Genomic DNA, 55,014 nt, shown 5'->3' with positions numbered 1-55,014 from the left:
TTGAAGGACCTGGCAGGGCTAACGTAATTTGCGTTATCTTTATCCGGAATGCAAATGGCTGATTGCTCATCTCTCTAAAAAATAAATAAATGAAAAAAGCACTCCCGCTTTTGATTTGTTTCATTTTATCTGTTACCCTTTCCCAGGCACAGTATGCTCCTCCTGACACCGTTAAAACCGGTTTATACATTACCAGCATACATGATATTGATTTCAAACAAAGTGAATATACCATTAACCTCTGGCTGTGGTTAACTTATAAAAACAAACAATTCGACTTTATACAAAACCTGGAAATACCACAGGCAAAATCCTTTACCAAATCATTTTCCACGATAGACTCCAGCAATGGCCGTATTTATTTGCTGATGAAATTGCAATGCGTGATGAAGGATTCCTGGAGGATCAACAACTTTCCTTTTGACCGGCAGCGGCTGCGTTTTTCCATTGAAAACTCGCAGTATGATTCCCGGGCAATGGTATTTGTCGTTGACTCACTCGGAAAACAGTTTGATCCGCGTTTTACGCTGAGAGGCTGGAATATTGACAGCTTTAAAATGTCTACCGGCACCAAAGCCTATGAAACTGCTTTTGGTGACAGCAGTGTGGCGAAACCACATACGGAGTACAGTTCCTTTACCGTTAAAATAGGTATTGGCAGGGATGCCGGCCAACTGTTCTGGAAAATGTTCCTGGGCATGTATGTATCCTTCCTGATCGCCTATATCTGTTTTTATATCCACCCCGACAATATTGATTCCCGTTTTGGATTGGGGGTGGGCTCCTTGTTCGCAGCTATCGGAAATAAATATATCATTGACTCTTCACTGCCGGATTCTACCACCTTCACGCTGGTGGATACATTACACGGCATTACCCTGTTTTTCATCTTTGCCGTCATTACCTCTTCCGCATGGTCGCTGAAGCTGATCAAAGCTAATAAGCTCAGGGAAGCGCACAGAATGGATCTGATACTTGCGCAGGTGGTGTTGCTGGTATATGTGGGGTTGAATATTTATTTTATTACCAGGGCGAGTAGCGGTAGTTAAAACCTGCTCATCAATTCTTCAAACTCAATTTGCTCCGTGGTCATATGTCCCGGGCCTCCGTACTTTTTTAAATACTTCCATTTAGATTTGGCATCAATCACCCGGGGCTGTATTCTTTCACTTAACGCATGCACCGGGCGGCCAGTCAGGGAGGTAAAATCGGCTGCATAGATTTCAAACTGCTGACAGGGAAATCGCTTCTTTAACTGATCATCGTAGTCCCAGAGATACAGCACTTCACCGGCTTTATATTCAATGATAAACAAATCACCTTCATCTTCATATTCTTTGGCAACAGCTACCTGCAGGGCATTTACACGGGTTACCTGTATGCCGTTTTCCATGAGTAGCTGATTGAGCTGCGACCATCTTTTTTTTGATCGCCGGCGTTTCCTATACATCTCATAGGGGGCCAATAGAACAAACGAAAAACATAATACGGCCATTGTTCCAAACACGACTGCTGCAGTAGCTACCTCTATTAACAGGGCCATGTCCAGCAAAGCCGCTCCGGTAAGAAAAATAAAGATAAAATCGGATACCTTGAATCTCGATATCCGCCGCTTCATGTTTTTTCTTTTCAGCTTGTTTAACAAACGTATTTCATCAGCCAGGAGTGGCCTGTTAATCTGTTCCATGTAAAAAGTAAAATTGATCAGGTAAAGGATAACAACATGAAAAAAGGTTAGGTCATTTGAAAACGAAGATAGTTTATCGGGTTATGCCGGCATAGAACTTACGTCTTTTGATTACTTCATTTAGGTACGCTCTAAGTTGCACTGAAAAGGTAATAAATTTTGGGGATGAAATAAGGCTCCATGCGACCTGTCTGCAGCAGGAGGGAATTATACTTCCCTCCTGCTGCATGTTTTCATTAGCTTTCCAGGCAGGCGCCATTTTCCTCGGTTTCCAGTTGCCGCTGCAGGTCTTTGCTGGTTTGCGATTGACCGTCATGACTCCAGCCCGGGGCAAAAAACAGGTATTTCAACTTATCCGATAACGAATCCGCTTTCTTCATGTCCTGCGACAAGGCAATGAACTCATGGAAAATGATGTTTACTGGCCCTCTGTTCTCCAGATCTTTCACGAGGCCGTACCTTACCTTATCTTCCGGCAGCTCCTCCTGGAAGGTGCCAAAAATCCGATCCCAGAGGATCAGTAGCATTCCCATATTCTTATCGAGGTAACGGTAGTTGCTGGCATGGTGTACACGGTGGTGCGAAGGCGTAACGAAAATATATTCAATGACCGGATGTAGTTTACCGATGGTTTGCGTATGCACCAGGTTACCATAAATCTGGGTGACATAGTAGGCAATTAAAATATCGATGGCACTAAAACCCATCAAACTCAATGGCACAAAGAAGAACAACCGGTACATAGGTTCAAATACGCTGGAACGGAAGCCGGTGGTGAGATTAAAATGTTCTGAGGAGTGGTGAGTAACGTGTATCGCCCAAAACAGGCGTATATAGTGGCCGGTGGCATGCAGCAGCCAGTACAGGAAATCCTGCAACAGCACCAGTACTGTCCAGTAAAGAAATATGTTGGGAATAGTAAAGAGGTGATAGTGCCGGAAGCAATAATCCAGGAGCAGGTAGGTACCAGACTTCATGACCACGTTGACCAGGAAATTTACACTCATCAGGTAAATAGTCGTCAGCGTGTCTTTTGATTCGTAGTGTTTTTTGTCGTGTGCATAACTGAAATACGATTCGATCAAGCTTAAAATGATGATGGCGCCGAATAAATAGAAAATAACTGAATTTAAAGTTGTTTCTGTCATAGGTAATACTTTTCCAAAGGGATACCTTCCCAATTACAGGTTTCTTTTCGACAATAAGACGATTCCCGTGAATTAAACCCCTATAGTACTACTAAAAAACATTTCCTGCAAGGAAAATCCATCATAAAAGAAATTCCCCCTGCCAATGCAACAAATGACACCGTAAGACACAATCTGTTACGAAAAAAAAGAAATTATCTACCCAACTTCTCTTCTCTATCAAAAACTTTTTGGATTGAATATTTATTACTTACTTTGCAATACAAAGTACTTTTTAAACCTAAAAATGCAAGCCTGTCCGGGGTATTGTACCGGAGAAGGTATGTCTTCTCTTTTCATCACCCTTAAAATCCCTTATCATGAACCCAAGCGAAAAATGGATTGAACACTTCGCTTTCAGTGCACGGCAACAGCGGATAAACTGGCAACTAACACCCCATCTGTCGGCGGCAGAAAGAAAAACGATCCTGCGCTCCATGCAGGCCTGGCAATTGGGAGAAACCTCTGATGGGGCCAACCTCATACGTGCGGCCAGGAAATATGCTGCCAAAGGCAATGACCCGGACTATGTARCCGCCATTGAGCTTTTTATTAAAGAAGAGCAAAAGCATGGGAACAACTTAGGCAGATACCTGGATGCTATCGGGGAAAAAAGAATAAAGAAGGACTGGGGAGATACTTTATTCAGGAAAGTACGGCATTTCAATACCAGTATGGAAATATGGACGATTACCGTGATCGTGGTGGAAAGCACTGCGCAGATCTATTACCAGTCACTCAAAGATGCGACCCGTTGTTTGTTATTAAAACAGATCTGTACAGATATACTGATTGATGAAGCTTATCATATCCGGTTTCAGACAGAAAGGTTAGCTGACCTCTTTCAACAGAAAAGCAACAACAGTAGAATGATCTGCGCAGCTATTTACCGGGTCTTCTTTTTCATGACCACCTGTGTGGTATGGTTTGGGCACCGCAAATTATTTAAAGCCGGCGGCAATACATTTAAAGACTTTATGAATAAGATGAAATACAAGTACATCAAAATATTTCAACGGTCCATGCAGGTGGATTATAACAGCCCTACCTACCATGCATTTTTTCACAGCGGCAACTGATTATTTACGCACGCGCCGGAAAACGATTTCCCTGCGCGTTTCAAATCCCATATGCTCGTAAATACGAATGGCCCGCTCATTGGCCAGGGACACATGCAGGTAAGAAACAACACCGGCGGCGGCATGCTGCTGACAAAGGCGGTTAATCAGTCTTTGTGCATATCCACGCCCGCTGTAATCCTTATGCGTGCAGATGGCGCTTAACTCTGTGAATCCGTTAAGCCGCATACGTTCTCCCGCCATGGCTACCAGCTCACCTCCCTGCCTGATGCCATAATAAGTTCCCAGCAAACGGGTATCCTTGTTATAATATCCCGGTTGTAAACTATTGATCAGGTTATACATATCGGTGGCATCTGCCTCGCCGAGCAATGAAACGGGAATGCCTTCATCATCCATCATCGGCGGCATACTGCTCTCCAGTACCATTTGGGCACAAGGTAACTCATGCTCTACTACCCAACCGGGTGGTAAAGTGGGCAAATCGCCGATGATAAAAAAAGTTTCTCCTGTATTCATCCAGGGATCCAGTTCTTTTAAACGGTCTGATTGCGTATCATCAACGGCTACAAAAGGAACAATTCCGGGCTTGTATCTCTTAGCATGATCTGTTCCCTGCGCAAAATCTGCGTGCACACTGGTTAACGCACCCCAGGCGGGATTGTCTAATACGGTTTCCTTCATCCGGCTAATGTATGTTTTTTCATAAAATCTGTCGTTATTTTTTTGATGAAAGAGATATTTTTTAAGTGTCTTCTATGCTAACTATGATGGATATACTTTTTCAGAAATACACCGGTCAAGGATGCTTTTTCTTTCATCATATCTGCCGGCGTACCTTCAAAAACAACCGTACCTCCCTCCCGTCCTGCGCCCGGTCCCATATCAATGATCCAGTCGGCCTGACTGATGACATCGAGATTGTGTTCTATCACCATCACCGTGCTKCCACGGTCTACCAGCTTGTTCAGCAACACAATCAGGTGCCCCACGTCCGACAAATGCAACCCGGTAGTGGGTTCATCCAACACATAAATATTACCGGTATGTTCCAGTTCCGTAGCCAGTTTTATCCGTTGTCTTTCACCTCCGGATAAGGAGTCCAGTGGTTGTCCGAGCGACATATATCCGAGCCCTACTTCCTGCAAACGACGCAATATGGTCAGCACTTCTTCTTCCTGAAAAAACTGCATCGCTTCCGCCACATTTAACTGCAATACTTCATCAATAGCCTTGCCTCTGAATTTATAATGCAACACTTCCGGCGTAAATCGTCGCCCATGACATACTTCGCAGGTAGTTACAATATCATCCATAAATGCCAGGTCCAGAGAAGTTACGCCCAGTCCCTTACACGCCGGACAGGCGCCGGCTGAATTAAAACTGAAAAGCCCTGCGCTGACATGATTGCTTTTTGAGAAAAGATAGCGGATGATATCTGATATCCCGGTATACGTAGCCGGATTGGAGCGTATGGAGCCCGCCAGTGCGCCCTGGTTAATGCAGATGGTATCCGGATACAGGCGAGGAATCATGCCGTTAATCAGGCTGCTTTTACCTGATCCGGCCACGCCGGTGACCACTGTTAAAACACCTTTGGGAATATGTACGCTTACATTTTTCAGGTTATGCAACGTGGCATTGCGGATGGTTAAACTGTCTTTCCATGTTCTCACCACCGGTTTTACCGGTGTGGGTTTCCGGAGATATTTACCGGTAAGTGTACCCGATTTCAATAATCCTTTCACCGTGCCCTCGAACACAATTTCGCCGCCATTCTTTCCGGCCCCCGGCCCCATATCAATGATATGGTCTGCTTCCAGGATCACATCCGGATCATGCTCTACCACCAGCACGGTATTGCCTTTATCCCRCAATCGCTGCATCAGTACATTGAGCTGATGCACATCCCGGGCATGCAGTCCACTGCTGGGTTCATCAAAAATGTACAACATATCACTCAAACTGCTTCCCAGGTGACGCACCATCTTTACCCGCTGCGATTCACCACCAGATAAAGTAGAGGTTTCCCGGTTCAGGCTCAGGTACCCCAACCCTATTTCTGTTAAATGGGTGAGTCTTTCTATGATAGCAGCTACCATCGTTACGGCCTGCGTCGATTTGATCCGGGTGATTTCTTTTACCAGGTCGCTTACCTGTAAGGCTGCATAGTCTGCAATATTTTTACCATGGATTTCTGCACTCAGTATCTTTTTATTTAACCGTGCGCCTTTGCATTCCGGGCAAACGCCCTTTTTTACTACATGCTTAATCGCCTGCTGCAGGTTCTTCTTATTCTCCTCTGCTTCTTTACCGAGGAATCTTTTTGTAAACCGCGGAATAACGCCTTCATACTTTGCAGAAGGCCACCAACCAGACTTTGGATGCGGAGGTTTAATTTCTTCCTGGTATAACAGCAGCTCCCATTCTTCCTTCGTGTATTGCCCCAGCTTTTTATTATTATCGAAATAACCCGATAATACAAAACGTTTCCACAAGGCAGTACCTACGTCAAACGAAGGAAACAATATCGCCCCTTCATTCAATGATTTACTGCGGTCAAATAGTTTGTCCTCATCTATGGCGGTTACCGTACCCAGGCCATCACAAACAGGGCACATCCCTTCCGGGTGGTTAAAAGAAAATACGTTGGAGTAGCCGACAAATGGCTTCGCGATCCGGGAAAACAACAACCGCAGCAGCGAATATATATCCGTGATGGTGCCTACGGTAGAGCGGGCATTTCCTCTGATGGGCTTCTGGTCTACAATAATAGCGGGACTCAGGTTTTCCATCAGGTCGGCATCAGGTTGTCCGTAATGCGGCAAGCGGTGCCGGATAAAGCTGCTGAAGGTTTCGTTCAACTGCCGCTGTGCTTCCGCAGCAATGGTATCAAATACCAGTGAGGACTTTCCCGAACCAGACACACCGGTTAACACAGTGATCTGTTTCTTCGGAATATTTACATCAATGTTTTTCAGGTTATTTTCCCTGGCACCTTTAATGATGATCCCGTCATGTTTGCTACTGTTCATACACAGAAAAAATTAAATGGTTAACATAGTAAATGATTAACTTTGTTAACAAATAGCAATTATTATGCCCGGACAACCAGCTGAACAATTCGAGCAAGCCTATACAAATCTGCAATGCCTGATTATTGCGCAGGTAAACAAATTCAGTACGGAGCAGCTAACTGCCACACAATACCTCATCCTGGACTTTATTATACGTAGTGGAGAAACTGCCACAGGGCAGCTCGCAAAACAATTCAGAATTTCCCCACCAGCTATTTCCCGACAAATAAAAAAGCTGATGGAAGATGGATTGATTGTACAAAAGCGGGATACAGCAGACCGGCGTATTTACTTCAATGCAGTAACGCCTAAAGCCGTAAAACTGGTGAGCCAGGCCAAAAAACTCCGGAAAACGATGTCGCTCCAGCTGCAGCAAATCCTGTCTGACAGCGATCGTAAAACCTTTATACGGCTATGTAACCTGATTACAGAAAAAATAAAGCTGGAAGAATAAATTTATTCATGCAGACTTTTTATATATCTTATTGAAACGTTAAACCATTGCCACCCCTAACACAAATGCTGTACCTTTGCCATACAAAAAAACAAACCCACCTATTTACCTCCCGCAGCCACTGTAATGCGTTACAGCTCAATATTTGTATTGAGTTACTTTAAAATATAAAATATGAAACGACTGGAGAACAAGGTTGCCCTGATCACGGGCGGCGCAGGAAGCATCGGACAAACAACAGCTAAATTATTTATCGAAGAAGGTGCTAAAGTAATATTGGTAGACCTCGATGAGGCCTCCTTAAAGAAAGTAACAGCAGCATTAGGAAGCAATGCAGCCTATGTAGCTGCCAACGTAACCATTGCTGCCGATGTAGAAAGATATGCAAAGGAGGCCGTGCAAAAATTCGGTAAGATTGACATTTTCTTTAACAATGCAGGTATAGAAGGTGTAGTAAAACCTATTATAGATTTCCCGGAAGAAGTATTTGACAAAGTGATAGCTGTAAACGTAAAAGGCGTTTTCCTGGGCTGTAAATATGTACTGCCGCAAATGAATGATGGTGGTAGCATGATCATCACCTCTTCTGTAGCAGGGTTAACGGCATCACCTAACTTTGTTGCCTATACGACCAGTAAACATGCCACCTTAGGCATTATGAAAACGGCCGCACTGGAAGCCGCTCCGAGAAAGATCCGGGTGAACTCCATACATCCGTCACCGGTAGATAACAGGATGATGCGTTCTATCGAAGAAGGATATGAACCTGGCAAAGGTGCAGATGTGCAGAAAGCTTTTGCAGCCAGCATTCCATTGGGCAGATATGCCGATCCGCTTGAAATCAGCAAACTCGTATTGTTCCTTGGCTCTGACGATAGTCAGTTTATTACCGGTGCACAGTATGTGATTGATGGCGGCCAAACCACAAAATAAAGATAGTTTTATAGCCGATCCAATGATGCAAGCGACTTCCCCTAAAAAGGAAGTCGCTTTGTTATGGTCATTATTTTATTCAATTCCAAATTCTGGTGCATATACGACTACGCCGGAAATAGTATCCAACGCACCTGGTATTAATTCCAATGCCATAAAATTATTGTCTGGCACTTCCATCGGCGCTTTTATATTCCATTTAACCGCCGGCCGGAATCCAAATTTTGGATAATAATGTTCATGACCTAATACAACCACCGCTTTATAACCCATATCCGTGGCTACTTCCAATCCCCTCTGGATCAACAATGCACCAATACCCTGGTTTTGATATGCGGGCAATACTGCTACCGGCGCCATTGCCAGCACACCGGAAATCAACCCCTTACCGGAGTTAACAGGCAAGTCAGTAAACAGGATATGTCCTACTATTTTATTGTCCCGTTCTGCTACCAGTGAAAGCCCGGGAATAAAGGCGGTACCTGTCCGTAGCCGATCTACCAGAATCGCTTCTTCTTCCCGTTTAAATGCGGCGGCTTCTACTTCAAAAACTGTTTTTACGTCTGTGATATTTTCAGGACGTATATGAATGGAGAATGATGACATGATGCTAAAATTGTGATATTTATATACGCTTAAACGCAACCATATTAATGATGGTTCAGATTTCCCAGCGTACACTATTAAATAAAAAAGGTAAACCCTTCCAGTCTGTTGGAAAGGAGGAAGCCGTGAAACCGGCGATGTGAAGATATTTTAGACAATAGCCATCTTACAAAGATAGAAAAAAACGGGAATAAAAAAAGACCGGCCAGTTGCCGGTCTTTAAAATGTATTGGGTTATGCTGGTAATGTCTGCCTTGGGTTCTTTGTCATAGCCTATTACTTACGGCTTCTTAGCCGGCGCCAGGTTCTTTATTTCTATCCTCCTGAAATCCACCGGCTGACCTTCGCTCTGCAATGCAATAAACCCTTCAGACAATAACTTTCCATCAATCTTAATGGCAGGATCATAGTTATTGACTACGCCACCACCAATCTGTGGTTTGGAATATTGCAATACGGTATCTCCGTTGATAATATGTGTGATCAGGGAATCTCCCAGCACAATCAATTCTCCACGTACCCACTGTTCCCCTTCATAGGTTTTGGAAGTAGACTCCAGGCAATGCTGCGGCTCCAGTTGCCCTTTGTACACCACATTGGTGCCCGGCGAGCACATGTTACCGGTAGGTCTGGGCTTACCGTCTCCCAAACCGGCCAGCAACTGCATTTCTATGGAAATAGGCCAGTCCTGCTCTTTGGGCATGGTCCGGGGATCCTGCGAATGAAACATCACACCGCTGTTCAGCAGGGTATATTCCGGCGCGGTAGGGCACCATTTCCCTACAAACCGGTATTCAAATTTCAAATGATAATATGAAAAAGGTTGCTTGTAATACAGATGGCCAAACTGTTCATTAAAATCGCCATACTGGTCATAGCGCACTTTAATGATGCTATCCTCTACCCGGAAAGTATTCCCAAAATTATCACCCACTTCATGATGATGAATTTTCACAATCCAGTCGTTGATATCCTTGCCGTTAAAAAGGGATATCCATCCCGTATTCTTATCTTGTACGGAATCACCGTGCTTAGGAGTATGGGCACAGGACATGCAGCCGGCAGACAGCGTTAGTATCAACATCAAACGGGAAAAACAGTACTTCATCATATAAATATGCAGTTATGGGTGTAAATCAGCGTACAAAATAACTTTTTAATACAAAGAATGAAAGGGTTTATTTATTCCTATATTTGAAACCGTTCAAACTGGAATATATTGATGAATAAGCTGGTATTATTAACTGCCCTGTGTTTGTTATCCTTAAAAACCTATGCCCAGGATATCAATGAAAATTTACGTAGACAACATTTATCCGTACGCGGTGCTATTACCACCAAAGACTGGATACTCCGGGGACCAGTAAAATCCCTGAAGGAATGTACTTACGGGTACGCCGCCAATGGCCAGAAAGAAACCACCTTCTACTGCAACAATACCGATTATAGCACCGCCGGGATGCTATTAAAACAGAGCTACTACAGCAACAAAGAAAAAAACACCACAGACAGCAGGTATTTTTATTCCAACAATCACCTGGACAGCATCACCGGATTTCAGAAAAAAGTATATCATTATGATGATCATGACAAGCTGGAGAAAATCAGTACTTATGGTTACTATGATGAAAACAGGAATACCGTTGTCATGGAGGAAATATTCGGCTATGATAAAAAAGGGATGATTGTTCAAAACACACAGACCTCCATACCTGATAAAGCAGTCACCAATTTCACTTACGCCTATCGTAAAACCGGGGAGTTAACGGAACAGCATATCGTGAGTGAGGGAAACGACATCTTGTATGTGAACGAATTTGATACAAAAGGACAAGCCTACAAAACCAAAATTATACAGGCAAAATCACCGGACAATAATAGTTTCAGCAGTATTGAGCTGAATCAGCAGGGAGATATCTCCGCGATGACCAGCAGCGGAAAAAATACCGCCACGGTGCGTACTTACCAGTACGAATACGATGCACCCGGCAACTGGCTAAAACAAACCGTTACCGAAAACGGTAAATTGAAATTCAGCATTGTCCGCATCATCACCTATTATCCAAAAGGCAACGGCGATACGATTACTACCGCCTCTCCCGATATGCCGGTGGTAAAGCCCCCGTTGATGCCGGCTGAAGTAGTCGATTCTTTTATAACGGCACTGGATCAACGTCAATACAATCGTGCTTATAACTATTGTACCGGTGGCCGTTGGGGTACACCGGCACAGTTTTCCAGCATTAATATGTATGGCGGCATCACCGCTGCCAGGATACTGAAAACCCAGCCGGCTCCCCTGTCGATCGGGCAAAACGATATTAACATAGAAGCTACCGTATATGTAGAAGATCCTGCCAATGGCAGTGGCACCTTTGTACAACAGTTCCAGTTGCGGAAAAAAGATAACGTCTGGAAAATTGCCGGCATCAAATTAATCAGCAGCACCCGCCCATCGGACAACTGGAGCCTGAACGTACCTACCCAGCCTGATCTGACCAAGGCACAGGTGATTCGCCTGGCGAAGGCCGTATATGATACCGTTTCCCTGGAAGCGGCAGTTGGCGTTGGGACAGAAAAAATGAACCGTGAGCTGGATACACTACGCTTTTTCAAAGATGACAAGATGCTGTACTGCGTAGCTGTATTTGCTATCCAGGGGCCTCAGTACGGTGCTTCTGTCGGCTGGTGCGACATCCTGCTCTTCGCCAAATCTGGCGATAAATGGCAGCTGCAAACATTTTTATTAAACGCCGGCGGTGGCGGCATGTATGGCTACTCCGGTCACTTCAGCAAGTTATTGCGCATGGGTGATGAACATGTGGCGATTATACTCGAGGGAGGACTTACCCATATGGGAGATAATGTATCCTGGTCCGATATAGTGGCTTTTCATCAGGGAAAACTGCAGCCCCTCTTCCATATCACCACAGATTATGCATACGAGGATGGTAGTGATAGCAGCCATAGCAGGTGCTTCGAAATTAAATTCCGCTTTGAACGAAATAGCAAAAAAGTATATGATCTCCTGCTGGAGAAATATCGTTGCGATAACAAAGGGCCCGTAAAGAAAGCCACGGTACCTTACGCCAACGGGTATACGTTGCCCGAGCCTTTTAATGAAACGTTCTGATATCAACTGCGACAGTAGGGAATTCCCCCTACTGCCGCAATGCTATTATTAAATAGCCAGCAGCTACGTATACCTGTTCCCGTTAAACCGACTTCCCATTTTTATAATACTCATGCTGTATTCCTTCCAGCAGGTCCTGCGTATCTATGGGCCTGTCTTCCGATAATGCACGGATAGAGGCAGCCTGCACAATGTTGAGAATAGATGCGCCCGTCAGTTCATATTTCCTGGCGAAGTCCTGCAGACTGATATCTTCACTCCAGGGGATATCTGCCGGCATGGTATTATTCCACAGCACCAGGCTTTCTTGTTCATTAGGTGGGTTGAAAGGCACCACTGTCTGGAACCGGCGGATAAAGGCCTGGTCCATATTATTACGGAAGTTGGTCGCCAGGATCACCAATCCGGGATGCTCCTCAATTTTTTGCAGGAGATAAGATACTTCCTGGTTAGCGAAACGATCGTGCGCAGATTGTACGTTGGTACGCTTACCGAATAATGCATCTGCCTCATCAAAAAACAGGATCCAGTCTTCTGCCCTATCAAATATCTGCTGGAGGTTTTTCTCTGTTTCCCCGATATATTTTGATACAACCAGGGACAGGTCGATCCGGTATACATCCAGTCCGAACTGCTTTCCGAGCAAACTGGCCGTCAACGTTTTCCCGGTTCCCGGAGGGCCATAGAACAGGGCACGGTAGCCAGGCTTGGTCCTTCTGCCCAGGTTGGCATCCGACGCTATGCGGCCATGATATTTCAGCCAGTGCCGGATCATTTTCAGTTCACGATCTGTTTGCCGGGAGATGACAATATCATTCCATTCCATTTTTGTTTCCAGCAAAGTGGCCGGGAAATTAGAGCCAAAAGAAGGCCGCCATTTTCTGCCGGTAAGGAATTCCGCCAGTCTTGATTGAGAAAGTAATAACCGACCACTCATTTCAGGTTCTCCTTCCCGCATGTCTTCCAGCGTGATGATGCCCGTCTGGAAAATGGTGGGGCGTTCTACCGCCGCGCCGTTTATTTTCCCGCCATACACTTCTCCTTTCAACCAGGAGGAATAATGCAGGCGCATATCCATGTTCATCCCCGCGAGCAGGAAAAGGGCCGTTTCTCCCGTAGGAATGATCCCGCGGTAGTTGCCCCCTTTCACCCCGCCAAACTCCGGGAAATCGCCTCCTTTAGGCATGTACTGCCTGATCAGGGACGTGAAGAGATCCGGATGCGCATGTGGAGAGATAGCCAGCATCAGCGTAATATATTCTTCCACAGAAAGATGATTATCTATCACATATCTCGCCAGTGGAGAGTCGTCGTCTGTTAATTCAAATGGCGGCTGCACAAAATCCGCCTGTTTACCGAAGTAATGATCCAGTCTTGCTGCGGCCACTTTCAGCAACACCGACATCGATGCCGCCAGGAAAGACTGCCCGATGACACCGGGTACCGCGGTTTCTTCTGTTTCCTCCGACGTGGAGATGGTTTCTTTTTTCTTCCAATACATAATATTAATTTTTCAGGGTCATCAGGGTTTGCAGGCAGCATCTTTTGTGCCTGTACAATCCACTGCTTTTTCGTTGGCAGCATCCAGCTTAGCCATATACTCCGCTACTTTTTCGTTGTATTTTTCGCCCGCTTCTACAAATTTGTCAACGGATTGCCCTACGGCTCCGCCAAAGGATGGCACCTTATGTTTGGCCAGGTAACTGAATACAAAAGAGCCATGACTACCTTCATGAAAACGCAGCGTAGTATGACCAGTTTTCTTATCCTTTTTGGTAGTACCGCGTCCATAGACAGAGGTAGACTTAGGATCAGCCCCTGGCTTATAGGTGGTTTGAATCGTAATTTCCAGGGTAGCGGATCCTACGATTTTAGATATCTTATCATTTTTAGATTCGTAAGACGGGCCTCCTGCCACGTAGGAGGTACGGGTCATCGCAGATTTTCCCGGCGGCACCTCTCCTATGATATCCGGTAATATGATTACTTTCACTTTACCCACTTGTCCGGATGCACTCAGCACGTGACCAGCGGTGTCTTTGTCTGTTTTCATTTTCTTAGGTACGGGAGTAGATATTTCCGGTACATCTTTCTTTTGTACGATGCTGAGTTGCTGCCCCTGTTGCTGTACCACATGCGTTAGTTCATGTGCCAGCAGCCATTTGCCCTCCCGGGTACCGGGGTTATATTTTCCTTTATTGAAATAAATTTCACCTCCATAAGTAAATGCCTGCGCCTGTAGTTGTGCTGCGGCGGTCTGTGCTTCCGTGCCGGTGTGAATACGCACCTTACCAAAATCATAACCGAAGCTACCGGACATCTCTGCGGCAGTACCGGTGGGCAGCGTATTGCCGCCGCCTTTGGGCACCACACCGGATGGTGCATGTGCATTCCCTACTGCTTTAGGCGCGGATGCAGCACTACCTTCTTTTTTAGTGGCGATGCCTACCTGGTCATCACGCTGATCCATGTTATGGGTATCTATAGAAGCGCGTTGTATCACCTTATCGGCCATTTGATCGGCTTCCTGTTCCTGTGGATCACCGGGAGTGCTGACGGTTAGTTTGGCTTGTGGCTTTGCACCTGGCGGAAAAAACTGTGCATTTGCTTCTGCCGTTTCATGCGATGGCTCCGCCTGGAAGAATTGCTGCGCCGGCCTTCCTTCTCCTTTGTTCTTTTTTCGGCGCAGTTGTTTTTTTACAGCCATGGTATTATTATTTAGAGAGATGTTGAATTTCTTTTTTCACGAAATAATCGGTCGTGATTCCCATGTCCTCGYGCATAGCCAGCAGCAACCGTTGCCATGCGGCCACTGATGCGGCTGCATGTACACCATCTGTTGCCGCAGCCTGTTGCAGTTCGCGGAATGCTTTGATTACTTTAGCAGATGCGATCAAGCCCAACTGAACTTCAAATTCCTGAAAATCGAGGTTTACTTTCTCCTGTTGCTCCGCAGCCAGTTCATCTACTACAGACTGCCAGGCATCCAGGCATTTTTCGTATAGGTCTGCCCGATAGGTGAATTGTTTTCCCATCATAATTTTATCACTATGATTGCTGATGGCATTACTGAGGATGAAGGTGCAAATAATACCCACTGCTGCAAAGATGATCACCATGGCCCGCGTACCAGGTTCCAGGCCCAGCTGCTCCTGCCTTAAGAGCAAGTATCCCTGCCATACCACCCAGATCATCACCGTAAGTGTAAGCAATGCCAATAACATTTGAATGAAGCTTCTCATAGATTTTATGTTGTATATAGTTTTACATATGCTGGAGCCAGTATCAGATTTAGCTTATCCCGTTCTCTTTTACTGAATACAAACTTACCGTTCAGTTTATACTCAATGAGCGACTGGTAAGTGGCAAATCTTACACCTTTACGGTCCTTCATGATCTTAACAATCGCCTTGGCCCAGTCCGCTGTCATGTTGTCAATTCCTTTCTCTATTTTTTTGGCGTTTCCACAATCCAGGTATACAGGATCCTTCGTCCGTTCGGTTAAATAATAGGATTCAGGTCGCTGATCGACTTTATTATCTATCGTTTTACTTACTATTTTCGTTTGTTTCAAGGTAGCAGGATCCACAAATAATGCTGTACAACTAAGGGAGGATGGCACATTCCGCTCATCCTTTCTAATGGAAAGTATCTCTTTCAAATCCTCTCCGGGAGGTATTTTGGCGGCTTCTGCTGCCGACCATGGAGCCGGTGTCGTCAGGCTATAACTGGGTTTCACCAGGTAGTCCACCATTAGACCGCTTTCCACGGCTTTTTTAACATTTTGCTCTACCATGTCACGATGAGTAGCATTTGCCTTTCCGGTCAACGGAGTCAGGTTTCTGTAGTCATCCCCGCTTCCTCCCACTTGTTGATTTAACAAATGCCCGAGTATATAGTATGGACCGCTATCTTTCCTACGGCGTTTCATATTTTTATATGACGCAGGAGCCATACCCTGATTCGGTTCAGTGCCCACCAGCTTGCTCTTCTTCGTCAGTTTTTTCGTATGCATTTCCGTACCGAATTGGGTCGTTGCGTTAAGGGCGCCAAACGTCAGTTCCGGATCAATAAATCCGACGATGTCTTTCTTGAACAACGGTCCCATTATAACGCTTAGTTGATCCATCAGTGCCCTGATCTCTTTTTCTTTGTCTTCCGCTGTATATTTAGGTGTTTCTTTCTTCTTTTCAACTGCCGTAATCTGTGCATATTTATTTTTTGCTTTGTCCTTCCTGGCCTGCATTTTCTTTCCTTCCGGACTGCGTGGTTTATCAACTACAATGGCAGCCAGCCAATTGTCAAACTTCATGGGGGTACTCTGTACCATCAGCTGCGCACTTTGTTCCGAACCGGCAAAAGAGATGGTATGCATTTCTCCGTCTTCGGCTTTAAACTCCTTACGAAGTCCCAGCCATCCCAGCACTTTATTCAATGCGGCCTTTCCTGCTTTAAGGATCGTATCTATCACGCTGAGCGCACCATTGATCAGCCAGTCTATGGCATCATCTACCTTTTTACGGCCAGCGGTTACGATATCTTTGATCTTATCTCCTACAGGTCCGATAATGACTTCTACCGAAAATCCTATTACCACAGGTACAGCCTTGGCCAGCACTTCTTCAAAAGCTATCTGTGCGTGCTCCAGTTTTCCGCCAATGATTTCTGCCAGGTTATCCATGGCCTGGTTCGCCAGGTTGAGCATTTTGTTTACATAGGCAATACCTGTCTTCATGGTATCATACACCAGGATAAGGGTATTGATGGTAGCGCCTATGCCCAGCGGATCAGCGCTGGTAGCCAGGCGCTTCATAATTTCTGCAGATATTTTTTCTGACACCCAGCTAACAATGCCGCTGATAACCATATCCGTGAGGTCGTCCAGTTTTGCTTTGGCTTTGCGGAGCAGTCCTTCTGCGCCTTCCTTTATCCAAACAGTCACCCATTCCAGGGCGCCTGTCAACACATCCTGCATTTTCCGCATTTTGGCTACACGCTCCTTGCCTATCTTAGGATTCTCTTCCATCCGTTTGTATACATTCTCCATGTTGATGCCGAAAAGATCCAGCACATATCCCAATATATTCCGGAGACTAAAATCAGATGGCGGCGCTACTGCTACGGCTCCTTTCACTTCACCAAACAACCATTCCAGCGCGCCGTGCAGCATGTGTGTACCAAGATTATCATAGAAGCGGACAAAGCCTCCTTTGATCACGTTCCATACATTCTTCAGGAATTCTCCCGGTTTTTTGATGATGTCGGAGAAGTTGTGCGCAGCTTTGGCAATCACGGCGGTGACGAGCGTTGGATCGATGCCAATTAAACTCAGGAGATTGCGGAAGAACGTCCAGAGTCCCCGGGCCAGTTTACCATCCACGAACACCTGTTGTATCACGGTAAGCGCTGCAGCTTTGATCTGCGGCCACTTTTCTTTCAGGTCTATGAATTCGGCAATGACTGGTATCTTTTTCAGGATCACTTCCGTGAGCCAGTCCATGACAGGATCTTTGATACACTTCGGTACCAGAGCAAAAGGCCCGAGGATGAAGTCTCCCAAAAAGTCCAGCACATTACCTGCTACCGCCACCAGCTTCAGGAGCATATCTATTACGCGCTGCATAAATGCGCGCACGTCTTCCATGCCGGCATAAATACGTTCAAAGATCCACACGACTTTATCTTCCGCCCAATCCTTGATACTGTCGATAGCTTTAGGGACCCAGCTCACCAGCGAATACACCGGGCTGAGATATTCATTGCTCTGCAGCCCACTGAAGAAGCTACTTACGTTAACGGCTATATTATTTACTTTTTCCAATACCCATTGGCCCGCGGCAATGATGGTTACTTTAATCCGGTCGATCGATTTGTTAAGGGCCGGCAGTAATACATCCCGCAGGGTCATTTGTTTGTTGGCCACCGCATCATCATCATTACCCATGGCAGTAGCTGTATCTGCTACACTGTCCAGCCACTTGGTGGCGTCGTCCTGCAACTTGCGGATAGCATCCATATTAATCATGGCGCCGATCCCGCTGATCACGCTCTGTATTGGTTCTATCACCGGGCGTAGCTGTGTTTTAATAAACTGCCACGCTTCGTTTAATTTAGCAGATACAAAGTCCATGAAACCACCTTCATCGGAACTGTTGATACCCAGTTTTTTACAGATCCAGGCCCAGGCATCGCGGTAGGGTTGAATGATGATGGCATCAAATTTATTCCAGATCCATCTGCCAAAATCTTTGATGCGGTCCCACACTTTGCCAGCAAAGGCGGTGACCTTGTCGAGAGCGGGTGCCATATAGGTATCCCAGATCTTATTCAGCCATTGTCGCAGTGGCTCAATGGCTTCCATCAGCCGGTCCCATACAGCACCGGCAATGGCTTTCACCACCACAGAGAGCAGGTTCAATGCAGCAAACAACGGCTTACAATCACCTTTGGAAAGCCCATCGAGGATAACCGGGAGCTGATTTTTAAGATGGATAAATATCTGGATGATGAGCATAAACTGCTCATCTGAAAACCCTAATCCATTGAAGAGTTCCCGGAAAAGGCCAAACAATGCGCCTTTGATATAACCAAAAACACCTTGTGTTTTTACCTCTTTATAGAACTCGTAGATATCTGCCGGTAAATGCGATTGCAATACAGATTCAGCGCCATTGAGCAGCATATCTGTCCAGGAGGTTTCTTTTTCTTCCCCTTTCTCTTCATCACGTTGCACGGTTTTAGCAGCGCCCTGTTGGACAGTATGCGTAAGTTCATGTGCCAACAGGAAACGCCCATTGGTCGATTCCGGCTGGTACTTGTTTTCTCCGAAATAAATATGATGCTGGTACGCAAATGCCTGTGCCCCGATCTCCTGGCTCAGCGAAGCGGCTTCTGTGCCGGTATGAATACGCACTGCGCTGAAATCGGCCTGGAATGCACTTTCCATGTTTTTCCGCACCGGTTCGGCCAGTGGAGTTCCGGACTCACTTGTTTTGAGGCGGGCAGAAAAACTATCGCTGGTATGGAAACTACCATCGCCGGCACGTTGTAATCCTTTTACAGGTTTGGTGAGTACCTCTTCACCCTCCTCCTCACTCCGTTGAATATTATTATTGCCATTACCTTCCGGGCGACTGCCACCACCACCGGTAAATGATAGTTGCGGCATGCGCAATACTTTTTCGGCCATCCGGTCGGCTTCTATTTCCTGTGGATCATCGGGGCTGCCTACTTTCAGACTGGCCTGCACCGGCATGGGAACTGTGGTGGTAGTATCGTCTGGCTTGGCATGCAGCTGCTCTGCGCCTTCACAATCTGCACATTTTGCCTGTACAGTTTCTTCTTCCTCAGCAGAACGTTGTACGGGCGCTTCCTCTTCTGTACTTTTTGCCTGCACGGAGGTTTCTTCTTCCGATGTGGTGCGTTTTATTTCTTCTTCCTGTTCACAGTCTTTGCATTTTGCCTGCACCGATGCCTCTTCTTCCGATGCAGTGCGTTTTATTTCTTCTTCCTGTTCACAGTCTTTGCATTTCGCCTGCACGGGTGCTTCCTCTTCTGATACAGTGCGTTTAATTTCTTCTTCCTGTTCGCAGTCTTTGCATTTTGCCTGCACGGACGCGGCTTCGGCCGACCTGCTAATTCCAGGTATAAATAAGGATTGAATATCCGGCATGGCTGCTTCTGTATCCATTTCCCGGGAAATAGTAGCGGCAAAAAAAGGTGGTGCCTGTTGGGACGCACGCCGCTGCGGCGACTCTTCTTTCCGGAAAAGTTTACCTGCTTTGAGGCCTGCCTTGGGAGGCGCGTTATGGACACCGCTTTCGCTCATGGAGTCATTTCAGGGTAAATCAATATATAGCTGCAGCTTACCACTGCACGTATAATATTTGTGGCATCCAGGCATATTTCACCATCGATACCTTGTTAATGAGAATATCTTCCGTCCGGGTATTTACGGTCAACATCCAGGCGCCATCGTTGCGGCGTGACAGCTGTCCTTCTCTTTGCAGGAAAGCAGTACTGAACCAGGCGGTAGAAAATTTCCGGTCTTTGCGCCATGCTTCCATGTAGGCTGTCAGCATTTCTTCTGCTGCCTGCTTCGCTGCGTCATCTGGCGCCAGTACCGGATCTACGGGCATATGCAGGGGCCAGTCGCAGAGCAGTTTATTCAACAGCCAGTCTTCTTCTCCTCCGATGGCGGCATTGCCGTAACAGATATAATGTAGCAACAGGATGGCCCGTTGCTGTGCGGTTGCATCAATAAATTGCCGGTCCACCACATAACCTAACGTTCTGAAAAGGCGGCCACATTCCATCCAGAGTAATACCAGTCCTGCATTTTCGATTTGCAGTCCCCGTTGCAGCTGCGCAGCCAGCGACATGGCAACTACTGCCGGAGAAGCAGCTGAAGTAACAGGAGGATTAACAGCGTTAGTACGGGAGGAAGTGCCTGTATTTTCTTTGTTGGTCACCGTTGGAACAAAAAGCGGCCGTTCATTTCCCAACAGCATGTGTTGAAAAAATACCGGCCACTGCTCCGCAATTGGCAATAAGTTGTTGGGTAAAACTGTGGCAGTATCCGAAACAGCGGCGTTACCTTGAGCCGCAGTGGCGTACGAAATCGGTTTACCTGTCCTTGCAGATTCCTGCTCCATCAGCCCCTTCAGGGTGGCTTCGTTGCAGGAAAATGTACGTATGAAAAATTGCTTCATACCAACAGCCCCCAGCAAATAATATAATCGCGTCCATACAATCGGATCTTCCCTACCCACATTTTTCAACAGCGTTTCCAGCTCTGGCTGTTCCTTGCCGGGTAATGCTTTTATTTCCTCCTGCAATGCGGTGATCATATCCGCACCATTGTAAAAAGCACGGATCCCATATTTTAAAAAGAACAGGCGAAGTGCAGTCGTGTATTCACTACCGTTAGTCAGGATAATATTTTCCGGCTGTTGCTTTGCCAGCTGTTCTTTGATGGCAATAGACAGCTGTGATAATAATTGTTCATGAAAACCGGTATCATCGATGCAATCCAGCGAAACAGAAATGGTTGGAATCTCTATATATTCCGTTTCACCAACCAACCCATCCAGCATGGCCGACAGCTGCCGGATAAAATCTGCTGTATGCAAACGGTAGCCCAGTTGCTGTTGCAATTGAGCAGCCAGCAATGGTTGGGAGGCATTAACCTGCACTTCCATCCGTCCGATGATATGTTGTTGATCACCCACGATTTATTGGCTGCGGGTTCAGGGTGTAATAATCAATACTCGTAACCGGGCAACAGTCAAATCGGTATGGCAAAAAGAAATCAGCCACAACGGTGTATTCTTTTATTTCCGCCCGGTCTGTTTTGCTGCACTCATTCAGTTCTATCTGTTCATCGTTGTTGGTGAAGACCAATACCAGTGTTTGTCCCTGTTGCAATGCAGGCCGATGCTCCAGCCCGGGCAGGTATTGCAGCTGCGCGATCGTGGTGGCACTGTTAATCATCACGGCAATCACATCTACACAGAGATTGTACTCCAGCAGGTATTTCCCCAGATCAAAACCTTCGAGATAAAAGGTTTTGCTATCACCATTTAAAGCAATAGCTTTTCCCATATGTCCTTCCACCCGCAACCAGTGCATGGATTCAAAGTTGAAAGCCAGTGGCATCAATACTTCCGGCCGGGAGCTGTAGCTATCGTTGATCACATCAGTAGAAGATTTATCTTCATCACCCAAATATGCATTGTACGACAATAAGGTATCTGTACGCCGCAACACAGTGGTTTCATAATCCCAGAACTGGTGCACAGAATAAACGCTGTTGCTGTCCAGCGGGTAATAATAAGGAATAGCCGTTTTACCTAACGGGCCCGCATTACTACGTGTAGGCGTTAACTTTATAGGAAGATTTCTAAACTCATCATTGTCATCGGGATTAACGAGCGACTCCCAGTAGTCTGTTGAATCCAGTTTATCCTCTATCGCCTGGTTGGTGTAGGCCAGGGCTTTATCCAGTTGTAAAAAGGGAAGATCGAAAGTACGTATCATCACCATCATGCGCCAGTGCATACAACGTACTTCCCGGATAGCCGCATCTCTTTCTGCGATGATGGCCAGGTCGCGGAATATCAGGGGCTGGTAGGTAGTGCGGCCGCCGAGAACAGGTCCCAGCAATACCACTAAACCTTTGCTGTCCTGTGCCGTGAGATCTGTACAGGTGCATTTGCCACGGTAGCCATTCAGTTTTAGCACCAGTTCGTTATAAGCCGTAGTCAGATCTCGTAACCAGTCGTACACGTATTGAATGTAATAGAGATGTAATCCTTCTTCATAAAAAGCATTCAGTTTAAGCACAAGGATCTTCCGGTACAACTCCAGCGTAGCTGCGCCCTTATGAGAAAGCAGCGGACCAAAGAGGTCATGCAATAATTTTAATGCATCGCGGAATTCCTGCATATAATCGTCGATGATACCTTTGTATTCAAAGAAGATCTGCTCGTAGGTAGTCACCGTCTGGAAAGGTGGTTGCAGGTTACTTTCCTTTAAACCTATTGCCGGGTTAACAATCGCCAGTTTCCGGTAACCGAAGCGGGGAATGGTTAACAGCGGCAATTGCAATACGGGGCGCAGAAAGGAATCTACTGCGGCAATATCAATATCATCTGGCGAAAATGCTTTAGAAAAAAGCGACTGGTCATCGTCTTCTTTCGGTGCTTCTATACCTACTGCCCTTGCCATGGCATTGCGGGTAACGAGTATCCAGTATAAATCAGGGCCCGACTCTTCACTACCGGGGAGTGCCAATAATAAAATAATCTTATCCCTGTTAAGATTCCGTTCCGGAATATCATCGGGATGCTGTTGCTTCAGGGAGTCAACGGTATCTGGTGCTGCACCGTCTGCTGCCAGTTGCAGGAACTCCATATGTTTCGGATCCAGCTTATCCAGCTTCAGGTAAGCGAGCATAAACTGACTTACCGCCTGACTGTTATTGGTGGTCGTCTCCCCATTATCATTCCCTGCGGGCAGGGGCTTTACGTAATACCGGAACTTCTTTTGCGGCGTATGTAATATTGTACCATCAGGGAGTATCACGGTACCTTCTGTTACTTCAATAGAGCAGTCTGTATTTACGTGTACTTCAAGACCGCAAACTACGCCGTTGCCGGCAAAACAGGTATCAATAGCTTCTTTCATGAATCGGGTTGTTAGAAATAATGAATCTGATTTTCCTTCCAGTTATTCATCAGCGTTACCAATGCATCATTGGCTTCAGCGAGACCCGGCTGTTGCTTTGTGCAAAGCCGTTTTATCCATTCGTTATAGGTGGCCTCAAATGCCAGCATATCTGTTCTGCTTAACAACACATACCGTACGGAAAGATGCGCGGGCATTTCACGGCGAAGCGTTTGCATAAACACTTCCAGCCGGTCACTATCCTTAAAGCGATCTGCCCAGTCCGGCAATGCGATGGTGATCCAGAAGGAGTATGGATCTAACAGTGTCACATCTTCCGGACAACAGATCATAGGGGTTAACAACTGTGTAAAAGTGGTATTACGCGGCCGTAAAAGAATATGTTCCAGCAGGTGAAAACTGTCGTCATTGCAGTTCCCGGAGGCCAGGCCCCTGAGATATTCCAATCGTTTTGCAGCCCCTTCACGACCTGGTGTAGGTTCCAGCATCAGCGCATTTTTAATAGTGCGTGAAGCGGGCGGTATATTCAGCCAGAAGCCAACCACATTCTCCTCCACGATATCGTAGGCGCTGCCATCACCAGCCCTGTTGAGGAAATCGAGTCTTGCTTTTTTAGCCTGTTCAAAACTCCTGAATCGTTCAACGCTCACCAGCAAACGTGCACCACCAGCACCTTGTGGCCGGATATAAAACACATACTCTGTTTCAGCACTGGTATTTCCGAGGTTGTCCGTTTCGCCTACACCTACTTCAAATACGGGCTCGCAGGTGATGGTGTGCCTGGTAGCATCAGACATGCCCAGGATAGCGCATACTCTTTTACGAACACCTTCTACGTTATCTGTTTTCCAATAACGCAACTCATCTTTTTCAAACTGGTATATAAAGCCGCTGCCGCGTTTGGCTCCTAATGCAGGCACCTGTTGCAGGAAGCGTTGTTTATCTGCAATACTTTCCGGCAGCCCTTCATCGATAGCCCATGCATCTCCATCAGAGAGCGGCATTTCGATGCGGTACAACTGAAGTGCATAGTCGGTGAACTGTTCCCCGAAGCGCGCCAGCATATGATCCAGCAGGCGGTTATGGTAAATTTGCTGATCGGTATCACTACCTTCTGTGAGCTGCTTCAATGCGGTGATGTAAGCGTTTTGGTTATCGGCTTTAAACGCCTCCCATTCCGGATTTGGGTCTACTTTATTGAGGGTGGATTCCACTACCTGCGCTCCTTTATAATCCAGCAATAATTCTTTTATGCCGGGGATGTTGTACAATGCCTGATACATGGTGGCATCATCACCTTTAACAGACAGAAAAGTTTTTACACTGGAAAGCTGAGTCAGATAGTTAGCTAGCAGCTGGTCATAGAAAAAAAGATATCCCTTCAACTGTTTGGCCTGCGCCTGGCGAAGTTCTGGTTGCTTTTTAGAAATCCCGGTATTACCGATTTTATAGGTACGCGGGAAATCTTCCTGTACACTGGTAAAGTCCGTCAGATCGGTCAGCACACGACCATCCGGCACCGGCAGATCCTGTTGCTGTTCCCGGTTTATTTTGGTGGTACTGTCCGGGTGTACATCCAGGTATTCTTTCAGCCGGAGCATGTCTACCTGCACTTCTTTGTAATGGGAGATGACCGCAAAAGACGAACAATCAATGCTGAGAGCAGGGAGACATTTGCAGTCTAACTCAATACACCATTTTTCGGCACTCACCTCTTCATCACGATCTTTGCAGAGGTACATATCCAGTCTTTCGATCTGCACCACACCTGTTACTGCGGCTATAATCTGGTAAAGATCGGAACGGTATACCGTTTGCCGGGGCTGTGCCTGCAGCAGTTCAGCTTCATCAATAAAGCCATGCTGCAGCAAAGGTCCTTTATACACGGGGTCTGCGTTATAATATTTTTTTGCCTGAATGAACACATCGCTGTAATAATCATCCATGGCAACCGGATCCCATACCCCTGTTACGGCGGCTTTGAAGGCGGCATCTCCGGTGATACGTTTATGCAATAAACTTTGCAGGGCAGTTGTCAAATCATCCGGAAGCTGTGCCGCTTGTAATGCGTCTATTACCGCAGCGTCTACCTCAAACTGTGCATAGCGATACATCATTTCTTCCAGGCTGTAGAAACGGATAACGGGAGATAAATAATGTGCTACGGCACGATATACGTTGGCCAGCACCTCCCATTTATCAGCGGCAGGATCCAGCTCCAACGCCAGGTCCAGCCCCAACCCCACCGTTTCCGAAATATGCACGTCCGGATGAAAATCTTCGCTGAGATTGCGTACGTGATGCAGTCTTTTTTTAGCTTCTGCAATGATATCCGCTTCCTCTCCTTCAAACCCTTCTTCCAGTCGCAGTGTAACACTATAGATGCCTTGTGGCAGGAAGAGGTTATAATCTGCCGGCTGATCTTTTTCGGGCAATTCACCGATACGCAAACTACCTGCGAAATAAAGGCATAATAAAGGATCAAAGTAGAAGAATGCCTGCAGCTCCTTGATGTTATCTATCAATGCAATCAGATCGCTCAAGCCGTTGAATCCGCCCATATCGCTGCGCAGTGCGGCCAGCCAGTTGATTAAGGAATTGAAGTCGTCTGCAGGATCTAATGGAACATCCAGGGTGAGCAGGTAGCTTTCCACAAAGAATAATGATTCATCGTAGTAATTTGCTGCCATGTAGAGCAGCATCACTTTTTTGAATCCTTCATCGGGATTAGCTTTCAGCAGCATATCCAGTAGTTCCTTCCGGAACTTTTGTCGGGCGGCTTCTTTTTCTTTATCACTGATGCAGCTATTGAAAGCTTTCAGGAGTTCCGTATTGATAGTATCTATCTTCGGTAATGTGATCGTTCCTCCAACCATATCGAAATAGGGCTGCAATTGTGCCGTGGCGTATCCATCCAGGAAACCATCCGGCCAGAAGAAGCGCACTTCGGCTTCTTCCAGTTGCTGCACCCAGGCATTTTGTACACCGGGCATATCGATCAGCATCTTCCGCAGATCCAGCGCGGTTACCGGGGCACAGGGCAGTATCTGGGCTGCGGTGTAAAATGAATCATTGTTGGGCACTGCAAACAGGTCGGCCGGCGACATATTGCTTCTATACCCCAGATCCGTGATCGCATAACAAAGTATCTCGAGGATGGTAATACCCGGATCGTGCAAATTATAATCTGTCCAGATATCTGAAGCGAGATTTTCGATATGCCGGATCCCTTCCCGGCGCAGCAATTGCCAGTCCATGGAAGGTGGATACAACGGATCTTTAGGTATGATGAGAGAAGTACTCATACGTTAATTTATTTTTGGGGCTTATCTATTTTGATAGTAGTGAATTTTCCGGCAGTGAATGCAAGATCCACTGTCATGGCAGTCACCAGGTTGTTTTGTAACACAGGTGTAATACGGTATGCATGTTCTCCGGCAAGTCCTTTTCGTGGGTCTGCTGGAATTTTACCTATCAGTATTTTTTCTTCCACTTCTTTCTTCAGCACTTTTACCATGGCCTTAATAATCGCATCTGCATGTATGAGCCGGGACTGCCAGGCCTTTGCCAGCAAGTCGTGCAATTGCTTTGTATGGTCCTTCGCTGCTGGTACTTTCACGGTGTCTGTTTTAACCGGCATCGGCCTGTTATCCGGAACCTTGACCGTGTCTGCATTTGCAGGCACCGGGTAGGTATCCTTTTTTTCCGGCGCTGGTGTTACATACTCATCAACCGCTAACGTTGGTGGCCGGTCTTCCTCACAACCACCACAGGCGCAGCGGTCGTTGTCTTTGATCACGTTAATGTCGTGATCTATTACGTTGGGATTGTCTTCATTGAGGCGATCCAGGTAAGTGGTAAGTACAGAGGCGGCAGTATACGGTGTAATCACATCTACCTCGCTCCATTCCAGGATATCCTCAAACTCTTCCGCCATCTGCCGGGAAGAGAAATGCTTTATTTTAAGATTCGTTACCACATCTACGTAGTCGAGGTTTTCCAGGAACTGCAGTAAACGGGTTCTGTTAACCGGCGTACCGAACAGCAGTGGTTTCTTACCGGTAGCCCATGGCGCCAGGAATAATTTCAATGCTTCATTCAGTGCCTTGGTATAGTAAGGAATATCTTTTCCCGGATAGAAACGTACGCACACCCGTATCCTGATGGGTTCAAACCGGGCGTTGATAACATCCAGGCGATCATGTCCATCATCACATCCGCAGTCGTCGTTGCAGCAACAGAAACCAGGCTCTCCGTATCCGCCCACGAAATAACTGTTTCGTGCGGCCAGGAATTGTTTCATTGAGGTCAGTTCTCCTGCTTCAAAAATGGGATAAAACATACGGTTGCCAGTCATCTTATTGGGAAACGGTATAGCCGCTACCGTTACATGTCCCGGCCTGGCGGTATAAATGCGGCGGGAATGTGGCAAACATTTCAACACATCTATTTCCGGGAAGGCTTCGAGCAGCAATCTTTCATAATCCCAGGTGGTGACTGCCCTGTCTTTATGACGGAGTCTTTCGTGTATCCGTGTGAGATAGCCATCCCGATCCGATTGTTCGGAGGTGCGGCCATGGAAAGAAGCATAAGGCTGGGTGACAGATTTCACGCTCACATCCCGGAATTTCAGAGCGGAGATCGTGGACGGCGGGATGCCATCAACCAGGTGATCTTCTGCGTTATTATTATCGCGGAATTCAGCTTCTGCTGCATTTACATGAATATCGATGAGCATAGGCAGGGCATCTACCATAACATCATCTTCGGGTATTTCTACCGCGGAAGCGCGCAGCCAGTAAAGGTCTGTGCGACCATCCTTTCCGGTAATAGCAGTATTACCATTTTTGATATCATCCGGAATCTGGAAAAGGATAATACCGGTTTGCTGCATGCCCAGCGTAGTGTCTTTGAGTATATACTGCGGCGGCAATTCTATCCAGGTGTCTGCGAGGTAAGACCAGGCTATCTCCGGCGCATAGTGATCCGGATTACCGGTACCGGGTGCCGTTTTAAATAGCAGTGACAATGTTTGATCAGGAGTCAGTTGCTCAAAGCCGAGGAAGAGATTACCATTGGCAGGAGCTGGCCTGGGACGGCGCTCATCAAACAATTCCGGGCCAATAGGCTGTAGTGGTTCCGGCATCTTCATCACCGGTGCAGGACTGATACCTTCACCAGATAAATCTTCCCAGTTACCCAAAGAGTTGAAGGCGCTGAAAAAGTGTCTGCTGGACAATCTTCCATCTGTTCTGGGATACAGTATCTGATCTGCCAGGATAGTTACCGGGTTAGTACGATAGGCAAATACAAAATTATTGGCATCGAGTACATAAAAATTATCTCCCTCCCAGATGGCATCCATCCTGATCCAGCCGGATACATTACCGGACAGGTCTATCGGGAATTTCCCGGACGCCTGCAGTGGGCCTTCTTTTTCGGTGTATCCTGTAATGTCTGGTCCGCCATTATCTGTTATTACCTTCCAGTCCCCGTTATACAAAAATGATTTGTTGTTCAAAGACAGGGAATCATTACCGGCATGCCACATATAAAAATAGGCAGGGTCCTTGAAAAACAACTCCTGGAACCGGATATAGACGACCGATGTTGTTTTACCTATCACCAGCTGATTCCTGGATTCCACTTGTCCTTCCGGTGTTTGCCGGTAGAAGATACCTGGCTGACCAGGTTGGATCAACTGGCCCAGAAAATCCGATGGCGTTTCTGCATACCTGTACAATTCACCACTGTAGGTAAACACTTTCGCCTGCCATACGGTGATATCGTCTTCCTTTAAATCCCTGGTTTTAAAACGGATAAAAGGAGGGGTATGATCATCTATGGGTAGTACAGCGGGGAATGTTGGATGTAACCAGATGACGATCCGTTGTGTCCAGGCTGTCATGCCATCTTTCTTCACCATTTCTGCCTTGTTCAGAACACCGCCACTATATGGTGTTACTCTCACTACCCTGTTGTACAGGCTGAATTGGGCATCCGGTGCAGTGCCTGATTGCTGTGCATAGCCTACTGCTTCGTAAAACTCATTACGGATTTTAGTCAGCATTTCATCGGGCATGCCGGTATTATTGTAGGTGCCATAATAGTCAGTAATGCTGCCATCATACAGGTTCAACTTCATCAAACCTTTTTCTGTAGAAATTTCCACCTCGAAGCTATCCAGTATATCTACTATATCGATACCATTGCACAGGAACTCCATGGAAATCATCCGGTCCAAACCGTTTGCCATCCAGAGTTCTGTACTGCTTACGCTAAACCCTGCATAAGCCTGCAGTTGTTCCAGTTTTTTAGTCAGTTTGATCTGCTCTTTGATCACAGCTACCGGACGTGTTTCATACTGATCCAGCAGGCCCTGAATTTTCCGGTTCTGGTACATCAGTCTGTCGTATACTGTTTCCCCCGAAAGCGCCCGCCATGCTTTCGTGCCTGCCGGCCACTCTTCTTCCAGGCCATCTCTTTTATCAGCAGCAGGTAACGCATAGGCACGTTTAATAGGTACGCCGTCTTGTATTTCTTCTCTCATGTATAGGTTCTGACGTTCCACCAGTTTTACGGGTGAAATCACCAGTTCATCTGTCAATGCATAACTCATGGGCAGCCCGTTGCTGTCCGCTCCTGCTTTGAGTTCCGCACCGGCAGTGATGAGATGTGGTGGCAGTTTGAGTGCCAGCTCAAATACCACATGCACTTTATCCGGCACCAGTTGCCTTTTTTCGAGGCGCAATACATCGTGGTAATAAAACAGTAAATGTTTTTCTACCTGACTGTTGAGTTCATCCTGCAGGTGTTTAAAAAGATGCAGGAAAGTAATGAACAGTGCAATATGTGGTTCATGATTGTGGCGGGAACGGAGAGAGCTCTGAAAAGCTTTCCGTACTTTTTCCAGTATGATGGATAATGCTTTGTAGAACTTCAGAAAAAGGCTCCACAATTCATCGATATATTCATAAGGTAAAACGAAATCTATGCATTCGAAGGCAGCTTTGTCTTTCAGCCCCCATGGCGCAGCACAGCCGTAGGTACCAATAAATCCTTCATACAGTTTAATCGCGTTGGGATCTATGGCCTTATGAAATTGTATCAGGCGATAAAGCGGATCCGGCAGCATGCTGCTGATCACATTGAGGATATCCTGTTTCAGCGGATGATCTACCGGAATTTTCTGGCAGATGTGAAGGATCGTGAGCGCCAGGCCGTAAATACCGCATTCGGTACTTTTGATCATCTCCTCCATAATAGCAGCAGATGACTGTTCACCGGGTTTGGCGGTGCCCATGTCTTCCTGCTTTCTGCGGCGGCGATACAATATTTCCTTTGAGCGGAAAGCCGTACGCGGACTGTCCAGGTCAGTAGCAGCGAGGATGGCTAACAAACTGGTGGTGTCGGATTCCCAGAAAGGCAGCCAGTCGCCGGCTTCCTTGTTGTCTGGTCCCCAGTGGCGTACATGCGCAGACAATCCACCTGCAAAGGCAATCAATTCTTCTATAGCGCGATCATCCAGCTTTAGCTGATCGGGAATAAGACTGATCAGCAGTCTGTCCCGCTGTTGTGTGCCTCCATGTATCAACGGATGGCGTAATGTGTTGCAGTGTAGTATCATAACTCCACGTTTGTGCCCTCTTGTTTATAAAATGGGTATACGATGCTAAACCTGTTATTAGTCGTTCTGACTACATAGTCCATCTGTATTTCCAGTGTACCTTCCAGTTCTGTGGGTGCAATTACGAGCGACAATATTTTTATACGCGCTTCGTATTTAGCCACATTTTTCCGGATCAGGTCTTCCAGGTAAGTAAGAAAAGTGACGTTGAGCGCAGAGAAAACATAGTCTTCAGGATTACAGCCAAAATCTGGTTGTAGCACCCGTTCACGCACGCTGGTACTGAATAGTATCCGCAGGCTCTGGTCAATATCTTCTTCATATTGTGCCATCCCTACTTTGCCGGTAGTACGGTCAAAAGCCGGCGGAAATGCCCAGCCTTTACCGAGAAAGGCTTTTTGTTCATTTTGCGGATTTAAGAATAAATATTCCATGATGATGTTTTTATCCTCCTATAAATACATTGGGTGAACCTGTTTGAATCATGCCTCCGGGCATATGCGTGGTTTCGTCCATTTGTCGTGCTGCGGCCTGACTGCCGAAGAACACAGAGGAAGAACCCTTTTTGATCATATTGCCTGGCTCCACGCACATACACATATCATTTTGTACGGCGGCGGCCAGCTGGTTAATAAATACCCTTGCCGCACCTGTGGCCATTACCTGTCCTGGGCCATGGGGCGTATTCGGCGGCGATGATAATGGTTTTGGACATATATGCACATCCGTGTTACGTGCGGCTGGTTTACCTGGCATAATGGATCAGTTTAAATCGATTCGTGTACCATTTATTTTGATGCCCTGCGCCGATAACTCAATAGAAGTACTTGCGTCCAGTGTAATACTGATCTTCTGACCGCTCCCATCCAGCTCTATTTTCGGGCTGTTGTCATCTCCTGCGCTGAGTAGAATTTTCTTTTTATCATCGTCAAAAATGAATTGCATGCCTGCTTTGGATATCAATCCTTTTTTGGCGTTCTGGTCGCTGGCCGGCAGCTGTTGTGGTGCCACATTTTTATCGCTGTGTACTGCGCCGAGTACTACCGCATCATTGGGGTCGTTATTGATAAAACCAACAATCACCTCATCTCCCACTTCCGGTCTGAAAATAAATCCACGCTGATCGCCGGCGTAGATGTTCACCATTCTTGCCCAGATGCCATCCGCGCTGGTGCTATTGGGGTTTTGTGCTACAAAAGGTAAGCGTACCTGTATGCGGTAGTCGCCACTGCGACTGTCGCCTTCTAACTTAGACACGATGCCTGCATGCAGGCCACGAATACCGCTGACAAGGCCCGCTGCATCCGGGGCGGTAGGTTCTATGGTGTCTGCCGTAAAATTTTTATTCCAGCCAAATTGTATATCTGTTTTCCAGTTGCCATTAATCACCTGATGTAATACTGCCGTAATGAGATGAGTACCGTTAAAGCGATCTCCTACTCCGTTTACTTCCAGGGTGTCCCCTGGTTGCACTTTCACACCATTTACAGCGGCACGGCCTTTTACGTGAGACAATGTTCCCCGTTGCTGTTTGGCAGCTGCCCATGCGCTGAGTTCCTGCGTATCCATATCGCCGCCATGATAGAGCTGTACAGGATTATCTTTATACAGCACATCCGGAAAATCTCGTTGTGCACCACCGCCGCCGGTGAGTGCGCCTGCAGCGCCTGACAATAAACCACCTGCCCCACTGCTATCTGCTCCCGCCGATTCCTCTGCTACCTCCTGCCGGGTGTAATCCCAGGTACTTCCTTTCACGGAAGGGTAATGATCCCGGGCATCCAGTTCGGATTCAAATTCCAGTATAGGAACGCCTTTATTGCCGATGCCAAACTGCACCTGCAGATCCGGCGTTGATTTAATCGCGGGCTTTTTCATATGCAGGGTGCCCGCGTCCAAATGCAGACAAAGACCATTGGCATCTGCGCGCAGCAGCATGAAGTCCCAGTCAGTAACATTGTATTGTACCAGCTCCTTATGGGTATAGCCGGGGCTTTCCATGGTGCCGGCAGTTACATCCGGATAGCTGTTGAGAATATCCTGCACCAGGTCTTTATCAGAAACATCATAAAAGTAGCGACTCTTGCGGGCTACCGTTGTTTTCACCGCAGCATCCCGGCATTCTATCTCCAGCCGGAAATAGCGGTCCTGCTGCACTTTCACCGCATGACGGATGATGATACCTTTGAAAATAGTTTCTTCCTTCTGGTCATATCCCAGCAAAATTTCCACTGTTTTACCAGGAGAGAAAAAGTCCTGATTACTTTTGGTAAACTCCTGTTTTTCCACGGAGCCATCGGCAAATACCAGTCTGGCCCAGGGTATCCGGTTGAATTCCAGTCCTACCGAAAGAGATATCAGGCCACCTGGAGACATGGTCACCTCTTTGCCGTCGGCCCTAACAGTCACGGCTACGTTGTGTGTCTCCCGGTTCTGCGTTTCCGCTGTTTGTGGCAGGATCATTTTTTCGTGGTTTTATCAATGGGTGGAAGAATAAGCTGTGTACCAGGTTGCAGGTTTCTGAAGTTGGTGAGCTTATTAGCCTTTGCTATTTCCAGGTAATACTTCTCGTCTTCATAAACATCATCACAGATGCGCAGGATATTTTCTCCTGCCAGCACCATGTGGTGGCGGCTAAGATCCGGCGACAACAACGACAACAACGCCATACTATCTTTAAAGGGCGTATGTGCTTTGAGTTTAAGCGTTATCTCCGCGCGGAGTGGAATACCATCCGGACTAAAAAGATTGTAACTGATGTCCATGCTCATGAGAAGTCCCATGAAGACCAGCTTGCCATATTGCACCAGCAGGAAAGGTGTACGATGGCTTTCGTCTTTGAAGTCATATACAGCGGCCTGTAATTGCGCCACTCTCACCGGTACATAGGCACCCTGCGCCTCCGCAGGCAATGCATTCATGACGCTGCCTATCAGGTCGGCAGAGGGCATAGTGCTTTGTGCTACTACGCCTGTACCATCCATGATAAAGCGGAGTTCCAGCTCTTCCGGATTTACTTTATCAAACTGCAGTTCCGTACCAGGTGTTCCTTTGGTATCAGGTTCATTATACTTGATACTAAAGCTCCTGCTGATGGATTCCGGGTTGATCTGCACTTCAAATATTTTCGTGGTGAGGGTGGATGCAATAGTGCCGGCATCCATACTGCCGAGGCCACCTAGTCCACCTTTGCCGGAGGTATCCGGACCCGGCAATGAAACGATGCGTAATTTGGTAATTGATCCGTCCATATCAGCGATCTTTTTGTCGTTCTAAAATTTCCATCACCTGTTGCACTGCCTCTTCGATGATGCTTAATTTCACCGCCTCAGAAACTCCTGCCTGCGGGRCTGCCACCAGGTTTCCGGCAGCATTGGGGTTAGTGGCCGTTACATTGGCCTTCACCAGCAGTTCTTTTATAATAATCGGCATGATGAAAATGATTTAGGAAGATTTAGTGAAATAATTGTAGTTGATCTGTATCGTTTCTACGGCGATGTCGCTGTTTTGCGCATTGAATCCACTGATTTCCCATTTGGTAGGATAAGCATTTACCAGGTGCCAGGCCATGAGTGGTTTAGGGCTTCCCTGGCTGCCGCCTTCCACATCCAGCAGGAATATGTGCAGACTTTTGGGCGAAAAACTGAAGTCTTCAATGGCTTTACGACACCACTCTACCAGCGGTGAACTGACTTTCAGTCCACGTTTCAGCACTAGTGGCTCCGCGCGTGCAGGCAGCGGGAGCTGATGCGTAAAACGGTTTTCGCCTGCTTCCTTGACGGATTGTGTTTCCATGCTCATGGAAAGCCCGGACAGCTCCTGGAATTCCGAATCGCTGTCGGGCATACCATCAATCACGACTTTGAAGTAAAAACCCGCTGGCGGATAATTATTTCCTATTACCGGCATACTATTTATTTATATTCTACTGTCAAATCCTCAATCGCCAGTTCCAGTGTTTCTACCGCCACTTCATTGGCATCTGCTTTCATGTCCGTGAAAGCTACTTTCACCGGGAAAGCGTTGGTCAATGTCCAGGCGACTACCGGATTGCCTTCTTCATCGTTGAGGGTAATCACAATGTTTTTGCGATAGTCAACTCTTTTGCGTACAGATCCTGGTTTTCCACCATCACCTATCCAGCTGAAGAATTCTGCATTCGCATCTTTGAATCCCTGAATGAGTCCTTTTTTGAGGGTTACGTTCGCGAACTTGCGGAGCCCTGGCATTTTGATCTTGGAGAAATTAGGATCATTACCATGTCGGTATTCTATCAGGTCTACCTGGTAATCCAGTCCGCTCACTTCTGTGAAGCCGATCTGGTCTACGCTGTTAAATTCCTGCTCCGGGCGGGAAACCTTGAAATAGAATTTCGGGAAAGGATAACTCTTTGCCATTTGCTATAAAAGTTTAAATGCTTTTAAAAATTTACTGTTAAGATTCGACCAGTTCGAACTTGTGTTCATACTGCAATACGATGAATTCTGCTGGTCTTGCTACTGCTACCTTGATGAAGATGCGCATGATACCATTGAGTACATCGTCATCGCTCATGGATTCCGGTGCACTGCAAATCACTTCGTATGCATCGGCGGGAGTATTGCCATAAAGGCCGCCGGCTTTCCAGAGCCTGTTGAGGAAACTCTTGATCATGGCGCGGACCTTGATCCAGGTTTGTTCGTTATTGGGTTCAAATACGAAGTCCTGCATGGCAATGGCAACAGAATCTTCTATGAAGCAGAAAGTGCGGCGCACATTTACATATCTCCATTCGAGATCGTTGCCGGCCAATGTTCTGGCACCATATACCAGCAAGCCACGGCCCGGATAGGTGCGGATTGCATTGATGGCTTTACCATTGGAAGGCGCATTCAGATTGGCATGCAGGTCATCATCGATGTCCAGTGCGGGTCTGATACCACCGAAAACACTCACATTAGCAGGTGCTTTCCATACACCGGCATTAGCATCTGTACGTACATAGATACCAGCGATAGCGCCGCATGGAGGCAGTGTTACAGCTAAATTTGAAATAGCATCTTTGATCTTACCGTAGATGAGGTTGTTCGCATCCTTGATAACGTCGAGGCTGAAGTTTGTCAGCGGAATGCTCACACCATTTCCGATGCCTTTCACAGCTGCTTTCAATGCTGCAAGCGTAGTTGTCAGCGTGCCCTGTGCGGTAGTTACTGCGGTATTAGCGGTATCCAGCGCTGTTTGCAAAGTAGTCAGTGCAGTGTTCAGGATAGTCTGGGGAGCAGCACCTGGCTTATCCACGTCTTTTCCAACATCTGTTGGCAGCGGGTTTCCGGAGTCCTTTGAAATCTTTTTGAGTTGTACTACCAGGTCTGCATCAGTAGCCGCAGGAGTTGCTGTCTTATATGCATCCAGGGCTGTTTTCAGATAGGTGAGCACTTTTTTATCAGCGGTCAATCCATCTACTTTAGCTACAGCAACAGGCAATGCGGCTGTGGCAGCGAGATAGGCAGTTGCTTTTGCTCTGAGGTCAGATATTGTACCGGTGTCGCCGGGTATTGCCTGTATATGGGATTTCACCACTACATCTGCTTCTGCGTAGTTATAGCTGAAGATCGTTTTGATGTAAGGATAGTAAGCCATCCCGTATTTCTTATATTCAATATCATTCGGCATATTGGTCTGGAAGCCGTTCTCAATAGCCGTAAGATCATCACCGTTTACATCGTGCAGATCGATTACCGTTACACGGTCTTTCATTTTGCTGCAATGTTGTAAAGCCACTTCGATCACTCCTTTGTATGCTGTTTCATCAAGGGAGGTGCCGTCGGGGAAGACGAGGATCGTTACTTCCTGGACTTTTGTCAGTGCGGCGATCGCATTTTTGATATCATCCGGAGCCGGATCTGTATCATATCCGCCAACAGACAGGATGTAGCATGGCCCACCACCGTTAGCATAATAAAATAACAGGGAATGATACATTTTGAATTTAAAGTCTGTCGGCTCTGTCACCTTCACCTCCGGCTGACCGGTGCTTTCATCAATGGTGACATCAATGTGCTGTAGCGGTGCACTTCCGAACAAGTCTTCATATTCTTTCATCGACTTGATCCTGGTGGGTTTTCCGCGCAGGTTGTCTCCCTTCTTCTCCGCTTTCTGGGTATAACCAATGAAAACCGGTACGGCGCTGGGGATCACGCCCACCGTTGGGGGGAGGGTAGAAATTTCCTGGGTGTAGACGCCAGGCATTCTTAAATCTAGCAAGGCTGCCATGTTATTTGCATTTAGAGTTTATAAATGATAGTTGTATTTTTCATGCTTCTATCCGGAATTGCGATATGTCCTACTTCTCCGCCTAAATCTTTGTTCAGTTTTACAATGGGCTGTTCACCATCGGCTAACACAATGGGGATCAGTGATTCAAAGAGGTGTACTTCTTTTATTTTCCCATCGGCTTTGAGGCCATCGATATATGTTTTTTCTGTGGGAGTAGGTGCTCTTTTTACAATGCCCACACCAGGCGGATAACGGGAAGAACCCGACACGCTATAGGCAATCGTGAGTTTGGCAGGATCTACAGTGGCACCACCACGATCAAATGGTTCTATCAGGTAGTACTGCCATTTGGAAGAACGTGCGCCCAGGGTGAGTGTAAATACCAGGTTGTCGTCACCAGGTTTTAATTGCAAATGAAGAACCGCCCAGTTGTTGCTTTGCTTCAACAATTCATCACTCAACACCATTTTCATATTGGCGGTACCACCACCTGTCAGCTGTTTTTCCAACAGGTACAAACCAGGTTGCTGCACAGTTATCTTTACAGCACCACTCAATTTATCCACGGCCTCCGTATCTACATCTACCCATCCTCCGGCGGTATTGGCAGGACGTTTCAGCGTTACCGCATCCACGGTACCAATAGGAAAATTGAGCATGGTTTGCTGACCGGCGATATCAGGTAATTCGTTAACAGCGGTTAAAATCAACTGTTGCTGATAGGTACCATCTTCTTTGAGATTAGAAAACCAATACCGTCCTTTTCCGAAGCTGTTGGTGATATTCAGCAGGTCTGTTTTTATTTGCACACCGAAATACAGATCGATGACGGTATCCAGTTTTATAAAAGGATCTCCTGCTTCATCACGTTTCAGATAGATGCGCAGGTTACCATCTGTCTGGCGGAATTTCATGCCGTATGCATCCATGACAGCCAATGCAGAAGGCAGCGGTGTAAAAACAGCATCTGTAGCATGTGCATTACTATAGTATGCATGTTTCACCTCGAGCGAAACCAGTGGGGTATATTTGAAGTGTAACATTATTTAAACAGTTTCATCTCCATGTATGTCAGTGATCAGCGAACCACTTATTGGTGGCGCCTGTTGGAACATTAATACGCGTGCTTTATAGATGACAGAGGGCAGGTATCTGCCTCCCATTACCGTCCAGAGATTATTGAGATTTTCGAAGCCGAGGTTGTGCAGATTCAGTACTGCTTCCTGGGCTTCTCCATTCACCGAAATGACGAGGCGCCGGGCCGACTGAAAGCAGCTGATCACCTGGCTGATGGCCTGCATGCTGGTAACGTATGAGTCATACTTCGCAGAAAAAAGCAGGAATGCATTAATGTATACAGCACTCTTTTCCCTGACGAAACTGGTACCGACTTCACGGAGCGGATAATTATTTCTCATGGCATTTTCTTCTTCCACAGATACCAGTGTCAGGATCACCTTATCGTGAAACAATTCTTCTCCCCCACCTTCGGCACTTTTATCGTGAATAGATACGTCTCCAATCACGCATTCGAAGAGATCACCAGGGCCACCTTTCGATCGCAGACTAAAATAGAGATTTAGCTTTGCTACCATCTCTGCAAGCAATAGATCAATCATAAAATATGTTGTATTTAGGGGCAACAAATTTTCATACGCAAGTAGTTGCCAATAGGGAGGCACACTACGCGAATGCATAATGAAGACTTGTAGAACTACACAGACCGAATGACACAGAATATAACCAGTAGTGACAGTGAATCTCAGCTGCAACGCGGTAAAGCGGCAATTAATTCAACTGAAAAAGTAACTTCTTGTAGAAGTTCGTTAGAGTGACGAGACCATTTTTCTTGTGATTTTTTTTGGAGTTACAATTCAAAAAATCTAAATCGCCGATACATTGGGGCTTTGGGGTGCTAAATATTTCCAGACATGAAACTAGACAAAATAAATTAAAATACAAAATCTGTTAAAATTAATTTTATTATGGTAACCGTTGGAAGTCAGGATTTCTTTTGATACAGACCGGAGACAAATGCAGTATAGTAGCGGTTATCATCTTGCTTAATAAAAACACAAAGGGAGCATCGGGGACAAGTACGTAGTGCGTAAAATACGGGAAAACACTTAGGGGAACTTTCTCTGAAATCACTCTTCAACAGAAAGGCATGACAAAAAATAATTATCTTTCTTTAACTTTCATTCCATTAAAGCTGACATCTCAAAGCGGCGCTTACCACTCTTGCCTTGCTTTATATCTTTAGGTTACTGCAAGATATAAAGTGATGCCTGACAATACTGCCAGGCATCAATAAATTATAACTGGAATGCAATGCCTGTATCTGGCATATTATAAATTTTACCTCCGCCATCGTATAATAGCGAATTAATGACGATACCATTAATATTTCCGGGGCTTGAGAGCAGACAGGCATCTTTATTTAAATAATTATAAGCACTGTTAACCGGCTGACCATAGTCAGTTATATATTCTCCATTGCCATCTACTCCGGTAACCGCATCACGTACAACAATAACGTATAAATTTTTGGTGCCATCGGCAGCTTTGTCAGGTAATACAACTTTCTCCGACATTTTCCCCAGAGCAATATTCTTAATAGTGGTGACAGAATCGGCGGGGTTAGCCGTATAGTCATAGCTGTTATTGCGATAGATAGTAACATTGATTTTACCAGAGCCGAAGTCCGTATATTTATTGATAAGAATAAAGGCAATACTATCTGCACCTGGACGGGCAAAATCTCCTGATTTTACAAACTGATTAAATCCTAATGAAGCATCGTATGCATATGACAGCGTTATTTTCTCCGTTGTTACGGTGACCGTGGTATCTTTTAAAACGATATCAGTACCTGCTTTATGAATGCTGACAGTTATCTGATCTTTTCGTTTCAGTATAATTTTATCCAGGCTTCCGCCCTTATTCACCCGGCTTAATTCCAGCCGGCCATCCACGTACATATCGAGGGAGTCGTCTGTACTGAAAACACTGGGAATTGTCAGTTCCATAAATTGTTCTCCTTCCAGTGGCTGTCCTTTCTTACACGACAATAATTGCATGCCTGATAATATGCATAGCAACAATACTACAATAGAATTCCTCATTTTATAACACATTGATTAAAAGATGACTGATCCCTGTTACGGGATCAGTCATGCCATAAATACTAATTAGTAACCAAAAATAGTCCAACCAGAAGCCCAGTTGTTTACTGCAGTTCCATCAAATCCACCTCTATAGGTTGTACCGGTTAAACCAGCCGGTAAACCTGTAGTCAGACCACCTGTCAATGCAGGAGATGCAACAGTAGGACTTCCTGTTCTAGGCAGGTAAAAATCCGTAGGAATCCTGTTGAAAGGATCTTTCAATCTGATAGCCAGGTTCGGATCTGTACTAACAAAACCGGTATTGCCATCAGCAACAGCAGGATATGCCTTGATTGCCGTAAACGGATAAGCCGGGTTGCTGTGGAAAGGCACATTGAAAGCATGTACCAGGTTTCTCTTGATTAAAGAAACGCCATCTCTGTATTTTTCCTGGGTAGTCTGGTCTGCTGCGGTACCACCGGTTGGAACGGTATTATCCAGCAGGATACCATTGTTAAAGCCAAGGAATACAGAGTTGTACACTCCAAACTGGCTGCTTCTTCTCCAATGAGCTGCTACACCATATTTACCAACACCTGAAGGCAGGAAATTGGTTTTAATAGCCAGTGCCTGGTTAGGCTGACCAATAACAGTAAGATTAGCAATCAATGGTTTGGTTACCGGTAAACGCGGGTTGCCGGTTGCATTGTTGTCTGATTCAATTCCGTTAGAACCACTCTTATCTGCACGGGTAGTATCTTCTACTACTAATGCATACTGAATACGGCCACGGAAACCATTGTCGAAATCCAAACCGTCATCCAGGGGATTAACGATTACCAGGTGACTTGCATTTACAGTACCACCGAAGAATTCGATACCATCGTCGGCTGCTTTGTACACTTCAACAAAATCAATTGTAGTTCCGCTACCTACTCCACCAAGGGTCAGGCCGTTGATTTCATTGTCGGTAGACAATTCGAAACCAGCATACTGGATACGAACATACTTCAGGATACCGGAGTTGTCGTTATCAACAGTACCGCCATAATAAGGAATCAATGGAGGAACACCRCCAATACCTTCAATCCTGGCAGTATCACTGAGGTTGGTAGTTGCTCTTCCCAGGATGATCAGACCCGCAGTCTGGCCAGACGCAGGAGAAGCGCTGCTGGTAGTGAAAATAATGGGAGAAGTGGCAGTACCGACTGCTAAAATTTTACCACCACGGGTGATAACAAGTCCACCACCTGGTGTTGTGGGTGTACCCGGAATTCCTTTGATGGTAGTACCAGCATCGATCTGGATTACATCAAGGGTGTCTACGTATACCAAACCACTCAGGAAGTAAGTACCGCCTGTGAGGTGAATGGTATCACGTGTTACTTTGTTGGTACCTAATACACCACTGAGGGTGGCTCCGTTGGCGGGAACAATCTGCGTAGCGCTAACCGGCCGATCGGCCTGTTGGTGTGCATCTTTTTTGCAAGACACTGTGAATACACTGGCAGCCAGGATAGTTGCAGCTGCAGCGTAGAGGTTAAACCTGGTCATCAATTAAAGATTTAAAATTAGAAAATAGGAAATTTAAAAACTGTATATACCGGTAATACATTCATTTACTATCGCTGTTATGGGTTAAAAGTTGTACCCCAGCGTGAAACTATAAGTCCTTCCTGGCGTGAGCCGATGCTGTATTAAATCCTTACCTTTCTGATACATGAGTTGTTTCGTTGTGCGTTGTTCGCCTGATGTTTCTTCTCCATCACCATTATTTATATAAATCAGGGAGTAACTATTCAATAGGTTGCTCACATTTGCGCGCACCACCATTTTATCTTTAAGTAAACGAACGGCTACCTGTCCATCCAATGCTTCCAACGGTCGTTCATACTGTGAAATATAAAAGTTCTGGTTAGGCATGAATAACCGGTTAGAGACGTAATTGTAGGTGAGACTTACTGATACATATTTAATATCATAATAAGCACCTGCATTGATCATATAGTTACTGGCACCCTGTTGGGGCCTGTTTTCCCATGCACCGATACGCTGCACCAGCACCATTTTATTTGAGCCTGGCGGATCTTCCTTATAAGTGATGCTGGACGCTTTTTGTACCCTGGCGAAAATTCTGGTTGCATTTGCATACAATGTAAAATTCCTGATGACGGGTAGGTTAATAAACGACAGTGATTTACGTACTTCTGCTTCTATTCCTCTGTTCTCAGCAGCATGGCTATTTTGAAGGCTATAGTAATTATTATTAAAGTCTTTATAGATCTCCATAGGATTATCAATCTTTTTGTAAAAAACTGATAAGGAGAGAATTTCTCCCGGTCCGGGATAATACTCATAGCGAAGATCAAAGTGTTTGATTCCGGTAGATACAATCGGATCGTTGCTAATGTATTCCCCACCCAGTTCAAAATCATATTCCCGGAAAAAAGTCAGCTCACGCAGATCCGGGCGGATAATGCTCTGTGCGTACGATGCCCGGAGATTCATTTTGTTTGTAAGGCTGTAAGTCAGACTGGCAGAAGGGAACACTTTCCAATTCTTCTCCCTGTTATAAAGTGAGCTCAAATCATAGGTATTAGCGTTCCCTATATGAGCAATCACTGTATCTAATACCGAGTTCACTTTATTCAGATTATAATATTCTGCTCTTACTCCCCATACCAGTCGCAGTTTACCAGCCAGCTTATGATCAAACATCCCATACACAGCGTGCAGAGCGGCATAGCGGTGAAAATCATCTCCGAAATCATCAAAAGAAAAACGATAATCCGGATTACTGGCATCAAAGAAAGCTGGTATCGGCCGTGGCATATCGGAAGGTGGTCCGTTGGTAGAGGAACGCGCCACATAAAATGAGCGGTCTTTATACCAACCTGCATAACCTGCTTTAAACGTGGTAGTCAGTACTGTATTTCCAATATTAAACCGGAAAGGTATCTGTGTATTAATATCCCAGTTCAGGTCCGACTCATAGGCTCTTGTCCACCAGCGCATAGCGCCATCAACACCCTGTGAGCTCGGAGGCCCTGTCATCAGGTAGGGATCCTTTGTGATACTGTCAGACGGAGCAGGCGTATTCATATAGTGGTTATCCGGCCGTTGTCTGTCCAACTGCACATAGGTACCCATCCACTGTATCTTAATTCCTTTTCCCCCGATACTATGCTCTCCTTTAAACTGGGTTTGCCATAACCGGGTCCATTGTACGTTATCGTAATATCCTATCCTCGGCGCCTGCCCACCACCTATTCCACTCATCCCCTTTCCCAGGATGAACTGCTGATCCAGGGTATTAATGTATAGCGTCTGTACGCTTATTTTATGTTTGCGGGTAGTGTAACCAATACCTCCAAGCCATCCTATGTTAGTAGCAAAGCCATATTGTTTCCCCCTGTAGATAATGGAATCCTCTCCGTTTACTTTGCTGGGGTTATAAATGAACTGATCTCTTTGCGATTCCACGTCCTGGGTCTGCAGCGTATTCCGGTAACTCAATGCTGCCATTAATCCCAGTTGCCTGCCATTACCGAGATTTGTTACATGTCCCCAGGAAAGCTGATAATTTTGAGACGGATGCGCATTCATCTGGTAAACACCCCAGTTATTGGACATCACATCCCCTTTTTTAAGCGGATAATGAAAATTAAAGCTACCAGCATCCTGCTGGGTACGACCAGCAGTTTGTGCCCGGATGGATTTCAGATCTTTCCAATCCAGCTTACCAAAGAGCTCGCGATGATCCGATGGCCGGCCCAGGTATTCCTTGTCAAGTTTAAGGCTGAGGAAGGGCTTACCGGTTGTATTATCATTGATACTTCCACCGACATTTACAGTAAAAAAGTTTTCTGTGGGAATGGCTTTGGTTTCCACGTTTACCAATCCGCCACCAAACTCTGCACTCATATCCGGTGTAATGGTTTTATACACCGTGATATTATCGATGATATTAGACGGGATGATATCGAAACTGAAATTTTTTCTATTCAGCTCGGTACTGGGCATCAGTTGCCCGTTAAGCATTGCGCCATTATACCGTTCGCTCATGCCACGCACCACTACATATTTGTTGTCTACCGTAGCTACCCCGCTGATACGCTTCAGGACCTCTCCTACATTCTTATCCGGGGTACGGGCAATCTGTTCTGAACTGATTCCATCCGTAAGCCCCGCTGCATTTTTTTGTCTGTTATACAAAGCGGCGATGGTTTCTCTTTTAGCATTCCCTTTTATGGTAACACCTTTCAGATTAGAAGATGCAGAAGACAACATCACATCCTTTACCGTAGCCTTTCCACCTTTTACGATTACATTATCAACTTTGGTATTTGAAAAAGCCAGGTGACTGAATTGTATGCTATGCGCACCTTCCGAAAGCTGCAATAAATAAGTACCATCTACCCGGGAAGTAGTAATCTGTGCGCCTCTGTCGGCCGATATTGTTACACCGGGAACAGATTCATTCTGGTCATTAAACACTCTTCCCTGTACAGTACCCACCGTCTTCGCAAGGGATCCGTTATTGTCATGACTATTGCGGATAGCAATAATATTCTCTTTCAGTTCTACTTCCAGCGGCAGCTGCTGATCCATTAATGCTAAAAGTGCGGACAAGTGAAGTTCTCCTTTTGGAATATTAATGCTCAATGCATCTATCTGTGCGGGGTCATACATGTACCGGTAGTTTCCCCGCTGTTGTTGTAATGATTTCAGTACTTCCTTCACCGTTTGTTTACCGGCGGGAAGTTTAACCAGTTGTTGTAACCCCTGGTAGTTCTGGGCTTGCAGCGGTGATTGTTGCAGTAATTGAACAAAACACACGAACAAAAAAATTCTCCGTACAAATAGCATCATTGATAGTATCGCTTTTATGTTGTTTAAAATGGGCCCGTACAGGCAATAGTATAGCCACTCAGCTTTGTTGAAAAGCTGCAGAAATATTTCAGACTGTTAACTTGTATGTTATTTACTTATCCGGCATCCTTCTCGTGAATAGCTCACCTTCAGTTTGTGCACGTATGTGATGGCTGCTACAATTGTTTTAAGATCGTCCGATGTATTAAACACACCTGAAATACGCTGTTCGCCTGCATCTCCTGTTGTAACAATATTCTCGCTGTACTGATAGGATAGTCGTCTGCATACTTCTTTCAGGGTAGTATTATTAAAATAAACTTTATCTTTTATCCATCCGGTGACATTACTCACGGTGCTGTCTGTTTCCGGATCCATGAGTATATTATCTTCAAAATCCACGGTCATACCTGGTGTCAGTATCCGGGCAGACACATTGCCGGTACTCCCATCGGTCGCCACTGCCACCTTTCCTTCCAGCAAGCTTACACGGATAGCCGTATCCCGCATTGTAAAAGCGCTGATATTAAACGCGGTTCCAAGAGCAGTGGTAATCACATTAGCCGTGTGCACCCTGAAAGGCTTTGTCTGATCAGGAGCTACTTCAAAATAGGCTTCTCCCATCAACGCTACATCACGGGTATCTTTGTTATAGTTATCCGGGTATCGCAGTACCGCATTTTTGTTCAGCCAGATTTTAGTCCCATCTCCCATCACCACCGACCTGATGGCAGTACCCCGATTATCCAGTTCCCTCCATTGTTGCTTGGCGATACGACTTACAGCGGAGGTTTTACCAATCGTAGAAAACATATATACTGCAGCGGCGGATAATGTTAACAAACCGGTGAATACGGCTGCATACCGGGTCCATTTAACAGGCAACTTCCGCACCTTTGCCCGTGCCGGCAATATAATAGGCGGTGGTATAACAAAATCGGATGGCGCCGCCGCCGCATCTGCCCATTTATTGCTTAAAAACTCATCCAACAAGGTGTGATCATCTGAATTAAGATATCCTTCTACTTCCACCTGCTCTTCTGCGGTGCATTGTCTTTTAAAATAATTATCAAGTAATTGCTTTGTGATCACCAGTTGAAATTTGAAATAAGGAACATAATATGTGAACTATACAAACAGTACGTTCGGCCATCAAAAAGTGAGGAGGCAAAAAAGTGGAGTTCATATTATGATAACATTGGAGGAGGTTAACAGCCGTTTGTATTCTTTTTATCAGGGGTGGCTGATCATCACAGGATAAGCCATAGCAGGCGATGTAGCGGCTTTCTCCACGGGTACAACTGTGGTACTATGTAACCGGCCCCCCGGGGCTCCTATCAGTGCAAGTGCTTTTGCAATCAGTGGATCTGCTCCATTTCCCAGTGGTTGTAATGGTAAAAAAGACAGTTCATCTACACTGTAAGCAGGTGTAATGCCTTTATTATAACCACCATTACCTGAGGCATTCTGCAACTTATAGGTCACTGGCATCAATACCCAAGGAATCCTTTTAGGACTGCGGCTATCAATAATGGTAACCATGCCTTCATCTTTACCCAGCGTGGTAGTTCCTATCTGTACAACAGTCGTATAAGGTTGCAGGTTGTTTACAACCATTTCTGCCGCGGAAGCCGTATGAGGCCCCGTTAATATATACACTTTACTTAATTGTAACTGCAATGGCCTGATCTGTTCAAAAGTAAGCCCGGCACCTCTTTCCGGCAGCGCCATCACTGCTTCAAAAGTCATTGTCCGGTTACCCTGGCGACTGTTACCAGCATATTTTGCAAAGACGCTGTTACCCTGGATATGGTTCCCCAACAAGGCACATAATGTCGCTGCCATGGCCACACTCCCACCAGGACTATAGCGAAGGTCTAACACCAGATGTTGTATGCCCTGTTGTTTATAATCGGTGAACGCACGCAACAAAGCATCACTTTGCAGGTCATCAAAATAGTTAAAGCACAGATACGCTGTTTTGGGGGTAGTGCCATTCAGTACAACCGATTGCTGTACCGCAGGCTCTTCTGTTATGCCTCCACCGGAAATGCTTTGTATAGTCGTTTCCGTGATGTTACCCGTTTCATCCCGACTCGCCAATGTAAGGTCCCCCTTTTTTTCTGTAACCAATGTGGACATCAACGAAGCCGCATTACCAGCATTCAGCAACTGCCCGTTGATACGCGTAAATAAAAAGCCCCGCTTCAGTTCCCTGGAGGCTGCAGGGGAACCGGGCTGCACAAGCTGAATAATTCCCAGCGCACCACCGGGTGCCTTGCTATCACTGATTACAGTTGCCTCCATGCCATATACACTCCTCAAACTAACAGGATAAGTTGCTATCGCAGCCGGATCATATAAAAAGGAAAAGCGATCAGCCACATTTTTCAATTGACTGAAATAAGCCGGCGCCGCCATCGATTGATCCGGAGCAGCAGGCAGACCGTCTGCCCAGTAATAGAAATAGGTCATGCTATCTAACATCCAACGGTTTACTTCCGCTGCGGTCACTGGACCAGTGGGCGTTGGTGAGCCATCTTTATCCTTACTGCATGCCCATAACAATATACTCGCCAACAGCAACATCGTGGTAACGTTACCGATACTCTTCCTGATAATATGAGTGGCGGTTCTAAGGTGACTACGTACCGTGGTGACTGATATGTTTAGCATAGCGGCTATTTCTTTATGAGAGTAACCGGAGTCTCTGAACTGGTATACTGTCCGGGGTTTGTCGGGTAGCGACTGAAGGATATTACTGAGCCGGTGTTGCAGCTGCTTGTAGTCGATATTACTAGCCGTTTCATCCACAGCGCCTGTTGAGGTGTAAAAGATATCTTTATGGGCGTTTGCAGATGTATTGGCCCTTCTGCTCTCATCGATAACAACCCGCTTGGCAATGACAAATAAAAGTGGGAAAATATCTTCCTGATCGCTGCTGATCGTATCTATTTTTTCCCATAGCCGAAGAAAACATTGTTGAGCAATGTCTTTAGCCCTGTGACGATCACCACATAATTTGTAGGAAAAGTCATAGACTTTTTGATAGTTAACATTGTACAGCCGGTTAAAAAACATCTCTAAAGTCATCACTTTAAATATTGTATCCAAAGTAAGCTCTTACTATTAACGCAATGTTAATGAAAGCAGAAATTCTTCATTTTCCTCTGAAGACACCATCAATAAAGCAATTACAATTGTATAAAATAAAAATTTATATGTGATTGATAAAGCTGTTGATTTCCTGTCCGGAAAATAATCCTGCATTTATTTTTCACCTTAAATCATATGATCCCATCCCCAACATTATCCTACCTTCGCTTTTTATTCGTTTTCATATGCCTGTTCAAGCACTCATAGAATATTTCACCACAATCACCCCATTATCTCTTGCTGCACAAACTGCCTTAAAGAGTTGTTTATACCTGGAACATTTTCCTAAAAAAACAATTATACAGCAGCAAAACAGGCCAGCACAGCATATTTTCATTGTCCACAAAGGACTGGTACGCGCCTATTATACGCACAACGACAAAGAGGTCACCTCTTCTTTTGGCACCCCGCGCTGCGTGGTTTGTGCTATGGGCAGCCTGTTATCAAATGAACCCGCATTTTATGGTATAGAAACACTGGAAGACAGTGAGCTGTTTTACATAGAATTTGCCGCACTGGAAGCCCTGTACGATGCCCATCATGAACTGGAAAGATTAGGCCGTATCATGATTACCCACTACTACCTGGATCAGGAAAAAGAGTTGAAAGCCATTCGGCTGCAATCTTCCGAACAACGCTATCAAACCCTGCTGGCCACACAACCTGAGTTACTGCAACGTGCACCATTGGGCTACGTGGCCTCTTACCTGGGCATTACTCCGGAAACCCTCAGCCGCCTGCGCGGCAGGTATTAAGCGATATCCCACTATTTGATTTATATCAAATAATGCCTTTGATATATCCGGCAATTTCGTGCCGTAACAGATAAATAGTATGAAAAGGATATTGATTATACAGGGAAACCCGCATCCGGGCAGTTATTGCAGCGCTTTGGCCACCACCTATCAGCAGGCAGCGCTTTCGGCAGGACATGACACACAACTGATACATTTACATGATTTAAAGTTTGAACTCAACCTCCGCCATGGGTACCGGGAAAGAATCACCTGGGAGCCCGACCTGGAAACTACCTGGCAACAGATACAGGCAGCAGATCACCTGGTATGGATCTATCCTACCTGGTGGGGTACCATGCCGGCATTGCTTAAAGGCTTTATTGACAGAGTATTTCTACCAGGAAAAACATTTAAGTACAGGGAAAAATCCACGATGTGGGATAAACTGCTCAAACATAAATCAGGACGTATTATTACTACCATGGATGCGCCGGCATGGTACAACCGCCTGGTATATGGCAAAGCAGGCATTCGCGCCATGAAGACCGCCACCTTAAAATTCTGTGGCGTATCGCCGGTGAAAGTGACGGTGTTGGACAATGTGAAACATCGTTCCCCACAGGCAATTGAAAAAGGAATCCGGATAGTGGAACGGATTGGAAGAAGCGGGAAGTAACACAGCCTGATATTTCAGCAGCAACCGCRCACAAAAGCAAGGCTGYGACCATCAATGGATGGTCGCGGCCTTGCTGGTAATATTCCCTCGTGCGCTATTCCAATACTTTCAGGTAACGTGCCATCCAATATGGCAGTAAAAATTCATCGCCGGCCAGTTCCGACTCACCCTCATGACCACCATCCAGTGTGAAGGCATTGGCGTTGTGCCGGTGTACCGGCAGTTCATCCAATGGCAGCAGTACTTCCGTAGCCTGATGACGGAAGTTAGGTGGCAGCAGGGCAATATCTTTCCGGCTTGAATTTTTGATGGTCCAGGTAACCAGGTCCATCGGAAAAGTTTGGAGCCACCACGTGGTAGCAGCAGCATCCTGTTCACCGGCTGTTGCCAGCGTGATGAGGTTCCACAGCGCGTTTTTCTCCGGACGTTCTACTTCCCAGTGATTGAGGATAGCGCCTTTGTATTGCTGTTTCATTTCATCCGTAAATGCATACTTATACAGTACCCAGTAGGTCAAAAAAGCCATTTCATCATCAGAGTGATTCCAGTCGCCCATGCCCATATCTATGCCCATGTGCAGATAGCCGGGCGTAGGTTTAATAGTGCGATAATCGATGACGATATTTTTTAGATAGCCGTACTTGTTAATAAGCTTATAGGCTTCGGTTTTATATCGTTCCTTTCCGGTGAGTGCATAGGCCAACTGCAGCCCGGCCATGATGGTAGTACTGCCCAGTCTGCGGTCACCGATGGTAGCCGGATACCAGTTAATGTATTCCGGTCCCCAGCGGGCCCACAGCGTAGGCTTATTGTCTATATCCACCAGGGTATATTTATGGTCGAGGATATGGGTCATGATCTTATCAATGAAAGCAGTGACCCGTTGTTTTTCTTCCGGCGTTTCTGCTACCATTTCATGCAGGATGGCAGCTACCCAGATATAGGCCACATATTCATCACTGCTGGTATGTCCTTTCCACTCCCATTCCGGATCAGGCGAATCACGCCACCTTTCGGGATCGGAATTTTTGTAACCTTTTCTTTCAAATGTGCGGGAAGGAAATCCTTTCAGTTGGTTGATAGACAGTATTCTTTCAAACGCTTCAAAAGCTTCCCAGGCATAGCGTTTAGCCACCGCTTCATGCGTCACGGCATAACGGAAAGCCTGGCTACCGAGATAAAAGCTGCTCCAGAGACCATCATTATCTGTATCCGCCATTTCAGCGGAAGCTACATCACCTGGCGGGTTCAGGTGCAGGTTAGCGATAAAGCCATAACGGATATGACGCTCCCGGATTTTGCGTTCGAAATAAGCAGCTTTCTGTGCAAGTGTTTGTTGGGTAAATGCAATCTTATTGAGACCGGTAGCGGTGAGGATATATACGTCACCGTTACTATCGGCAGCCATGTCTTTCACCGCATCCTGATCCAACCAGCGGCGGGAAGCGAAATAGCGGTAACTGCCGGCATCCGTTTTCATGAAAGCACCTTCCGGTGTGCCTGCCCAGAGATGTCCATTCACGACCATTAACGCACGTATATCGGGAACGGGTACACGTACCTGCAGGGACAAACTCGTATCGCCCGTGCGGCGGTTAATCCCGTAATAACCATTAGCAGTACCCAGTATAATATCGTTTCCGTTGAAAGTCATGGCAGTGGCGCCGTTAACAGCATGTACACGAATAAACTGTGTTCCATCAAAACGATATACTGCTTTGGCACTCAGGATAAAAAACTCCCCTGCATTGGCAGCCATACTTTGAATGCCTTCCGGGATGACGGGTAATTCCTGCAGCTGGCTGTTGTGCCCAATCGCCAGGGCATTGTTACCGGATAATAGCATACGACCGGCAGCATCTACCACCACGCGGTTGAATTTATTCAGCGGTAAATTGATATAAGGCACACCTGCGTAACCATTGGTCAGGCATTTATCCGGATACAGATAATACAGGTGTCCGCTGCTTTCCTGCGTGGTCACATCCACCGGTACTTTCTGTGCCAGTGGCCGGAAGCGGAGATCCCGTACCAGGTCGTTTCCGCTGAGGCGATAAAATCCCTGCGAAGTGAGTACCTGTATATTGTCGTTGTAATCTGTGATGACTTTAAGTAGCTGCAGTCCTGCCGGAACATGATACTTAACAGATACCGCCTGCGTGAAAGGCTGGTCGGACGTGGCATAGGTAGCACACGACAGCAGCAGAGCTGCTGCCAGGTTCGTTAATTTCTTCATTCCGATAGTTTTATAATTTAATCAGCCACACTTCGGTGACCCTTGAATGTTGGCGCCAGTTGAGGTGTTCTTCATCTATACTATCCCACGTAAGTAAAAGAGTGCCGGTTTTACTCAGCGCCGGAGGCACCGCAAATTCTTTTCCTTCTCCGATTCCTTTGTTGTATAAGCCGGGGATAAGTCTTATGCCATTGGCACGCAGCAGGCTTTCTCCATAGCCGGTTACGCGGATCACATATTGCGCCGTGGTATCCAGGTGGTCGTAGCGCATAGCAGAAGGCCAGCGCAAACTTACCATCCAGGAAAGTCTTTTACGGCTATAGCCACTCTCCCACCAATCGAAGCCGGGAGCATCACTCCTGCGCACCAACGGATCGGTGTGCAGATCTTCCGTACGCACTACGTGCGGCGATTTGGAAATATTGCCTACCGCATCATAATAACTTCCCGGTCCGGGATTTTCCCAGCGGGCAATGGTATCCAGTGCTTTCCGTTGTGCCGTGTCCGGTAGTGTGCGAATATAACGGAACTGGTCTTCCAGCCACCAGCGGTTATTCAGTGGTCTGTCAAGAAAATCCAGTACTGCACCTCTTTCCGGCCCGGCAGCCTGGTATTTGGCTACACTGGTTTGCAGGGCCACTGATTTAAAAAGTGCGTCACATAATGCGATGATACGATCGCGCCATTGCGGCATGATAACTTCATCTGCCTGTTTCAATATTTTTTCTGCGCGGCCCATTGCATCGCCTCCTTCCAGTAGTGTACGATTGACAGCAGCTTCCAGTGCTGCCTCACGGATAGCACGTTTTCTCGTATAGGCGTCATAGTAAGCTCTCAACAGGCACATCTGCCAGCGCCAGTTAGTGGCCAGCTCCGGATGTTCCTGCTCCAGCTTTTGCCATAACAGTAATGTTGCTTCGATGCCACCATTATCGGCGATAGCACCATCCCAGTTTTTTTCCAGCGCAAGGATACCGTCAGCAGCGTCTTCCCGAAAAGCAGCACCAAAAAAGAAATTGCTGTATTGTATTAATATATCTCTGACATCTGCCTGGCTGTTCCAGCCCAGCATACTCCAGGTCATTTTATTGATATCGTCATGCGCTCCATCGGAATAGCTGATAAAGCCATCCATATACGGTGCAATAAAACGGTAGATATTAGCATAGTACAAGGGTTGCGGATTCACCGGCTCACGGCCCAACGTCATGGCAAACGCAGGATCCCACCATACTACGGGGTAATCACAACGTACCGTATGTGTGATATCTGGATAATGACGAATAGGATAAGTGGCGGGCAATGCGGCCCTGGTGTCTTCCAGCGAAGGGTTGGAGGGACCAACTACGATCCCGCCCAGCCACGTCGGCATGTGTTGATGGATATAGGAATAAACGAACGCGCATTCGTCCGGGTTATAGCCTTGCAGCGATAACCAGATACGCGCTTTCGGATGATACTTTTTTAAGGCAACGGATAATTCTTCCAGTAGCGGAATCACCAGTTGTGGTGGGTTGTTGCCGGGATCTCCGCCAGGAAAGAACACGGCATCGAGTCGTACTGCCTGCCGGAAGAGGGTATCAAACTGCAGCAGGTAATGGGTTCTCTTTGCGGTATCTTTCAGATCAAAAGTGGCGGGTGTCCATACAGAAAAGTCCAGGTCATATTTTTTGCAAAAGCTGCTGATACGCCTGTTCATGTCCATGGAGGACAGGTGGAAATGGGGAGATGGCGGCATAAAAGGAATTGCTTCAATACTATTCGCCCCGAAAATCGCCAGGTCGCGGATGTATTGTTCGTATTGCTCCGGCGTCCATCCGTCGTAGGAGTTAGCCAGATTGCGGTAACCGATCTGATGCCCGCGCACGGCCTTTTCCGGGCTGGCATCTACTTTTAGTATATCCGGCAACGTTACCTCTTGCTGCCGGTACTCCATGATGCGAAGCAGGTAGCCCGCACCGTATAACAAGCCACGGGTGCCATCACCGGTTACCTGTATGATTTGCCTGTTTTTATCTGTTACTGTCCGGATGTGATAAGATTCCGGTACACATTTGATGCTGGTGAATACAATCACAGGGCCGTTCTCCGGCATCTTGTTGCTGATCGGCCAGGTAAGACCGGTACGGCGTTGTACTTCTTCCTGTAATACCTGGGCAGCAATCTGTTTATCTTTACTAACAATAGTTACCTGCTGCAAACCGGCAGCGCTACAAAAAAATGGAATTAAAAATAGTATAGTAAGGAATCCTCTCATTATTTAACTTAAGACGGCTTAACAAAGAAAAAAAAGGAATAGCAGGGCAAAATAGCGGGTGGCAACGGGCCACCCGCTTTATTTAATATTTTATTTCAGGTACCACATCAGCGTGGTTTGTTTATCAGGACCGAATACAGCTAAAGCTTGCTGGTATTTATCTTCATTGGTATCGCGTTCGCCGGTTGGATAGATGTAACGTTTAGGTAAAACGGGGGTAGAGGAAAGTGGTCCCAGTACGAATTTCGGGAATCCGGTGCGGCGGTTATCGAACCATGCTTCCGGGGTTTTAATGAACCCGGCGATCCATTTCTGACCAATCAGTTGTTCCAAGGTACCGTTGTATTTCACAAGTGGCTGATTATAGTAAAGCGAATCTGTCGCTGTTTTATCGACACCGTAATATTTCATGCTGGCGTTGATGCCATCATAGTAAAGATTTTCGGCTGTTTTACCTGCTACCGTTACTTTTCCCGCCTGTACACATTCTGCCAGGATAAAACATACCTCCGCATAGGTAAGCATCGTAGCATTTACCATGGGATCACTTTTACTTGCAAACATTTTAGAAAGGCGCGATATATGATCGGCACCACCGTTGTAGTCGTAAGGCGCAGAAATAGCATTAGGTACACCTACGTACGGAAGGGGATCTATTGTACCTCCTTTCAGTGAATCGACTTTAGCGATCCATACCTGCAGCCGTGGATCTTTGCGCTTTACCAGTGCATCTACGATTTCCTTACTG

The 55,014-nt window shown here is 46.3% G+C and carries 39 protein-coding genes (1 of these 39 running past the window's edge); 7 read left to right on the top strand and 32 right to left on the bottom strand.

Annotated elements, in window-relative coordinates; translation table 11 throughout:
* Positions 1–89: 89 nt before the first annotated feature.
* Positions 90–1,049, top strand: a complete 960-nt coding sequence (locus AC1DP6_RS13560) for a ligand-gated ion channel (RefSeq protein ID WP_477055318.1) — start codon at positions 90–92, stop codon at positions 1,047–1,049.
* On the opposite strand, the gene AC1DP6_RS13555 is transcribed toward AC1DP6_RS13560, so the two are convergent.
* Positions 1,046–1,687, bottom strand: a complete 642-nt coding sequence (locus AC1DP6_RS13555) for a hypothetical protein (protein WP_477055317.1) — start codon at positions 1,685–1,687, stop codon at positions 1,046–1,048. The genes AC1DP6_RS13560 and AC1DP6_RS13555 overlap by 4 nt on opposite strands.
* Before the next feature lie 236 nt (positions 1,688–1,923).
* Positions 1,924–2,835 (bottom strand): sterol desaturase family protein, encoded by a 912-nt coding sequence (locus AC1DP6_RS13550; protein WP_477055316.1) that lies wholly within the window; start codon positions 2,833–2,835, stop codon positions 1,924–1,926.
* Positions 2,836–3,194: 359 nt separating this feature from the next.
* Here AC1DP6_RS13550 and AC1DP6_RS13545 point away from each other — a divergent pair, with 359 nt between their 5' ends.
* Positions 3,195–3,953: a ferritin-like domain-containing protein gene (locus tag AC1DP6_RS13545; protein ID WP_477055315.1), complete on the top strand. Its 759-nt coding sequence runs from the start codon at positions 3,195–3,197 to the stop codon at positions 3,951–3,953.
* On the opposite strand, the gene AC1DP6_RS13540 is transcribed toward AC1DP6_RS13545, so the two are convergent.
* Complete coding sequence (locus AC1DP6_RS13540) at positions 3,954–4,637, bottom strand: GNAT family N-acetyltransferase (protein WP_477055314.1); 684 nt, start codon at positions 4,635–4,637, stop codon at positions 3,954–3,956.
* Positions 4,638–4,714: 77 nt separating this feature from the next.
* Positions 4,715–6,988, bottom strand: coding sequence for an ATP-binding cassette domain-containing protein (locus tag AC1DP6_RS13535; RefSeq protein ID WP_477055313.1), 2,274 nt, complete (start codon positions 6,986–6,988; stop codon positions 4,715–4,717).
* 64 nt (positions 6,989–7,052) lie between these two features.
* On the opposite strand from AC1DP6_RS13535, the gene AC1DP6_RS13530 reads away from it, so the two are divergent.
* Both AC1DP6_RS13530 and AC1DP6_RS13525 read left to right on the top strand, forming a co-directional pair.
* The gene (locus AC1DP6_RS13530; protein WP_477024861.1) at positions 7,053–7,484 is read left to right on the top strand and encodes a MarR family winged helix-turn-helix transcriptional regulator; all 432 of its coding nucleotides are present in this window, start codon (positions 7,053–7,055) and stop codon (positions 7,482–7,484) included.
* Positions 7,485–7,658: 174 nt separating this feature from the next.
* Positions 7,659–8,417: an SDR family NAD(P)-dependent oxidoreductase gene (locus AC1DP6_RS13525; RefSeq protein WP_477055312.1), complete on the top strand. Its 759-nt coding sequence runs from the start codon at positions 7,659–7,661 to the stop codon at positions 8,415–8,417.
* Between the two features lie 75 nt (positions 8,418–8,492).
* Here AC1DP6_RS13525 and AC1DP6_RS13520 read toward each other — a convergent pair whose 3' ends face one another.
* Together AC1DP6_RS13520 and AC1DP6_RS13515 are read right to left on the bottom strand one after the other, a co-directional pair.
* Positions 8,493–9,023, bottom strand: coding sequence for a GNAT family N-acetyltransferase (locus tag AC1DP6_RS13520; RefSeq protein ID WP_477055311.1), 531 nt, complete (start codon positions 9,021–9,023; stop codon positions 8,493–8,495).
* A 280-nt stretch (positions 9,024–9,303) separates the two neighbouring features.
* Positions 9,304–10,134, bottom strand: a complete 831-nt coding sequence (locus AC1DP6_RS13515) for a 3-keto-disaccharide hydrolase (RefSeq protein WP_477055310.1) — start codon at positions 10,132–10,134, stop codon at positions 9,304–9,306.
* A 111-nt stretch (positions 10,135–10,245) separates the two neighbouring features.
* On the opposite strand from AC1DP6_RS13515, the gene AC1DP6_RS13510 reads away from it, so the two are divergent.
* Positions 10,246–12,156, top strand: coding sequence for a hypothetical protein (locus tag AC1DP6_RS13510; protein ID WP_477055309.1), 1,911 nt, complete (start codon positions 10,246–10,248; stop codon positions 12,154–12,156).
* Positions 12,157–12,238: 82 nt separating this feature from the next.
* Here AC1DP6_RS13510 and AC1DP6_RS13505 read toward each other — a convergent pair whose 3' ends face one another.
* The 23 genes from AC1DP6_RS13505 to AC1DP6_RS13395 form a co-directional block, all read right to left on the bottom strand.
* Positions 12,239–13,657: an ATP-binding protein gene (locus AC1DP6_RS13505; protein WP_477055308.1), complete on the bottom strand. Its 1,419-nt coding sequence runs from the start codon at positions 13,655–13,657 to the stop codon at positions 12,239–12,241.
* 21 nt (positions 13,658–13,678) lie between these two features.
* Entirely contained in the window at positions 13,679–14,863 is a 1,185-nt protein-coding gene (locus tag AC1DP6_RS13500) for an eCIS core domain-containing protein (protein ID WP_477055307.1), read from the bottom strand.
* A 7-nt stretch (positions 14,864–14,870) separates the two neighbouring features.
* Complete coding sequence (locus AC1DP6_RS13495) at positions 14,871–15,398, bottom strand: hypothetical protein (RefSeq protein ID WP_477055306.1); 528 nt, start codon at positions 15,396–15,398, stop codon at positions 14,871–14,873.
* Between the two features lie 5 nt (positions 15,399–15,403).
* A complete protein-coding gene (locus tag AC1DP6_RS13490; RefSeq protein WP_477055305.1) occupies positions 15,404–19,984 on the bottom strand; it encodes an eCIS core domain-containing protein in 4,581 nt (1,526 codons plus the stop codon).
* 37 nt (positions 19,985–20,021) lie between these two features.
* On the bottom strand, positions 20,022–21,386 hold the full coding sequence (locus tag AC1DP6_RS13485; protein WP_477055304.1) for a contractile injection system tape measure protein: 1,365 nt from the start codon (positions 21,384–21,386) through the stop codon (positions 20,022–20,024).
* Positions 21,379–23,343 carry a hypothetical protein gene (locus AC1DP6_RS13480; RefSeq protein ID WP_477055303.1) on the bottom strand — a complete coding sequence of 655 codons (1,965 nt, stop codon included), beginning with the start codon at positions 23,341–23,343 and terminating at the stop codon, positions 21,379–21,381. Before AC1DP6_RS13480 ends, AC1DP6_RS13485 begins: the two co-directional genes overlap by 8 nt.
* Before the next feature lie 11 nt (positions 23,344–23,354).
* A complete protein-coding gene (locus AC1DP6_RS13475; protein WP_477055302.1) occupies positions 23,355–26,648 on the bottom strand; it encodes a hypothetical protein in 3,294 nt (1,097 codons plus the stop codon).
* An 8-nt stretch (positions 26,649–26,656) separates the two neighbouring features.
* Entirely contained in the window at positions 26,657–30,970 is a 4,314-nt protein-coding gene (locus AC1DP6_RS13470) for a hypothetical protein (protein WP_477055301.1), read from the bottom strand.
* Complete coding sequence (locus AC1DP6_RS13465) at positions 30,967–31,404, bottom strand: GPW/gp25 family protein (protein WP_441574767.1); 438 nt, start codon at positions 31,402–31,404, stop codon at positions 30,967–30,969. Before AC1DP6_RS13465 ends, AC1DP6_RS13470 begins: the two co-directional genes overlap by 4 nt.
* 10 nt (positions 31,405–31,414) lie before the next feature.
* Entirely contained in the window at positions 31,415–31,726 is a 312-nt protein-coding gene (locus AC1DP6_RS13460) for a PAAR domain-containing protein (protein ID WP_441574766.1), read from the bottom strand.
* A 6-nt stretch (positions 31,727–31,732) separates the two neighbouring features.
* Positions 31,733–33,433 (bottom strand): type VI secretion system tip protein VgrG, encoded by a 1,701-nt coding sequence (gene vgrG, locus AC1DP6_RS13455; protein WP_477055300.1) that lies wholly within the window; start codon positions 33,431–33,433, stop codon positions 31,733–31,735.
* The gene (locus AC1DP6_RS13450) at positions 33,430–34,221 is read right to left on the bottom strand and encodes a CIS tube protein (protein ID WP_477055299.1); all 792 of its coding nucleotides are present in this window, start codon (positions 34,219–34,221) and stop codon (positions 33,430–33,432) included. Before AC1DP6_RS13450 ends, vgrG begins: the two co-directional genes overlap by 4 nt.
* Position 34,222: 1 nt before the next feature.
* Positions 34,223–34,402, bottom strand: coding sequence for a DUF5908 family protein (locus tag AC1DP6_RS13445; protein WP_477055298.1), 180 nt, complete (start codon positions 34,400–34,402; stop codon positions 34,223–34,225).
* Between the two features lie 12 nt (positions 34,403–34,414).
* Positions 34,415–34,879 carry a phage tail protein gene (locus AC1DP6_RS13440; RefSeq protein WP_208116168.1) on the bottom strand — a complete coding sequence of 155 codons (465 nt, stop codon included), beginning with the start codon at positions 34,877–34,879 and terminating at the stop codon, positions 34,415–34,417.
* 5 nt (positions 34,880–34,884) lie between these two features.
* Positions 34,885–35,367, bottom strand: coding sequence for a phage tail protein (locus tag AC1DP6_RS13435; RefSeq protein WP_133809455.1), 483 nt, complete (start codon positions 35,365–35,367; stop codon positions 34,885–34,887).
* A 37-nt stretch (positions 35,368–35,404) separates the two neighbouring features.
* On the bottom strand, positions 35,405–37,222 hold the full coding sequence (locus AC1DP6_RS13430; protein WP_477055297.1) for a phage tail sheath family protein: 1,818 nt from the start codon (positions 37,220–37,222) through the stop codon (positions 35,405–35,407).
* 11 nt (positions 37,223–37,233) lie between these two features.
* Positions 37,234–38,268 carry a hypothetical protein gene (locus tag AC1DP6_RS13425; RefSeq protein ID WP_477055296.1) on the bottom strand — a complete coding sequence of 345 codons (1,035 nt, stop codon included), beginning with the start codon at positions 38,266–38,268 and terminating at the stop codon, positions 37,234–37,236.
* A 3-nt stretch (positions 38,269–38,271) separates the two neighbouring features.
* On the bottom strand, positions 38,272–38,844 hold the full coding sequence (locus AC1DP6_RS13420; protein ID WP_477024879.1) for a Pvc16 family protein: 573 nt from the start codon (positions 38,842–38,844) through the stop codon (positions 38,272–38,274).
* Positions 38,845–39,540: 696 nt separating this feature from the next.
* Positions 39,541–40,350, bottom strand: a complete 810-nt coding sequence (locus AC1DP6_RS13415) for a hypothetical protein (protein WP_477055295.1) — start codon at positions 40,348–40,350, stop codon at positions 39,541–39,543.
* A 66-nt stretch (positions 40,351–40,416) separates the two neighbouring features.
* Complete coding sequence (locus AC1DP6_RS13410; protein ID WP_477055294.1) at positions 40,417–41,886, bottom strand: hypothetical protein; 1,470 nt, start codon at positions 41,884–41,886, stop codon at positions 40,417–40,419.
* Positions 41,887–41,970: 84 nt separating this feature from the next.
* Positions 41,971–45,204, bottom strand: a complete 3,234-nt coding sequence (locus AC1DP6_RS13405; protein WP_477055293.1) for a TonB-dependent receptor — start codon at positions 45,202–45,204, stop codon at positions 41,971–41,973.
* A 108-nt stretch (positions 45,205–45,312) separates the two neighbouring features.
* Complete coding sequence (locus AC1DP6_RS13400) at positions 45,313–46,296, bottom strand: FecR family protein (protein ID WP_477055292.1); 984 nt, start codon at positions 46,294–46,296, stop codon at positions 45,313–45,315.
* Positions 46,297–46,437: 141 nt separating this feature from the next.
* Entirely contained in the window at positions 46,438–48,297 is a 1,860-nt protein-coding gene (locus AC1DP6_RS13395) for a sigma-70 family RNA polymerase sigma factor (protein ID WP_477055291.1), read from the bottom strand.
* Between the two features lie 248 nt (positions 48,298–48,545).
* On the opposite strand from AC1DP6_RS13395, the gene AC1DP6_RS13390 reads away from it, so the two are divergent.
* Both AC1DP6_RS13390 and AC1DP6_RS13385 read left to right on the top strand, forming a co-directional pair.
* On the top strand, positions 48,546–49,115 hold the full coding sequence (locus AC1DP6_RS13390; protein ID WP_477055290.1) for a Crp/Fnr family transcriptional regulator: 570 nt from the start codon (positions 48,546–48,548) through the stop codon (positions 49,113–49,115).
* Positions 49,116–49,194: 79 nt separating this feature from the next.
* Positions 49,195–49,773 (top strand): NAD(P)H-dependent oxidoreductase, encoded by a 579-nt coding sequence (locus AC1DP6_RS13385; protein ID WP_477055289.1) that lies wholly within the window; start codon positions 49,195–49,197, stop codon positions 49,771–49,773.
* A gap of 94 nt (positions 49,774–49,867) precedes the next feature.
* Here AC1DP6_RS13385 and AC1DP6_RS13380 read toward each other — a convergent pair whose 3' ends face one another.
* The 3 genes from AC1DP6_RS13380 to AC1DP6_RS13370 form a co-directional block, all read right to left on the bottom strand.
* Complete coding sequence (locus AC1DP6_RS13380) at positions 49,868–52,009, bottom strand: hypothetical protein (protein ID WP_477055288.1); 2,142 nt, start codon at positions 52,007–52,009, stop codon at positions 49,868–49,870.
* Positions 52,010–52,019: 10 nt separating this feature from the next.
* Positions 52,020–54,266, bottom strand: a complete 2,247-nt coding sequence (locus AC1DP6_RS13375; RefSeq protein ID WP_477055287.1) for a hypothetical protein — start codon at positions 54,264–54,266, stop codon at positions 52,020–52,022.
* A gap of 90 nt (positions 54,267–54,356) precedes the next feature.
* Positions 54,357–55,014 carry the final stretch of a SusD/RagB family nutrient-binding outer membrane lipoprotein gene (locus AC1DP6_RS13370; RefSeq protein ID WP_477055286.1) on the bottom strand. It continues 812 nt past the right edge of the window, so only the last 658 of its 1,470 coding nucleotides appear in the window; its start codon lies beyond the right edge, outside the window; the stop codon is at positions 54,357–54,359.

Source organism: Chitinophaga sp. 01L420 (assembly GCF_056399985.1).
The sequence above is the reverse complement of the archived record's forward strand: the minus strand, read 5'-3'. Positions and strand labels throughout refer to the sequence as shown.

Coding starts and splice junctions, on each gene's coding strand:
- AC1DP6_RS13510 (WP_477055309.1), top strand. CDS start 10,246: ATGAATAAGCTGGTATTATTAACTGCCCTGTGTTTGTTATCCTTAAAA.
- AC1DP6_RS13405 (WP_477055293.1), bottom strand. CDS start 45,204: ATGATGCTATTTGTACGGAGAATTTTTTTGTTCGTGTGTTTTGTTCAA.
- AC1DP6_RS13415 (WP_477055295.1), bottom strand. CDS start 40,350: ATGAGGAATTCTATTGTAGTATTGTTGCTATGCATATTATCAGGCATG.
- AC1DP6_RS13490 (WP_477055305.1), bottom strand. CDS start 19,984: ATGAGCGAAAGCGGTGTCCATAACGCGCCTCCCAAGGCAGGCCTCAAA.
- AC1DP6_RS13425 (WP_477055296.1), bottom strand. CDS start 38,268: ATGTTACACTTCAAATATACCCCACTGGTTTCGCTCGAGGTGAAACAT.
- AC1DP6_RS13515 (WP_477055310.1), bottom strand. CDS start 10,134: ATGATGAAGTACTGTTTTTCCCGTTTGATGTTGATACTAACGCTGTCT.
- AC1DP6_RS13530 (WP_477024861.1), top strand. CDS start 7,053: ATGCCCGGACAACCAGCTGAACAATTCGAGCAAGCCTATACAAATCTG.
- AC1DP6_RS13385 (WP_477055289.1), top strand. CDS start 49,195: ATGAAAAGGATATTGATTATACAGGGAAACCCGCATCCGGGCAGTTAT.
- AC1DP6_RS13470 (WP_477055301.1), bottom strand. CDS start 30,970: ATGATACTACACTGCAACACATTACGCCATCCGTTGATACATGGAGGC.
- AC1DP6_RS13380 (WP_477055288.1), bottom strand. CDS start 52,009: ATGAAGAAATTAACGAACCTGGCAGCAGCTCTGCTGCTGTCGTGTGCT.
- AC1DP6_RS13540 (WP_477055314.1), bottom strand. CDS start 4,637: ATGAAGGAAACCGTATTAGACAATCCCGCCTGGGGTGCGTTAACCAGT.
- AC1DP6_RS13375 (WP_477055287.1), bottom strand. CDS start 54,266: ATGAGAGGATTCCTTACTATACTATTTTTAATTCCATTTTTTTGTAGC.
- AC1DP6_RS13520 (WP_477055311.1), bottom strand. CDS start 9,023: ATGTCATCATTCTCCATTCATATACGTCCTGAAAATATCACAGACGTA.
- AC1DP6_RS13500 (WP_477055307.1), bottom strand. CDS start 14,863: ATGGCTGTAAAAAAACAACTGCGCCGAAAAAAGAACAAAGGAGAAGGA.
- AC1DP6_RS13440 (WP_208116168.1), bottom strand. CDS start 34,879: ATGCCGGTAATAGGAAATAATTATCCGCCAGCGGGTTTTTACTTCAAA.
- AC1DP6_RS13395 (WP_477055291.1), bottom strand. CDS start 48,297: ATGACTTTAGAGATGTTTTTTAACCGGCTGTACAATGTTAACTATCAA.
- AC1DP6_RS13460 (WP_441574766.1), bottom strand. CDS start 31,726: ATGCCAGGTAAACCAGCCGCACGTAACACGGATGTGCATATATGTCCA.
- AC1DP6_RS13465 (WP_441574767.1), bottom strand. CDS start 31,404: ATGGAATATTTATTCTTAAATCCGCAAAATGAACAAAAAGCCTTTCTC.
- AC1DP6_RS13435 (WP_133809455.1), bottom strand. CDS start 35,367: ATGGCAAAGAGTTATCCTTTCCCGAAATTCTATTTCAAGGTTTCCCGC.
- AC1DP6_RS13560 (WP_477055318.1), top strand. CDS start 90: ATGAAAAAAGCACTCCCGCTTTTGATTTGTTTCATTTTATCTGTTACC.
- AC1DP6_RS13450 (WP_477055299.1), bottom strand. CDS start 34,221: ATGGACGGATCAATTACCAAATTACGCATCGTTTCATTGCCGGGTCCG.
- AC1DP6_RS13430 (WP_477055297.1), bottom strand. CDS start 37,222: ATGGCAGCCTTGCTAGATTTAAGAATGCCTGGCGTCTACACCCAGGAA.
- AC1DP6_RS13505 (WP_477055308.1), bottom strand. CDS start 13,657: ATGTATTGGAAGAAAAAAGAAACCATCTCCACGTCGGAGGAAACAGAA.
- AC1DP6_RS13525 (WP_477055312.1), top strand. CDS start 7,659: ATGAAACGACTGGAGAACAAGGTTGCCCTGATCACGGGCGGCGCAGGA.
- AC1DP6_RS13420 (WP_477024879.1), bottom strand. CDS start 38,844: ATGATTGATCTATTGCTTGCAGAGATGGTAGCAAAGCTAAATCTCTAT.
- AC1DP6_RS13555 (WP_477055317.1), bottom strand. CDS start 1,687: ATGGAACAGATTAACAGGCCACTCCTGGCTGATGAAATACGTTTGTTA.
- AC1DP6_RS13550 (WP_477055316.1), bottom strand. CDS start 2,835: ATGACAGAAACAACTTTAAATTCAGTTATTTTCTATTTATTCGGCGCC.
- vgrG (WP_477055300.1), bottom strand. CDS start 33,433: ATGATCCTGCCACAAACAGCGGAAACGCAGAACCGGGAGACACACAAC.
- AC1DP6_RS13390 (WP_477055290.1), top strand. CDS start 48,546: ATGCCTGTTCAAGCACTCATAGAATATTTCACCACAATCACCCCATTA.
- AC1DP6_RS13480 (WP_477055303.1), bottom strand. CDS start 23,343: ATGAAAGAAGCTATTGATACCTGTTTTGCCGGCAACGGCGTAGTTTGC.
- AC1DP6_RS13475 (WP_477055302.1), bottom strand. CDS start 26,648: ATGAGTACTTCTCTCATCATACCTAAAGATCCGTTGTATCCACCTTCC.